Genomic DNA, 57,671 nt, shown 5'->3' with positions numbered 1-57,671 from the left:
TATTAATATTTTCTTGTGCGTCATCTTGGGTTTCAAAAACGATTGCTTCACCCAAGAATGTTTTAATGGAAGGATCAACGGCACCAACCTTGATTACCCCGCCGTCTGGAGCAATGTTTCCATATAGGATGGATAGTCCACCAACTGGGCTATATGGATTGTCTTTTGTCCGGATGACATTTTCATTCGTGATTGTTGCTTCCTTCACATTTTCTGAAAGAGTTTTACCTGTAATGGTTAAGCAGTTATCATGCAAGGCGCCTTCTACTTTATAAAGTTCATTAATAATGGCACTAACCCCGCCTGCATGATGAATATCTTCCATTGAATAATCGGATGCTGGCATAATTTTTGCTAGATAAGGAACTCTTTCAGCAATTTTGTTAATCTCACGTAAATCGTATTCAATCCCAGCTTCGTTGGCAATTGCCAATGTATGAAGCACTGTATTCGTTGATCCCCCCATCGCCATATCTAGGGCAAAGGCATTATCAATTGCTTCTCTAGTAATAATGTCACGCGGCCGAATATCCTTTTTTACTAATTCAATTAAATGTCTAGCCGCTTGACGAATTAATTCATGCCTCTCATCTGAAGTTGCAACAATTGTTCCGTTACCCGGAACAGTCATTCCTAATACTTCCATTAGACAGTTCATTGAGTTTGCTGTAAACATCCCTGAACAAGATCCGCATGTAGGGCAGGCATTTGTTTCAATGTCCAGAAGCTCCTTCTGGCTGATCGTACCGTTATGGTAAGCACCAACCCCCTCAAATACTGAAGTGAGTGAAAGGTTCTTTCCTGTTGATGGAGAAACACCCGCTTCCATCGGTCCGCCTGATACAAATACAGAAGGGACGTTGGTTCGTGCAGCAGCCATTAACATTCCAGGTGTAATCTTGTCACAGTTTGGAATGTAAAAAACTCCATCAAACCAATGAGCATTTATGACAGTTTCGGCACTGTCGGCGATAATCTCACGGCTTGGAAGGGAATAGCGCATCCCAATATGGCCCATTGCTATGCCGTCATCGACACCAATCGTATTAAATTCGAAAGGAATACCACCAGCTTCACGGATAGCTTCTTTTACAATCTCACCGAAATGATTAAGGTGTTTATGTCCTGGAATAATTTCAATAAACGAGTTACAGACGCCGATAAACGGCTTTTCAAGGTCACTCGTTTTTACCCCTGTTGCATATAAAAGGCTTCGGTGGGGTGCACGGTCAATTCCCTTTTTAATCATATCGCTACGCATTTATTTATCTCCTAACTGACGATCGCGTGATTTGCTCTTTCTGGGTAACAAGCCACACCGTCTGTTGTTACAATTTTCCTGAATTCCTCTAATAGAATGTTGGTAACCTCGCCGGGTTTTCCATCACTAATTTTTCGTTTGTCCACATCAATTACTGCGATTACCTCAACGGCTGTACCGGTTAAGAACACTTCATCAGCCACATAGACATCGTGACGAGTGAATGGAGATTCTCTAACTTCAAAGCCTCTAGCTCTCGCTACATCAATAATGGCGTTGCGCGTAATTCCTTCTAATGCGCCCAGGTAAACTGGCGGGGTAAATATGACACCATTTTTTACAATGAAGATATTGTCAGCTGAACCTTCGGTAACATAGCCTTGGTCATTAAGCATTAATGCTTCCTCAACGCCTGCTTGATTGGCCTCTAATTTTACAAGAATATTATTTAAATAGTTAAGTGATTTAACCTGTGGGCTTAAAACATCCGGGCGATTTCTACGGCTTGCAACGGATGCAATTTTAATCCCACGCTCGTAATACTCTTTAGGAAACATGGACAATTCTTCAGCAATAATAATGACACTTGGCTTCGAGCAGGATGAAGGGTCTAGGCCGAGATTTCCTTTTCCACGAGAAACAACGACACGAATATAGGCGCGTTCTAGCTGATTTTTTCTGATTGTATCGACGATTAATTGCGTCATTTCCCCATGTGTATATGGAATATTCAGCATAATGGATTGTGCTGATTCAAATAGTCTTTTTAGGTGAGCATCAAGTCTAAAGACGTTTCCACTATAAACACGTATGCCTTCAAATACTCCATCACCATATAAAAAACCATGATCAAAAACTGAAACTACAGCATCCTCTTTCTTGACGAATTTACCGTCAAGGAAAATCCATTGACTCCCCAACCTAACCACTCCTCTTTTGTGATAGACCGCTTTAAATGACTAAACAAATTTTTTAAAAAGAATTGCCATACCCCTTCTCCAACTGATGAAGAGCTTTGGCAGTTAATGAATTGATGATTATTTTCGATAATCATACAACCAATCGAAAACATGGTCAATATAGAAATCTGACAATTCAAATAAATCAAAAAAATTGTTAGCGTTTACATCATTGTCGTAATAAGGAAAACGGCAAAAAAAAGTTTTTTAAAATTTTTTTATTTTTAAGTTATTTTGTTCGTGTTAGGGATTATAACGGGGTCGATATTCAGAGGTAAGTAACATGGAGGTGTTTAAAAGTCGATTAGATTTCGTATTAAAAGCTACTAAACTTTTACCAAAAAACACTAGTTTGAAATAGTGTTTTTTAGGCTCAAAGCTTAGCCAGATGTTCATACACTTCCCGTAAATTACTATATCCGTTTTTTTGAGCCCGCTGTAAATAGCTGCCCCAAATTTGCGCTGTCATTATGGCATCTCCCAGTGCATGGTGACGATCTTTTATGGCAATCCCACATTCATAGCATACTTCTTCAAGTGGTAATGATTTCATGTAAGTGTCAGATAGTCGAATTAAGAAGGATGTATCGATGATTCGATGTTCAAATCTTGTTTTTAAGAGATCCCATGTCATTTTCTGCATAAAGGACTTTTCATGTTTAGAGTGGTGTGCGACAAGAATATGACTTTGTGCATAGTTAAAAAATTGTAGTAAGACATCCCTGGCAGGAGGAGCATCACGTAGTTGTTCATCGTGAATATTAGTTAAAGCTGAAATTTCTTCGTTTAGTGGAAGATCTGACTTTACCAGTGAATAAAAAGTATCATCGACCTCCATCTGCTGGCCCACCATTTTCACGGCTCCAATTGAAAGGACATAGTCGCCTTTTTCTGGATAGAACCCAGTAGTTTCTAAGTCAAATACGACTACCTCTAATTCGTTAAGCGGAGTGTCTAAGTTGTTTTTTCCTTTCATTTCTTTTTGAAGTTGTCGAATGAAGGAAATTTGTTGTGGATTGACTTGCCCTTGAATTCCCGCGTAAATATTAGAACTAACCTTACCGGAGATCTGCCTGAAGTATTGAGCTAAATCATTGATTTTCATGTTATCCCTCCTTTGTCGATAAGTTTTCCAGCGTATTGGTGAAGGGCCACACCATTTCTAATGATGTCTTTCACCTCATTCCTTTGCTCTTTTGTCAGTTTATCCGCCGGTAAATAGTGCCCTGATTCATAATCTGTATGGCTGGCATATTGAAGACGATAGTTTAACAGTTTTAAAAACATCGTTTTAAATTGATCTTTGTCTTGAATTTGTAGTTTATCGAGCCTTGAAAGGGTAGAAGTTTCCAGAACATTTTCTCTCATTGCCAAAAGACGAACCGCATTGATATAAGGGAATAGGGCGGTCTCCTTAAGATTTAGAGATCCACTATGTACACCATGGGGCTCCACTAAAATCTGACCTAATAAACCAATTCCCTTTTTAAAATGAAGTGTATTTTTATAAATTCTTGCAAGTAATTGTTCTTTTTGCACGGTTTGATACGCAAATGTTTTTAGTTGTTCCATCAGTTGATGCTGGCCATAAAAAGAGCGTCCATCAATAAAAATCAAGAGGTAGCGTAACGATTCCCATGACGCATCGGCTGTCCAGTTCAGTATTTGTTTCTCCCATTCGGTTTGTGCTTTACACCAGAATGGATTGCCCGACATCACACCGCCATCGCAATAAGAATACCCAACCTGATAGAGACCTTTTGATACTTCCTTTCCTAATGACAGAAAATATGCTTTTGCTTCAGCCGTTGAATCAAGGTAAATGATGCCATGATCCTGATCGCTCCAAACCGATTGTTCGAAGCGGCCGGCACTCCCCATTACAAAGAAAGTGAAGAGAGAGGGTGGGGGACCATACCGTTCAAGAATTTCCTTCAGTGAAATTTCCAAAATCTGTTTGATTATGTTGTCATGGAGTTGATTTAATTGAAAGTGATCTTTGGCTGCTTCCTTTATGTGGGTTTTTCTAAATTCGGCAATCCCCGAGTAGGTATCGTATTTCATGTTTTTCACCTCCTGCTTTAAAAATACATAAAGCGTGCAAGCCTTAAAAGGCGTTGCACACTTCATTAACTGCAATTTATAATGATTTTGTTTGTTCTGCTTTCAGTAATTCTGGATAACCGTAGCTTCCATGTTCGCTTAAATCTAATCCCATAATCTCTTCTTCTTCCGTAACGCGCAAACCATTCATGAATTTTTTCATAAGTGCCAGCAAGATGAAGGAGACGATAAAGGCGAAAGCGGCACAGGTGACAACGCCCATTGCTTGAACGCCAAGTTGGTGTAAACCGCCGCCGTAAAACAATCCTGGCTTTCCGACTGTTGCTAATTCTTTTGTTGCAAAGAAACCAGTTGATAAAGTCCCCCATACACCAGCAGCTCCGTGTACGGATAGAGCTGCAATTGGATCATCAATGCCTCTGTTTTCAAAGAAGCGAATGCTGTAAAATACAAGAATTCCTGCGATGAAGCCGATTAAGACAGCGGCCCAGGTATCTACAAACGCACAAGAAGCAGTAATAGCGACTAATCCTGCCAAGGCTCCGTTTAGCATCATTGGAACATCAGCTTTACCAAGAACAATCCAAGAAACAATCATCGCAGCAATGGTCCCTGCTGCTGCTGCTAAATTAGTATTAACGGCAACAAATCCGAAGAATGCTTTATCAACAGTTAATGTGCTACCAGCATTAAAACCAAACCAGCCAACCCATAATAGTAATACACTTACTGCAGTAAACACTTGGTTATGACCAGCAAGATTATTGGCCGAGCCATCTTTGTTAAATTTCCCAATACGTGGTTTTAATAGAATCGTAGCTGCAAGAGCTGCCATTGCACCTGTTAAGTGAACTACGGTAGAACCGGCGAAATCTTGTTTACCATGCTCTGCTAACCAACCTCCGCCCCAAATCCAGTGTGCAATGGGAGGATAGACAATGACTGAGAAAAGTAATGCAAATACCAGATAAGCACCTAATTTAGCTCGTTCTGCAAAGCCTCCGAACGCAATGGTTAATGAAATACCGGCAAATGCTAATTGGAATAAGAAGAAAACGGCACCTGACAATGGCAAGCCATCAATGTCATAACCTGAATAAAAGAAATCTGAGAAGCCAATCAGTGGATTTCCTTTACCAAAAATTAATCCATATCCCACTGCCCAAAATACGATTGATCCGATTCCGAACGTAAGGATTGTTTTACCTGCGATATGTCCTGCATTTTTCATTCTGGTTGAACCTGTTTCTAGGAGGATAAAACCTCCAATCATTAAGATGACAAGTACACCTGCCACCATCACCCACAGACTATTCATTAAAAATGTAGTATCCACTTTTTCTCCCCCTTTTAAGTGATGTTAATATTCTTAACATTTGATATGTTTGTATTCTTACATGATTCTAGATTGGATTCTATAAGTTTGGGAGATTATCTAACATGGTTTTTCGGTGGGGGGAGGAAAAAGAGAAGGAAACCCCATCACTTATAAGGAATGGGGCGGAAGGTGCATAGCTCATTATTTTTTTCGTAAACCAAAATGGGCATTTAATTGTCCTTGGATCATCTGCCTGCGAACCTCTTCTTGGTTGTGTTTCTTTTGTTCTCGAAGCATTTCTTTCCTAATGTCATGTGTTTGGATGCCGTCTTCAATTTTATTGGCAATTTCCATCAGCAATTCAACATCTGAAAAGGAAAACTTACGGCTGCCACCAGCAGACCTTTCGGGGAAAATAAGCTTTCGTTCTTCATAGTAACGTATTTGTCGTTCAGAAAGACCTGTGAGATCCCTGACAATACCGATTGTAATTACCTTTTTATCTTTGTATGAGATGTCATTTCCCATTTTTGTCGCTCACCACACCCTATTGTTTACAGTAATTAATATGTTTCTATACCATAGTATCATTTTATGTTAGATTATCTCACGTCGTACTAGATTTTCATACTATTTTGCTTGTTTGTCAGAATAAAGTAACTATGGAGTAATTGATTATGATTTTGCAGGGGAGAATGTTTTATTATATAAACTTTCCAGTTCAGAGAAGGTAAGGGAGTGAAGTTCGTGAACAGAAGAATCAGTAGCACCTGTCTCTAACAACTTCTTTATATAAAACTTCCTAAGGCGTTCAAGTCCTTTACGTAAATGAGTTGCCAACCTTTTTCACCCCTTTCCAACTGAAATTAATAATTTTGAAGTCTCCTTAATAGTTCATTTGCCTTTGACCCCATTGTTTTCATGAGTTCTTCATACAACTCATCTCTTAATTTATCTAATTGAAGGATTCTTTCAGCTAGTTTAATATCATTTCTTCGATACATTTGAAATCTTCCTTTCTTTCGTGGTTTATATTGAAAAGTTAACTGAATTTTCGCTCCTTGTCAGGGTTTTTGTAAGATAAACTGACAGGATTTTTAAAATGATCCTTCAAGTTGGTAAAAGAATCTTACGAAGTATTTTTTAATATTAAAAAGAACCGGACATCTGCCCGGTTCTTTGGAATTTCTCTTAATATTCTCCGTCGAATGGAGTGAATGGGATGTTGAATCTTCTTTCCAAGACACGTAGACGTTGATTCACTCGTTGAAGTCTGCGATCGATCTGGGCTACATGATGTTGTAGTTGATTGATATCCCGTTCTTGCCGCTCGTTGGCCCTCTCCAACTGATTCAGCCTGCGTTCAATTTGCTGTGGCTGTCTTGCTGGATCATATTGTTCTGGCATATAGGGATTAAATTGCTCACCCTGGACATAGGGATTAAATTGTTCAGTTTGCTCATAGTAATTCACTTGTTCTGGTTGACCATAGTAATTCATTTGTTCTGGTTGAACATAGGAAGTATACTCAATCGGCATTTGAGGCATTTGATAATAACCATACGGATTCATTTAGGCATCTCTCCTTATGTGGTAAATACCCTATAGATTATGTAGGTGTTTGGGAGAAGCAACGGCGAATGCCCATATACTGTCTCTGGCTTTCTGGGTATATACTCTTAGGGAAATAAAAATGAGATGACCAAAGTCATCTCAAATCGAATTTTTTATAGTTTTATGATAGTTCTGCCCCGTGCTTCACCTTTAAGGATCGAGGTTAACTCATTTGGTAATTCGTCTAGTGGTACTTCCTTATTCATCACTTTTAATAAATGATCAGGTTTAAAGTCAGTGGCCATTCGCTTCCACAAGGCAATTCGAGTTTCTAGTGGACAATAAACGGAATCAATACCAAGCAAACTGATGCCTCTTAGAATAAGGGGAATACCGTGGTAGGAACATCGCCTCCGCCTGTTAAGCCGCTAACTGCCACCGAACCATTGTAAGTAATTTTGGTAAGGATGGAGGCGAGTGTTTTGCCGCCAACAGGATCAATTGCTGCTGCCCAAAGCTGCTTATCTAAGGCTCTGATGTTTTGACCAGTGACGTCCTCGCGGGAAAGAATTTCGCTTGCACCTAGTTCCAAAAGGAAGTCATGTTCCGATTGTTTCCCAGTACTTGCAACCACATGGTAGCCTCGTTTGGTAAGAATCGCTACAGCGATACTGCCCACCCCGCCTGTCGCTCCTGTTACGAGGACCTTGCCTTTATCAGAAGTTAACCCGTTTTCTTCTAAGCGTTGAACTGATAATCCGGCCGTAAACCCAGCTGTCCCATAGACCATCGCTTCTTTTAACGACAGACCCTTAGGTAATGGAACAACCCAATCAACAGGAATCTGGGCATATTCACTGTAGCCACCATAATGGGAAACCCCAATCTCTTAGCTGGTAGCTATCACTTCATCCCCTGCTTTAAAACGAGAATCCTTCGAACGGACAACTACACCAGAAAGATCGATACCAGGAATAAATGGGTAGGATCTGACAATTTTCCCATCAGGGGAACTCGCTAATCCGTCCTTGTAGTTCACACTCGAATATCGGACGTTAATAAGGACGTCCCCTGGTGGAAGGTCTCCAACTGTTACTTCTTTTACGTTTACTGTAAAGTCACTATCTGTTTTGTCTACCATTAAAGCCTTAAATGGTTCGTTCATTTTATACCCCCCTATGCTCCTCAATTAATTAAATATATATAATCACTTTTAACTAATCAATGACAGGAAGGTGACAGGTGAAATTTAAAAAAATAGAATGTCCAGGAGTAGTAGATAAAAGGAATAAAGTATTATTCTACAATGCTAACACTTCAGCTAATTACAGTACTAATATAGTAAAATATTTAAAATATTGAATATAGAATCAAAACAGGTTATAATCATTTATATTCATAATATTATCAAAATTTTAAAAAAATACTTTTTAGAGAAAACAATGGAGGTCTGTAGGGATGAAGAAATTTAAATTAGTTTCAACTATTTTGATGGTAGCCTTACTTTTAGTTCTATCCGCTTGTGGAACGAGTAAAACAGAGGGATCCGGAGAAAAGAAGACATTGAAGGTGGTAACAGATGCAGCCTATGCACCATTTGAATACCAAGATAAAGGGGAAGTAGTCGGATTTGATGTTGACTTTATTAATGCAGTAGCCAAGGAAGCAGGGTATAAAATTAACGTCAAGCATGTAGGCTGGGATCCATTATTTGTAGAAATTAAAGGTAAAACAGCTGATGCTGGAATCTCAGCAATCACGATTAACGATAAACGAAAACAAACTTATGACTTTTCAGTCCCTTACTTTTTATCTACCAATAAAATTATGGTTCCTAAAGGGAGCAGTATAAAAAGTGCCGCGGATTTAAAGGACAAAAGGGTCGCCGTGCAAAATGGAACAACTGGTCAGGAAGCCGTTGAGAAACTTCTAGGTACAGAATCTAATAATCTTAAAAAATTTAAAGATAATAATCTTGCAATCATGGAGCTAAAAGGCGGCGGTGCGGATGCAGTTGTTGCTGACAATACGGTAATTGAGGAATATGTGAAAAATAATCCTAATGAGAATTTTGTTATCATTGAAGATGCAGCTGCGTTCGAAAAGGAATATTATGGGCTCTTATTTCCAAAGGGCAGCAAGCTAAAGGCAGACTTTGATAAAGCGATTAAAGGAATTATGGAGAATGGGGAATACGCGAAAATCTACAAAAAATGGTTTAAGGTAGATCCTGAGTTAACAGATATTAAAGCACAACAATAATAGCTGAGATAAAATTGCGTAACGCTTCTTAAAAAGCAGTTGCGCAATTTTTGTTAAGGCTCTTTTCGTAAACTTTGTTGCTTTTGGAGCTTTATAAGGGTCAAAAATAGATTTGTTAAAAAATAGTGTACATCTTTTATGTAGGATTTTTTAGGGGGACTCATGATGGATATTCGTTGGGACATACTTGCTGAATATGCTCCATTTTTTGCAAAAGGAACGCTGCTAACCATCGGCCTTTCGCTTGTAAGCATCATAATTGGGTGTTTACTAGGTTTGTTTATTGGATTGGGTAAATTGACGAAAAATAAATGGATTGCCTTCCCGTTCAACTGCTATATTACTTTTTTCCGCGGGACGCCATTATTAGTACAAATATTATTAGTTCATTTTGGGCTTGTCCCGCTTTTTGTAGGTGAAACAAATGGGATTATTGCCGCCATTACTGCCCTTTCATTAAATTCGGCGGCATATGTTGCCGAGATTTTTAGAGCTGGAATTCAATCGATTGATAAAGGACAGATGGAAGCAGCACGTTCACTAGGGATGAATCATGTACAGGCTATGCGATTTGTTATTCTCCCTCAAGCTCTTAAAAGAATGATTCCTCCTTTAGGTAATGAGTTTATCGTCTTAATTAAAGATTCATCCTTAGCTGCAATCATTGCTGTAAAGGAACTCATGTATTGGGGACAAGCGATGCAGGGACAATACTATCGCGCATGGGAGCCGTATATTACCGCCGCCCTTATTTATCTTGTTTTAACTTTTTCTTTAAGTTTACTTTTATCCCGACTTGAAAGAAGGTTGGCCACAGAATGATTAACGTTAAAAATTTAAAAAAGTCATTTGGAAAAAATGAAGTCCTTAAAGATATAAACGTAACGGTTAAGCCTAAAGAGGTAGTTGTTGTCATTGGCCCATCTGGTTCAGGTAAATCTACCTTACTCCGCTGCATAAATTTGTTAGAGACGATTACAGATGGACATGTTTTGATAGAGGGAATTGATATTACCGATAAAAAAACGGATATCAATAAAATCAGGACGGATGTGGGCATGGTTTTTCAGCAATTTAACTTATTTCCACATAAAACAGTGATTCAAAATATAATGCTCGCTCCAAGGAAAGTAAAAAATGTGCCAATCGAGAAGGCCAGAGCAAAAGCAATCGACCTTTTACGAAAAGTTGGCTTAGAGGATAAGGCTGACGCCTATCCAGACTCTTTATCCGGCGGGCAAAAGCAGCGGGTTGCGATTGCAAGGGCGCTTGCAATGGAGCCGAAAATCATGCTTTTTGATGAGCCGACTTCAGCACTTGATCCTGAAATGGTTGGTGAGGTACTGGAGGTAATGAAGGACCTAGCAAAAGAAGGTATGACGATGGTAGTCGTGACCCATGAAATGGGCTTTGCCAAAGAGGTTGGTGACCGAGTAATTTTCATGGACGGCGGTTTGGTTGTGGAAGAAAATATTCCAAGTGAATTATTTGATAATCCCCAAGAAGAGCGGACCAAGGCGTTTTTAAGTAAAGTTTTATAACTAAAAGGGAGGCCTGAAGCCTCCCTTTCCTCTGATTTATTTTCCTTGATTCCATCTTTCCAACTTCGGAATGTTCCTTGTAAACATCCCGGCGATAAACTTCGGCATACCGAATTCCACGATCTTTTCTTTCACTCTGTCTTTCATTTCTTCCACTGTAATATTGGGTAAAGTGAATTCTCCATTCTCATAGCAGTGGCTGCAATACTTGGTGCTCTTTGTTCCGTCCTTTTCTGTTCCGCCCCCAAGCTCATCTTTTGCTAACGGCATTCCACAGCTTTGACAGTTTTTATAAATAGACAACCTCATCTCTCCAATCCTTATTCAAAATTAAAGACTTCAACAATCCGGTCTGCTTTTACCCGGTTTTGACATAGTTTAAATAATTGTTCCAAAAATATATCTATTTCAAGTGCCGAGGAGGGCAGTTTGATTTGAATGGTTGTCGAACCAAACATTTGCTTAAAATAAGCTTTTCTTTGATCATTTTTTCCGTCTCGTTTGAAAGGCTTGTATGTCCAGACAATATGTAGAGATCCGTCTATTTCTTGAATTTGACGTATCTCTGCACAGGTAGTGGAACGATTATGTGCGTAGAGGACTAAATAATAATTGTCATTTCTATGCCAGTCAATGAATACAAAGTAATAGCCAGTTTCGTTATCTGGCCTCGTAACTTCATATGCTGCGATCGTGGGTTTCCCATTTGTCCATTGATGAAACTTCACTAAACTTCCATCTGATATTTTAAGTTTTTTTATCTCAAAGGTCGCTGTATTTGAGTTTTCGATTAAGTTAGCTAAAAATATAGCTTGATCCTTTTCCAACTTAGATTTCTCCTTAAGGTTTTTGAACCAATTATACTTTGAATGCTGATAAAAAGGAAAGAATGTCCAAAATTAAACTTATCTTTATTTTTAATAAGAAAGGAAAGTGGTATACTTAATTTATTGATTATTCTGAAAAAAAGAGGAGGTTTTCCAATTTGAACTTTTATAAGGAAGATTTGCCGTTTCAATCGCTGCTTAAGGAGTTACTCGATCCTGCCTTTTTCGAGTTTGCTGACAATGAGTTGACAGCCTTTGGTGAGAAATGCGCTACTGTCATTGACTCTCGGGCCAGGTTTACGGACAGGGAAGGACAGCCGCGCTTAAACAAGTATGATGCGTATGGTGAAGACGTTTCTGAGGTATGGGTGAACGAAGGTTACCTGCGAACGGTTGAAGAAACATATAATACCGGAATTGTCGGCTATGTTCATAAAGAAATTCCCTCACTCGGGGAAAAGGGGAATTACATTTATTCCTATGCCCAAGGGTATCTGCTTTCACAAACGGAACCAGGATTTTACTGTCCTGTTACATTGTCAATGGCTACTGCCTATTTACTTAACCAGTATGCCTCTGACAAAGTGAAGGAACGGTTCTTGCCACATGTCCTCTCAACTGGTGAAGTTCCTCTCTATGAAGGGGCAACATTCTTAACAGAGCGCCAAGGGGGATCGGATGTCGGTGCAAATGAAACGAAAGCAGTGGAATCAGGAGATCATTTTAAACTATTTGGAGAAAAATACTTTGCTTCAAATGCCGGTATGTGTGGGGTGGCCATGGTTTTAGCGCGGAAAGAAGGTGCACCGGCCGGAACGAAAGGGCTGACTTTATTTGCCGTACCATGGCGGAAACAGGATGGCTCGCTAAATGGAATCCGGATTCGCCGCTTAAAGGATAAACTCGGTGTCAGGGCCGTTCCTTCCGCTGAGGTTGAATTTGATGGTGCAGATGCTTTTGTGGTTGGAGATCCAGCGAAGGGTTTCTACTATATGATGGAAGCTCTTAATCTATCAAGAGTTTGTAATGCCGTTGCCTCCTTAGGAATTATGAGAAGGGCTTATCGTGAAGCAAAGGACTATGCCTTTAGAAGAGATGCATTTGGAAGTAAGCTCGCTAACTATCCAATGATCAAGGATACACTATCAAGGCTCGCCGTTAAGTTGGAAATTGAAACCCGCACCGTATTTACGTATCTTCCATTGTTTGAAAGGGTCATGAACAATCAAGCGAGCCAAAAGGAGACCATTCTGAATCGTCTCTACATTGCTCTTTTGAAAAAAGAAACAGCAGAACAAGCGATTCACTTTTCACACGAAGCGATTGAAATGCACGGTGGGAATGGGTATATCGAAGACTTTGTTACCCCAAGATTGTTACGGGATGCTCAAGTACTGACTGTCTGGGAAGGAACAGCCAATATTCTAGGGTTGGAGGTCCTGCGGTTAATTGAGAAGTTTAAAGCGGATGAACTGTTTTTAGATGAGATGAGTCAACGCCTACGGGGGGTAGCCCATTTGCCGTCTGAATGGACGTATTTAGTAGAAAATAAGTTGATTCAATTACAGAATCTATCAAAATCATTACTGACGGCATCAACTGATCAAAAGACCTTTCACTCGAAAAAGGCTGCCGAACTTATGGTGAAAATTTTTGAAAGTATCGTGGCGCTTGAGCAGGCAGCAGGTGGCGACCCGCGCACAATCAAGGTCATGGAGATATTTTTAGAGGAAACATGGAAATCTTCTTACTTGTTTAATGAAGAAATGAGAACAGTTCATTACTTTTCCGAGATTGTTTTGAATTCAAAGAGTGAAGAGACGGTGTCTGTTAGATAAGAATGAAGGCCCATAAGCTTGCCATTTCCAGGCAGGCTTATTTTTTAGTAATTTAAGGATTCGTTTTGGTAAATTAATCAACGATTTCCAATTGTTATCCAGCAAATGTCGTAAGTCTCGAAAAATATGTAGTAAGAGTCCAAAAATATGTAATAAGTTTCGTAAAAAATGTAATAAGAGTCCGAAAATATGTAATAAGTGCCGTATAAAATGTAATAAGTGTTTGTAGTTATGTTCTTTTGTCTCCAAATTGAAATACAACTGACATCCTTTTAAAAAATTCCTCTGGTAGAATCGTAATAATTGGGACTAATATTCAGATATTCCGTCGAATAGTATATAGAATAATTATGGCTCTTTTCCATATGAATGACAGAGAGTGTTGTAATTGGAGGGAAAGAAATGACAATAGAGACGCAATTAAAACAGAAGACCTATTACCAAATGTTCATTAATGAACATGAAAATATTCATCCGATCCAGGTGCTTGGCGACCTGTTTCAGGAAGAAGCGTGTAAGGATTTGCCTGATTTATCATCTATTCGCTTTGCACAGGGGGAAGTGTATTTTCATCATAAAGATTATGAAGCTGCCATTTTTAAATGGGAAAATATAATCAATGAGCTTGAACCATGGGCAAAGAAAAACACAGCGGATGCTTATTATCAGTTAGGTTTGTTATCGACGGCGGAAGACCTTTATTGTGCGATTGAAAGTGATCATCTCACTTTAAATACCGAAGTGGCCTTACAGTTATTTTCATTGTACATAGAGCGCGGAAAGCTTGACATGGCCTTATCAGTGATAAAAAAAACCATTGATTTAAATCCAGATTATCCGAACGTTACGGAGATCGCTCGTACTTTTTTTGAAGAGCAGCAAGATTGGAACAATGCAATTGAACTGGCCGTAAACGAAGCGATACGAACAGGTTCATTAGAGTGGTTTGATATGATTATTTCGTATGTGGATACCGGTGTGACTAGAAGTCATTTGCCGAGCTATTTCTCCCAGGCTGTTCATTTTTTATTTAGCTTAGATCATCAAAAATTCGAGAATCTTATTTCCGCTCTTTGGAATAGCTATAACAATGAAGAGTTCTATTTTACTTGGATAAGGGAAATGAATCATGTGTTATTAAACCTCGATATCAATCGGGATGCGAACTTGTCTGAGCTTTCAAGCCTACATAAGGAAGCATTTTTTAGCTTTATTGATGGAAGGTACTTCATTAAAAATCTGCAGGAATTTATTCCAGACCTCTTAACGAATTGGTTACGTCTTGCTGACAATAAGAATGTCGTCTTGGCAGCTGCCGCCGTTCTCTCATGGAATGAGCTTTTTCCAGCGAGTTTAAGTATGTCGATTGTTAGTGAGGCTGAGAAATTAATTAGTATAACTGAATCAGACATGGACGAACTTGAGGAGTGCCTGACACTCTTTCATTCGATCATTAATTGGGCCCAAGCAAATGAGATGGGAGAGAATAATCGGGTACAATGGATTGTTCAGCAATTAGTGAATTTCGACACACACCATTTGCTTATTACCGGGTTAAGCGGTAGTGGAAAATCAACGTTTGTTAATATGATTCTTGGTGAAGATCTGCAGGATAGCTCAACCTCTTCACTGGTCATGTTTAAAGACTCTAAGGAAGAAGAAATCACGGAAATTACTGATCGAGAGATTACTAGTTTATCGGGCTTTTCTGATTTCCAAGAACGAATGGATCGCCGCCGCAACGCATTGGAATCTATTATTGAATTTAAGCGTCCAAATGCCTTTTTGCAGGAAAATAGGATCGCACTCATTGATACCCCGGGATTAAAAGGAAGCTATAATGATTCTTATGAAGTATTGAAGAATCTGCAATTGGCTGATACTGTCCTCTTTGTGCTCGATGCGAATGCACCGTTTACAGATAAAGAAAGATCTGTTCTTGCAAAAATTCAAGAGTTAGCACCGGACATCCCAGTGCATTTTCTGCTTAGTAAGATGGACACGAAAGTCAGTGAGCAGGAAGCGATAACTGTCTATGATGAAACAAGAGCGAGGATTCAGTCGTATTTACCAGATGCATCCGTGTTCGCCTTTTCTTCACAATATGAGAACCGCCAGCAGTTAAAAGACTTAAAAGAGTTTATTCATTCCATTAAAAATACAAGAAATATCGAAGATAAACGTTTGGCGAAGCTATTGTTCTATATTCGCACAACAATTGCCAGCCTGATGCAAAAACGAGTGGATGTTGAAAATCAACTGGTAGAATCAGTTCGTTGGAATGAAGAAATGCTCCAGAAGTTAACAGGTGCAGTAAATCAACTGAAGGATACTGAGATTCAAAAAAACAAAGCAGTTGTGCAGTCTTACCGTGCCATCAAAGATACGATTGAAAAAGATATTGCGGCGTCTGTTCCAAAAATGCTTCAAGAGTGTTCTTCCTTCATTAAAGAAGACAGTAATTTTAGCAAGATTCATTTAGAACTTAATGATGTGATGAACAAAAAGCTAGAAGAGTATTTAGAGCTGACGATACTGCCTAAATATTACCGCTTGTTGCAAGAATGGATTGATGGGTGCAAAGAGGAGCTTGATCAAAGTCAGGAATTTCTGAATGAAATGGGGGAAAGCTTTAATCGGATGTATGGAGAAGAACGCCTTATGCTTGATTGTGATTTTAAGGTAATTGATGATTGGCACCGCGATACCGACCGGATGACGAGTCGTTTCCAGTTGGAAACTGTTAATATCTTGCTCCGCAGAACCCCGTCTCAATTTTTATTAAAAAGTGCTGGGAAATTGTTCGGAGCCATATCACAAAATAAAGCACTGCTTTTTAATAAGTACAAAGCATTTGTGGAAAATGAGGATTATGCTGAAACCATCTCTGCCGTGAATCAACAGTTTTTCCAGCAATTTGAACTGTTTGAAAGATCACTGGAGCGTGATGTAACCCTGTTTTTCAAGAGTCCCTTGCAGCTGTTAAATCGTTCAGCGGAAGAAGCGCAATCAGGAATACGGGTGAACCAAGAAATGCTTACGAATATGAATACCAATCCAGAGATGTTCCGCGATCCATTAACACTGTTTGAGGTAAGATTACGGCAGTTTGAATGGATGACCGTGGCTGGAAAGGGAATGCAAACCATTTATTCATAACCTTTGAAAAGGAGGATGTCCACGGACATCCTCCTTTTATTCATTTAGAAAAAAATTGTCGCAGAAAATGCATTGCCCAAATGTCTATAAAATGGTAGCCTGTTGGTAATCTGCCTTGAAGGAGGGAAAACGAGTGATAAAAGTTACGGGTACACAAACGGAGGCAAAGGTATTTTCAAACTATCCGCAGGAAACAGCCATTGAGCAAATACAAGAACTTTGTAATCAAGGATTTTTAAAGGATACAAAGATTAGTATTATGCCAGACTATCATGCAGGTAAAGGTTGTGTGATTGGAACGACCATCCAGCTAAGGGATAAGGTTGTCCCCAATCTAGTGGGAGTAGACGTCGGCTGCGGCGTGTTAACTGTCAAGCTTCAGGATAAAAAGGTTGATTTTAATAAATTAGATCAGGTGATCCGTACGTATGTCCCGAGTGGGCAGGAAGTACATGGTGATGAGACAGTTGGATTTATTAACACGAGTTTTCCCTCCATTCAAGAATTTCAGGCGGAGCACATATTGAGTGAAAATAGAAGTCGTTATAGCCTTGGTACACTTGGTGGAGGCAATCATTTTATTGAGGTCTCTGTTGATACCAATGGTTATCACTATTTAACCATTCATACTGGGAGCCGCTATGTGGGAGCAAAGATTGCCACTTACTATCAAAGAGTAGCAATCTCAAAACTTCGAAAGCAGGATTTATCCGTGGTTATTGACCAATTGAAGGCGGAAGGGCGTCAAAAAGAAATTCAAGAAACGATCCAAAGCTATAAAGAAAAGAATCCCGTTATTCCAAATGATTTAGCGTATTTGGAAGGAGAGGATTTTGATCATTATATACATGACATGAAATTAGCCCAGGCATTTGCAAAAGCAAACCGTGAAGAAATAGCAAGAGCAATCACGGAAAACATGGGATTTGAGGAGCAGGAACGTTTCGATACCGTTCACAATTATATTGACACCGAAAACCTGATTTTACGAAAAGGGGCTGTTTCCGCTCAAAAAGGGGAGCGTCTTATTATTCCAATTAACATGAGAGACGGGTCAATTTTAGCAGTCGGTAAAGGAAATGAGGAGTGGAATTATTCTGCCCCGCATGGAGCAGGCCGGGTTTTGAGCCGGACGAAAGCGATGAAAACTCTAAATATGGACGATTTTCATAAAACAATGGAAGGCGTGTGGACCACGTCCGTTTCGGAAGAAACCTTGGATGAAGCGCCAATGGCCTATAAGTCCATGAATGAAATATTAGAAAAAGTCGAAGAAACCGTTGAGATTGCCGGGTTCATTAAACCAGTTTATAATTTTAAAGCTAGTGAAAAGTACACACCTGGAAAATTTAAAAAATGATAAAAAACAATGGGTGCCTCGTGTTAAAGGCACCCTAGTTTATGTTTAAGAGGCAGATGCTGCAATAATGATTCCCACAATCGTACCCCGCACTAACAACGAGTACTTTCTAGCTATTTCTCTTCAAGGACCTTTAGGAGCAGATCCGGACGATTGGTAAGAATAGCATCTGCACCTGCATCGAGAAGTTTCTTCATTGTCTTTGGGTCATCGATGGTCCAATAATGGACCTGCATCCCACGACGATGGGCTCCGTCTATCAATTTCTTGTCCGTTAAATCAAAACCGCTATCTTCGGTTGGAATCTGAAACGCATCAACATGAGGGGTATACAGGTTACGTAAAAAGAACTTATGAAAAATAACAAAACTTGTTACTTCCTGCTTGCCCGCTGAAGTTGCCACACGTCCCTTGGCGTACTTTTCAAATGTATTAAGGATGTCTTGATCAAAAGAAGCAACCAAGATTTTATCCTCCATATGATATTTTTCGATTAGTGCCCAGAGCTTAGCGGCCATTTCATCGATTCGTTCGGGAGGATTATCATCCTTAATTTCCATCTCAATTCGGGTGTTCCCTAACGATTGAAACATTTCTTCCGCTGTAGGGATATTAATGCCTTTACCGCGGAAACTGTAATTTCCTTGCAAGTCTTTAAACTGGTATCCAGCATCGAACTTTTGGATTTCTTCTAAGGTCATGTCAGCTACCTTTCCATGTCCGTTCGTTGTCCGGTCTATCGTCGGGTCATGGATGGCCACTAATTGTCCATCTTTAGTGATATGAAGGTCTGTTTCAAGCACATCCACACCCATGTTTACTGCGTTCGTAAATGCCGCCATCGTATTCGAAGGGGCAAGAAGTTCTCCACCCTGATGGGCAATCACTAATGGACGGTTGTTCTTGAAAAAGTCCTTTTCATCAATTTTTTTCACAGGCACAAAATTAATTGCCACGAGGAAAATTACAAGCACAGTGATCAGATACTTAAAAACTTGTAAACTTCGCTTTTTCCTAGTGAGGCTTTTTTCTATTATAACGGGCTCCATAAAATACTCCTTTGCTAATAACCTTTTGAAAAATCGACCAGATTAATCGGTGGAACCTTACTAGAAAGATAAGCTCTTAAGTTAGGGATCAAGATATTTTCAATCACCCGCTCATTATAATGTTCTGTTGATCCGGATGTATGTGGGGTGACAATTACATTCTCCATCTCCCATAACGGGCTTTCCGTACTTAACGGTTCGGTTTCAAACACATCGAGTCCAGCTCCCGCAATCGTTCCTTCTGACAGAGCTTGGATTAGGTTAGTTTCCGCAACAATCTCACCCCGTCCGATATTAATAAAGAAGGCAGTTGACTTCATTTGCTTGAATTGTTCGGAACCAAACAAATGGGTAGTTTCCTTTGTAAGCGGTAATGTAACAACCACGTAATCACACTTAGGAAGCAGTTGGTTTAATTGGTCTGGTGTATACATTTCTTCCACATAGTCCGTAGGCTTTCCAGAGTGCCTGACACCAAGGACGTTCATCCCAAATGCTTTCGCGATTTTTGCCGTTTCTTTCCCAATCGTTCCCACACCAATGATTCCGATTGTTTTTCCATGTATTTCTTGTCCCATATGGGCATGATGCCAAGTTTTTTTCTGTTGATTTTTGACGTAGGTATGTATTTTCCGTGTTAAACCCAGCATCAATGCAAAAATAGTTTCAGAGATTGGATAGGCGTGAACGCCATTGGCACTAGTCAGGTAGATATTTCTAAAATTCAGTTCTTCTAGCGGCAAGTAATCAACACCGGCACTCCAGGATTGCAGCCACTTCAGCTTGGAATTTGGATCGAGACAATATTCCTTTAGCCCCTTATTCCAGCCTGCGATGATTTCTGCATCCTTTACATGCTCTTGCCAAATATGTTTATCCTTGCCAACAATTAATTCCCAATCAGGAATAATATCTTTGATTTCTGTAATATAATGCTGATCGATATTGCGGGTGATAACCATTTTTTTCATCAATGAGGATACCTCCATTTAAACAATGTTTACTCTAGTTTATGATAACGGAAATCAAAAAAAATGATAAGAATTTTATTTCCGCCTGTTACAGACGTTTTATTCTAGAGAGTCATATTCAAATATTCTTTTTCCAACTTCTGTGCTATTATTTAGTGATGCGAAGTAAATTTATGTAAGTGAAACTTTTTGTTATAAGTTCATTATTGTAAGTGAAGGGAGGGGTCGATATGAAAGAGCGTTTGTGGTCAAAGTCGTTTATCATGCTCATGGTGGGAAATCTATTTGTATTTATGTCATTTCAAATGCTTATTCCCACTCTGCCGCCATATATAAAATCAATTGGAGCTTCTGGGCTGGAGATTGGTTTAGTGACAGGATTATTTTCGATCGGAGCCGTTATTAGCCGGCCGTTTATCGGCTTTTTGCTGGAATATAAGCCAAGAAAATCGCTTGTCTTATTAGGAGCGATTTTGCTCTTCTTAATTACGCTTCTTTATCCTATTTCACAGGTTGTGGTGATTTTTCTATTATTTCGTTTCGTCCATGGTCTAGCTTGGGGTTGGTCGACAACAGTAAATGGCACCGCTGCAGTTGATGTTATTCCCAATTCGCGGCTGGGGGAAGGGATGGGGTACTTCGGCCTATCCATGACCATTGCATTCATTATTGCTCCTAGTCTAGGAATCTTTGTTTACAATCTTACTTCTTTTGCTAATCTTATTTATTTATCGGCGATATTAGGGGCTATTTCAATAATCTTACTTATAGTGGTCCGCTATCAAACTCCTCAAGGAGTGATAAATACTCGGAAAGAGGAATTGAAATTTTCCTATGTAGGTTCATTGGTTGAAAAATCAAGTTGGTTTCCAGCCTTTATCACAATAATCATAAATTTAGGTTACGGCTCGGTAGTAACTTTTATTGTTATTTTTGGTGAAGAGCGTGGCATTGAACAAATCTTTTTATTTTATATTTTTAATGCCTTAATGGCCACAATGGGGAGACCATTTGCAGGAAGATGGTTTGATCAGAAAGGCCCGATAGGACTTGTTTTGTTCTGTACATTCTCTACATTTATCGGGATGTGGGCACTTTCCTTTGCCCAATCCAACCTGCTTATCGCCATTTCAGGTGCCTTGTTTGGTATGGGATTTGGTTGCTTAATACCAACGCTGCAATCTTGGGCATTGCTCATGACACCATCCCACCGGCGAGGTGTGGCGAACGGAATGATATTTTCGTCCATTGATTTAGGCATGGGGCTGAGCGGGATTATTTTTGGGGTGATCGCTCAGTTTGTTAGTACCGCATCGATCTTTCGAATCGCGAGTCTTTTTCTCCTTGCTGCCATCGCCTTAGTTTTAATCATGGAAAGAAAGAAACGAGCCGCTTTACAAGAAGGCACTATATCAAAGAAAAAGGTCAGGACCTCATATTAACTGAGACCTGACCTTTTTTATCTTTTAAACATTCTCTCTTCTACAATATATATAATTATGAAAAATATGCAATTAGACCTATGAAGATAGTTTTAAATGGATTTAGCTCGAAAAGTAACCTGTACAGTATTTGGTCACTTTTCGAGCTTGTGTGTCCAAACTACAAACATAAAAGAATTTGATATTCTAACTAAGTAGTAATTTATTTGCTGAAACCTCCTTGGCACAATACTTGCAAAATAATAAAATATCATTCTTAATGAGGGGGCTAAAATATGCAAATGAATACATGCCGGGCAGTTGTTACTGGAGGAGCATCAGGATTAGGAGAGGCAACGGTTCGAAAGATTGTTGGAAGTGGTGGGAAGGCGGTCATTTTTGACCAATCAGAAGAAAATGGTGTGAAACTCCAAAATGAATTAGGGGACGCCGTTTTGTTTATAAAGGCTGATGTCACAAAAGATGAGGACATTCAAGAGGCTGTTAATCAAGCAGCGGAATATATGGGCAGTGTAAATGCCGTTGTGAACTGTGCCGGAATTGGTATTGCGGAGAAGGTGATTGGTAAAAAGGGCGTACATAATCTTTCACTTTTTTCAAAAGTCATTCATGTGAATTTAATTGGCTCGTTCAATGTAATTCGGATTGCTGCGGAGAAGATGACCAGCAATGATGTGAACGAGCAAGGAGAAAGAGGGGTAATTATTAATACCGCTTCAGTTGCGGCCTTTGACGGACAAATCGGCCAAGCAGCCTATAGTGCCTCAAAAGGCGGAATTGTCGGAATGACCCTGCCGATCGCAAGAGAGCTTGCCCGTTATGGTATTCGCGTAATGACCATTGCACCTGGGCTATTCCACACACCGATGTTTGATACGCTCCCACAAGAGGCGAGAGATTCACTTGGAAAAATGGTTCCTTTCCCATCAAGGCTGGGATACCCGAGTGAATATGCCCAGCTCGTCCAAAGCATCGTCGAAAATCCAATGTTAAATGGTGAAACGATCCGGCTGGATGGCGCAATAAGAATGCAGCCGAAATAGACTTTGGAAACACTACTAGTGCTTGGAAATGAGGGGGATTTTATTAGAATCCCCCTCAATCAATTATCTTTCGAAGAATAGAAGTTCCCATCTATAATAGATATTGTTAAAATATTCAAAAATATCCCTCACTTTTGTTACAATAAAGATACGTAGAAAGGGGGGGGACTAAATGATTGATTTTAACCAGTTGCTTACACCAGTTGACTGCATCGTCACAGAGGATACGACACTAACCGAAGCGATCAGTCTGATGAATAGGAAGAAGTGGAACCTACTGCCGGTTACTGACACGAGCAGAAAACTCGTTGGCGTTTTTACGCGAAGCGGCTTATTTCAAATGGTTATGGAAGGGATGCCCCTAACCACCCCTATCAAAAAATATATTAAAGAACAAGTGGAGACGCTGTCGATTGATACTCCTTATGAAAAGATTGAAATGATTGTGAAAAACAGTCAAGTGGGTACCGGTGTGGTTATCGATAACCAGGACCATGTTGTGGGAATTCTTACGAAAACAGATATGGTCATGTCCCTGTTGCAAACTTCACAAGAATTAAAAACAGTAAAAACATTAAAAAGAACATTAGAAACTGCTTTAGACCATGCTTATGACGGAATTGTCATGACAGACGAAAAGAAAAACATCCAGATGGTCAGTCCTCCTCTACTCGAATTATTTAATCTTCAGCGAGAATCCGTTCTTTTCAAACCAGTTGCCAAAGTATTGCCAACATTACTTTTAGACAATGTTTATCATTCAGAAACAGCCGAGGTTAGCGGCTTTCTAGAGATTAATGGCATTAAATATATTGTCCACCGAATTCCTATCTTAGAGGATGGAAAAGTCATCGGAGCCATTGGAAAGATAGTGTTCAGGCAATTAAACGAGGTCAGTGAGTTATTTAAAAAGCTGCAAAAAGCGGAGAGTAAAGCGAGTTTTTACCATCAGCAATTTCAAAAGTCAGAGTCTGCTAGGTTTACTTGGGAGCACCTATTAACCGTTGATCCATATATGGAAAAATTGAAGAAAAGTGCTGCTAAAGCGGCAAAAGGCAGGTCAACCATTCTTATTCGCGGAGAGAGCGGGACTGGTAAAGAGCTATTTGCCCAAGCGATTCATAATAGCAGTGCAAGAAGCGTAGGGAAATTTATCGTGGTAAATTGTGCGGCGATTCCAGAGGATCTGTTAGAATCAGAGTTTTTTGGTTATGACGAAGGGGCCTTTACGGGTGCGAGGCAAAAAGGCAAGCTTGGCAAGTTTGATTTGGCTAATGGCGGAACCCTTTTCCTCGATGAGGTAGGAGATATGTCCCTCTCATTACAAGCCAAATTGCTGCGCGTGCTTCAAGAAAGAGAGTTTTACAGGGTTGGTGGAACGATAAGAATTCAAGTGGATGTTAGAATCATTGCAGCCACTAATCGTAATCTTGAAGAAATGGTCAAAGCGGGATTGTTTAGAGAGGATTTATATTATCGTCTCAATGTCATTTCATTATATGTCCCACCACTCCGCGATCGTCTCTATGATACAGACCATTTGATTGGCAGTTTTATGATTGAATTGAATCAAATATTAGGAACCACCATTACGGGAATTGATAACAGGGCAAGAGACGTAATGCTAAGCTATTCTTGGCCTGGAAATGTCCGGGAACTGCGTAATGTCATGGAACGGGCGATGACTTTTGCTGAAAATGGAAAAATTAGATTTGAGGATCTTCCCGATTATCTAGTGAAGCAGGTTTCCGTTAAAGAGCCTTCCCTCAATGTAACACTGGTCGAAAACGCTGAACTCGAAGCAATTAAAAAGGCACTCGTCCAAGTGCAAGGGAATAAGGTTAAAGCAGCAAGATTACTAGGAATCAGTCGTTCTGGTTTATATGAAAAAATAAAAAAATACAAACTGCCAACATAGGAGAAGAGTGTCCAGGAATTGGACACTATATTGTCCTCTATGTTTGGATGAAAAACATATTGTCACTCTATGCTGAAGCTTTCAAGGGGCTATTGGACTACTTAAGGATTTCCTGTATATTGGCATAAATATTGCATAGAAACTAAAGAAGTCTTTTATTTGAGGAGGATTCTTTAATGAATATCGGAAGCCTTTTAGCGCAAAATGCCCGAAAGTTCCCTGAATTATTAGCCATTGAATGTGAAGGACGAAGCTATACGTATCGTCAATTCAATAAAGAGGTTAATAAACTCGCAAACGGCTTGTTAAAACAGGGTGTGAATAAAGGTGACAAACTAGCATTGATGATGAAGAATTCGGATTACTTTGTGTTGACCTTCTTTGCTGCTGCTAAAATTGGTGCAGTTGCCGTACCAGTTAACTTCCGCCTTACTGCTTCAGAGGTTCACTATATTTTAGACCAATCCGATACGTCCTTGGTTGTGTGTGATAAGGAGTTCGAATCAATCATTGCTGCTGCAAAACAAGGCACAGATGTCCGGTTGGTGATTACTGTAGGGGAACCAGAAACAACTGGATACTATTCCTATGAAAGTACTCTTACCGATAACGAAAATGAGCCGGATGTGGAGGTTTCCGAGCAGGATGATTTAGAAATCCTTTACACTTCGGGGACCACAGGGCGTCCAAAGGGTGCTCTGTTTGATCATAGTCAAATTTTTAAAGTGGGCATCGCCGTCGTTATTAATATGGGGATTAGGCAGCATGAACGAATTCTCCATCTTGCACCGCTCTTCCATTCAGCCCAATTAAACCTATTCCTTATTTCGGGTGTAGCACTTGGTGCCACACATATAATCCATCGCGATTTTCATCCAGTAAAAACACTCCAAGCGATTCAAGAACATAAAATCACCCACCTTTTTGCCGTACCAGCCATGTATAACTTTCTTCTCCAGGTTCCTAATGCAGCAGAATTTGATTTATCTTCCATTAAGAGAGTCGGCTATGGGGCAGCGCCAATGGCACCGGAACTGGTCAAAAAAACGACTCAGCTCTTTAAAACAGATCAGTTTTATAATCTCTGCGGTTTGACTGAAGCGGGTCCAGGTGGAATTCTCCTTGATCCTGAAGGGCACAGACTCCATCTCGGTAAAGGGGGGAAACCTATTTTTTTAACTGAAACAAGGGTTGTCAATGAAGAAGCCAATGATGTATTACCTGGAGTCATTGGTGAATTTATCGTTCGCAGTGACATGGTGATGAAGGAGTATTATAAAAAACCGGAGGAAACGAAGAGCACCTTGAAAAATGGCTGGCTCTATACTGGTGACTTAGCGACGATTGATGAGGAAGGGTATATTACGCTAGTGGATCGTAAAAAAGACATGATTATCTCAGGGGGAGAAAATGTATATTCCGTAGAAGTGGAGTCTGTACTTTTCGAACATCCGAATGTACTCGACGCTGCCATTATTGGTTTGCCAGATGAGGTCTGGGGAGAAGCGGTCTGTGCCATTATTGTACCGAGGGAAGGGTTTGTGATTGATGAGCAGGAAGTAAGAAACTTCTGCCGTCAAAAATTAGCAGGCTATAAGGTTCCAAGGCGGATTTTTATCGAAGAGCAGTTGCCGAGGAATGCTTCTGGGAAAGTACTAAAATATCAATTACGTGAGAAGATGAGGGTAGTAAACATCGAGAAAAATCTTTGATTATGGATTATATTCCTAATGATTGCATAAAAACATTTGAGATTTGTAAAAAAATACTCTGAATTTGTAAAAATAAAGATTGATTTTGTAAGAAAACCTTCAACAAAAATCAATTATGTAAGCGTTGCCATATAGAAAGAGAGGTTTTTTGTATGAAACACCCATACCTAAATGAAGAACATGAAATATTTCGCAAGGCATTGAGAAAGTTTTTGGATAAAGAAGCATATCCCTTTTATGAGCAGTGGGAGGAAGACCGTATGATTCCACGCTCTTTCTGGAAGAAGATGGGCGAGCAGGGGTTTCTTTGCCCAGATATCGATGAAAAGTATGGCGGCAGTGAGGTCGATTGGGGATTCGCTGTGGTCATTAATGAAGAGCTGGAACGAGTCGGCTCAGGTTTAGTGGGGATTGGCCTTCACAATGATATTGTAATTCCATACATCACCTCTTATGGGACAGAAGAACAGAAGCAGCGCTGGTTACCGAAATGTGTGACAGGTGAAATCATTACCGCTATTGCCATGACGGAACCCGGCACAGGCTCGGACCTGGCCAACATCAAAACAACAGCTAAGCTCGAGGGTGACCACTATATTGTTAATGGTCAAAAAACGTTCATTACCAATGGGATTCAATCTGACCTTATTTTAGTCGCCGTCAAAACGGACATAAATGCCGTCCCGAAGCATAAAGGGGTCAGCCTGCTGGTTATTGAGCGTGATGCACCGGGATTTTCAAGGGGAAGAAAGCTAAACAAAGTTGGACTCCATTCTCAGGATACTGCGGAATTGATCTTTGAAGATTGCCGTGTCCCGAAGGAGAACCTGATCGGTGAGGAAGGCAAGGGCTTTCTTTATTTAATGGAAAAACTCCAGCAGGAACGGCTTCTCGTCGCGATTGGGGCGCAAACGGCATCGGAAGTAATGCTGAAAATGACAATGGACTATGTAAAAAGCAGGGAAGCGTTCGGAAGGCCAGTCAGCCAGTTCCAAAACACCCAGTTTAAAATTGTAGAAATGGCTACAGAAATTGAAATGGGCAGAGCATTTTTGGATCAGTTAATTGCTGAGCATATCGAAGGGAAAAACGTAGTTACTAAGGTCTCGATGGCAAAGTGGAAACTAACGGATATTGCTAAAAGGGTTGCTGCAGAATGTATGCAGCTCCATGGCGGTTATGGATATATGGAAGAATACGAGATTGCAAGACGCTTCCGTGATATTCCAGTTTCCAGCATTTACGCCGGCACCAACGAAATAATGAAAACAATCATTGCCAAAAATCTAGGGTTATAGAGAGGAAGATAAATATGCGTGAAGTCGTAATTGTGGAAGGTGTACGTACACCAGTCGGAAGAAGAAATGGCGTGCTAAAAGATATCCGTCCGGATGATTTATCAGCACTAACCTTAAAGGAACTAGTCAATCGTGCAGGGATCGACCCGGCGCTTGTGGACGATGTAATTTGGGGGTGTGTGACACAAGCGGGCGAGCAAGCAGGCGATATTGCCAGAGTTGCAGCGTTAATTGCGGGCTTTCCAATCGAAGTCCCGGGAACAACCATTGATCGTCAATGCGGCTCAAGCCAGCAAGCCGTGCATTTCGCTGCGCAAGCAATCTTGGCTGGTGATATGGACGTGGTGATTGCTGGGGGTGTGGAAAGTATGTCCCGTGTTCCGATGGGTTCCAACTACAAAGGTGTTGAGGATCCATTTAGTCCTAATCTAAGGTCGAAGTATGAAATGATTCATCAGGGGCTATCAGCCGAGCGGATTGCTGAAAACTATGGGTTTACCCGCGAGGTGCTTGATCAATTCTCCCTCGAAAGCCATCAAAAGGCACTAAAGGCACAGGAAGAGGGTTATTTTTCAAGGGAGATTTTTCCGATCGAGGTAAAACTCCCGGACGGCACTATGGCCGTCATCAAGGATGATTCTGGTCCGAGAAAAGGAACATCCCTAGAAGCCTTGGCTGGTCTTCGCACTTCATTTAAAGAAGATGGGGTTATTCATGCCGGAAACTCCAGCCAAATAAGTGATGGATCAGCTGCCTTATTACTCATGTCTCGTGAGAAAGCAGAAGAGCTTGGTTTAAAACCGCGCTTCCGTGTTCACACACGCGTAGTGGTTGGTTCAGATCCTACTTTGATGCTGACAGGACCGATTCCTGCTACACAAAAGGCACTAGCAAAAGCAGGTTTATCTATCCATGATATTGATGTGTTTGAAGTCAATGAAGCCTTCGCCCCTGTTACACTTGCCTGGCTAAAAGTGACGGGTGCGGATCCGGCGAAACTAAATCCAAATGGCGGAGCAATTGCCCTCGGCCATCCGCTTGGCGGCAGTGGTGCGCGTCTAATGGTGACGTTGATGCATGAGTTGGAGCGAACTGGCGGACGCTACGGTTTGCAAACGATGTGCGAGGGTCATGGTATGGCTAATGCGACCATTATTGAGCGTTTGAATGACTAGCATGATAGCTTCGCAAATAAGAGACTAAGTTTCGCAAATAAAACATTCAGTTTCGCAAATAAAACATTCAGTTTCGCAAATAAACTAGGGAAATTCGCAAATAAACTCGCTTTTTTCGCAAACAAATTTTGGAGGCGATTCAATGACGACGACAATCGGGAAAATTTTTGATTTGACGGTGAAAAAGTATCCGAATAAACAAGCCATTTACGATGTCAGGAAAAATGTTCGCTACACCTATAAGGAATGGAGCGAGCAGGTGAATCGACTTGCGAACGCCCTTTTAAAAGAAGGAGTGCAAAAAGGCGACCGTGTGTCCACCTTTATGTTTAATACCGAAGAGTTAGGGACAGCGTTCTTCGCCTGTGCGAAAATCGGTGCCATCTTTAATCCAATTAATTTCCGCTTAATGTCAGAAGAAGTTGCATATATTCTTTCGGATGCCACTACAAAGGTTGTTCTTTTTGAAAAGGCTTTAGAACCTGTCATATCAGTAATTGCAAGTCGCTTTGAGAAAACTTCCTTTTGGTTTATTGATGAAGGTACACCAGCGTATGCGGCTAGTTACCAGGAAAAACTGGCTGCCTCATCAACGGAGGATGTTCAGGCCGATGTGAAGGAAACCGATCTTTATGCATTTATCTATACCAGCGGGACAACGGGAAGGCCGAAAGGAGTGATGCACACCCACCGCAATATGGTAGACCAGAGTGTGTTCTGTATTGCTTCATGCAAACTCAACGCGGAAGATGTGGGTCTCGTCACTGCACCTATGTTCCATTGTGCCGAACTTCATTGCGCGTTCCTGCCAAGGATTCATGCTGGGGCAAGCAATGTTATATTGCATCAATTTAACCCAAAAGCGATCCTCCAATTAATTGAACAAGAAAAAATCACGAAATTATTTGCGGCACCAACCATGTGGAACATGCTCCTTCAAGAGGATTTAAGCAAGTATAATCTATCAAGTTTAAAACTGGGTTTATATGGTGCGGCTCCAATGGCGCCATCACTCGTCCATGCACTCCATAACAACCTTGGAATCTCCTTAATTCAGGCCTATGGCATGACCGAAATGGGGCCGGCTATTACCTTCCTATCAGAGACGGACCAATTGAGGAAAGCAGGTTCTGCCGGGCAAGCGGCCCTAAGCCATGATATTCGGGTGGTTCGCACGAGAGAAGACGGTCCATCAGATCCTGATGATGTTGTACCGGCTGGTGAAACGGGTGAGATTATTGTGCAAGGGCCATGTATGATGGTGGGTTATTTCAACCGGGAAGAAGCGACGGAAAAGGCATTGTATAAGGGATGGTACCATTCAGGTGACATTGGTTATCTTGATGACGAGTGGTACCTTTATGTCAATGATCGTGTCGATGACATGATTATTAGCGGCGGCGAAAATATCTACCCAAGGGAAGTGGAGGATGTTTTACATGCCCACGCTGGTATCCTAGATGTGGCAATTGTGGGCCAGCCTGATGACCGCTGGGGTGAGACTGTTACGGCGTTTATTGTCAAAAAAGATCCAAATGTCACGGAGGCGGAGCTGGATGAATACTGCAAAAACAGCGACCAGCTCGCTAATTACAAACGTCCGCGAAAGTATGTATTCTGTGAGGTATTGCCGCGAAATGCCAGTGGAAAGATTATGAAATTTGTTTTAAGAAAACAACTCGAAGAGCTCTTTACTCCAGGCTCTACTAATTCGTAAAAGGGGTCAACCTATGTTAAATGGTCTTAAAATCATCGATTTCACGAACTATTTACCAGGCCCCTACGCAACATTACGTCTAGCGGAACTAGGAGCCGAGATCATTAAAGTGGAGCCGCCGGAAGGGGATCCTGCCCGTCATACGGGACTTTCCAAACAGGGGAACGGCCTCGTTTTTCTTGCTAACAACCGTCAGAAAAAAAGCATCATCCTTAATTTAAAGGAGAAAGAAGGGTACGACAATGCCCTTAAATTAATTGCTAATGCTGATGTCGTCCTTGAAAGCTTTAGACCAGGAGTCATGGAGAAACTTGGGTTAGGATATGAGGCGGTTCAAAAGGTAAAGCCAGATATTGTCTACTGCTCCATATCCGGCTATGGACAGAAGGGATTGTTAAGTAAACTGGGCAATCATGACCTCAATTATATGGCGTTAAGCGGAGTTTTGGCCCAGTTCAAGGAAAAGGAAGGTAAACCTGTCCATCCATCCATCACTGTGGCCGATTATTTAGGCGGTTTCGCTGCTAATGAACGGATTTTAGCTGGTCTCGTTTCGAGAGCCTTAACAGGGAAAGGAAGCTATCATTCTATCTCCATAACCGACCAACTGGTGTCATTATTAGGGAACCATGTCATGGTGGAAAAAGAAACCGGGGCAGGAAATGGGATCAATGTACTTAACGGAAGCATCGTTTCATACGCTTTATATGAAACAAGCGACGGTAGGTTTATGAGTATTGGCGCGCTCGAGCCAAAGTTTTGGACTAATTTCTGCCGGGCTCAAGGTCGGGAAGAATGGATTCAAGGACATTTTTCAACAACGGATGAATCTAATCCTGTTTTTCAGGAGCTTACTGCACTTTTTAAAAGTATAACCTTTTATGAGTGGATTGCATTCTCCCAAAAAGTAGATTGCTGTTTGGCCCCTGTTCTGGAGATTGGGGAATTAAACAATAACCCATACTTTCGGGAAAAAGAGCTCATCTTTCCTTCTTCCTGGGGAGACTATCAGGTGAAAATGCACAGTGACCTAGAGCAGGAATCAATTGCTCCTCCGCCTCAAAAGAACGAGCATAAAGATGAAATATTGAATAATATTTTGATATAAATGAAAAAATTGGACTGCCGAGGATCAATTGGCGGTTCTTTCCTTTTTTATAGAATAAATGCTTTTTGAAAATCTAATTTCTAGCAGTATAATAGAGTAAGATCTTAAGATTTTTTAGTATATGGAAGGAGGAAAAAATGTTGTTTGAAAAAGCATTGCCCTTACTAGAATCCCATTTCGGTTATAGTTTCTTCCGTACCGGCCAAGAGCAGGCGATTCGCTCCGTTTTATCCGGCAAAAACACAATCACTGTCATGCCAACGGGTGGTGGAAAATCGATTTGTTTTCAAATTCCTGCTCTTGTCTTACCGGGTACCACGATAGTTATTTCCCCACTAATTTCTTTAATGAAGGACCAGGTAGATGCCCTCATTCAAGTCGGTATTCCCGCTACATTTATCAATAGTTCGTTAAGTTATGGAGAAGCAAATAGGCGGATGCAAGAAGTCAGTCAAGGAAAGTACAAGCTATTATACCTTGCACCGGAACGGTTGGAATCACAAGACTTTCTTGAAGACCTCTACAGCATGGACATCCCATTAGTAGCAGTAGACGAGGCCCACTGTATCTCCCAATGGGGACATGATTTTCGGCCAAGCTATCGCCATATTCAAGAATTGATTCATAGACTTCCGCAAAGACCAATTGTATTAGCCCTAACTGCTACAGCCACACCAAAGGTTCGAGAGGATATTTGCGATTTATTAGGTATCGATGGAGAGAATACGATAATTACCGGATTTGAGCGGGAAAATCTATCCTTTACGGTCATCAAGGGTCAGGATCGGGACAAGTTTATCAAAGACTATCTAAAACAGAATGATAAAGAAGCAGGCATTATATATGCGGCAACCCGGAAGAATGTCGACCAACTCTATGAAAAACTGTTAAAAGCGAACATAAAAGCTGCCCGTTATCATGCCGGGATGGGGGATGTGGAGCGTAACCGCGAGCAGGAACGATTCTTAGAAGATAATGCGACGGTGATGGTGGCGACCTCTGCTTTCGGGATGGGGATAGACAAATCCAATATCCGATATGTGATTCACTACCAGCAGCCGAAAAATATGGAGAGCTATTATCAGGAAGCAGGTCGTGCGGGCAGGGATGGTCTGAAGAGTGAATGTATTCTTCTTCATTCCTCACAAGATGTGCAAATTCAACGTTTTTTGATTGATCAATCCAGTGATCGGAGCCGAATGACACAAGAGTTAGAAAAGCTCCAGCAAATGGTCGATTACTGCCATACAGAAAACTGTCTTCAGGAATTTATTTTAAAATATTTTGGCGAAACGGAGACAGAGTCTTGCGGCAGATGCGGCAACTGCTTGGATACTAGGACAAGCATTGATGTAACGAAGGAAGCACAAATGGTGATGTCCTGTGTCATTCGGATGGGGCAGCGCTTTGGGAAAACGATTACGGCCCAAGTGTTAACAGGGTCGAAAAATAAAAAGGTAACAGAAATGGGTTTTGACAGACTGCCAACCTATGGAATTATGAAGGATAGAAGTTCAAAGGATGTCAGTGACTTTATTGAATTTTTGATATCACAGGAGTTAATTGCGATTGAACAAGGCCAATTTCCAACCCTGTACGTTTCACCAAAAGGAAAAGATATTCTTTTAGGGAAGCAGCAAGTCCATCGCCGTGAAACTGTTCAGGTGAAACAGGTTGCCAAGGATGACCCATTATTTGAGGTATTAAGAGAGGTTCGGAAGCAGATTGCTGAAACTGAAAAAGTACCGCCGTTTGTTATTTTTTCTGATGCTTCCCTAAAGGATATGTGTGCAAAGCTGCCAAAAACGACGGAAGAATTTTTACTGGTGAGCGGAGTAGGGGAACTAAAGCTTAAAAAATATGGCCTTGAATTTATCCAAGCGATCCGTACTTTTTGTGAAAAGAATGCAGACTACCAAAGCGAGTTGGTACCTGTTGAGAAAGCTCCAAAGAAAACTGCCAAAAAAACAGGTATAACCGATTCACATTTGGAGACGTTAAAATTACATCAAAGTAATCTTTCTATAAATGAAATTGCCGAGCAGCGGGATTTAGCGGTCAGCACGATCGAAACCCACTTGCTTCAATGTGCGCAACAAGGCTCAGAAGTGGATTTTTCTAAACATATTCCGGCTGAATATATGCCGCTTTTAGAAAAGGCCTTGGCAGAGGCTGGCCGTCGTCTAAAACCGATCAAGGAACTGCTTCCAGAGGAAGTAAGCTATTTTATGATAAAAGCCTATGTTTATTTTATAAGTAAAAAGAAGTAGGATAGGCAAAAAGAGAAGGTACACTTTAGGTGAAATACACTTAAAGTGTACCTTTTATCTTAGAAAAATATGTATATTATGCTACTATTAAACTACCAAATGTAATAGAGGTGATTCGCATCGAACTCAATCGAAAGCAAGATGTTGTTTTGTCAATTACGGATTTAGAAAAACATTATGGAATGAAAAACGTTCTTAAAGGGATTAATTTAACCGTCTATCGAGGACAAATTATTGGCTATATTGGGCCAAATGGTGCGGGGAAAAGTACAACTATAAAAATTCTGCTTGGCCTCGAAGGGGACTATAAAGGGAAGGTAGAAATTTTTGGTGAAGAAGTGACGGAGAAGAACAGTGATTATAAAAGAAAGATTGGTTATATTCCGGAAATTGCTGAACTCTATGATAATCTTACAGCGATGGAGTATTTAACTTTTGTCGGTGAATTATATGGAATGGACTTACAAGCTGCCGATGAAAAAGCACAAAAATTGATGAAGGTTTTTGGACTCGAAGAGGTGTACCACTCAAGAATTGCTTCCTACTCAAAAGGAATGCGACAAAAGGTACTGATCATTTCAAGTCTATTACATAATCCAGATTTATTATTTTTAGATGAGCCATTAAGCGGGCTTGACGCCAATAGTGTCATGGTCTTTAAAGAAATTTTAGCGATTCTCGCTGCCCAAGGAAAAACGATCTTTTACTCGTCTCATATCATGGATGTGGTTGAGAAAATTAGTAACCGGATTATCCTCATCAATGATGGGAAAATTGTAGCCGATGGCAGCTTCAATGAGTTGAAGGAGCAAAATAAGGAAGGGACACTCGAACAGATTTTTAATCAACTGACTGGCTTTAATCAATATAAGGGTTTGGCCGAAGAATTTGTGTCCATCGTTCAAGAGGTTTAAGCAATGAAAAACTTTCAAACGCTTAAATTCATAGACCTGTTCCGAAAACTTTTTGAAAGTTTTGGGATCAATTATCCAGTGATGAGAAAAATACTGACAGTTAAATTAACGATGGACGGGAGGAGAACACCGACCATCTTTAATCAACAAGGGAAGAAAAAGAAGAAACCTGAGGAAAATGGCTTTATCAAGTCGTTAGGTATGTACGTGATATTAAGTGTCATGCTCATTCCTTTAGTGATATTTGGCGAGAACTATCTTTATCAGATGAGTATTTTTTTTGGAATCGTCATGTTTCTTGTGATGACATCGATGATCTCTGACTTTTCCAATGTGCTGCTAGATGTCAGGGATAAAGGAATCCTCCTAACAAAACCTGTTGAAAAAAAGACGCTCAATGCTGCAAAGGCAATCCATATTTGTATTTATTTGTTTTTTCTAACAGGCGCGCTTACCATTGCACCTGTAGTGATTGGAACATTTAGGCATGGGGTTTTATTCTTACTCCTATCGATAATGGGGCTAATTTTGGTCAATTTTTTTATTGTCGTTTTAACGGCTATCATCTATTACTTCATATTGCGATTCTTTGATGGGGAAAAACTTAAGGATATCATTAATTACGTCCAAATTGGCTTATCCGTTTCGATTGCCGTAGGATACCAGGTTCTAGGAAGAGCCTTTAGTATTGTCGATATGAATATTTCGTTTTCACCTAGTTGGTGGCAATTCTTCATCCCGCCTATCTGGTTCGGAGCGCCATTTGAGTTAATTCTACAACATCATTATGATTCTTATCTAATCGTATTTTCAGTGTTTGCACTAATCATACCGATTATATCCATAGTTATATATAGCCGAATGATGCCAGCATTTGAACGAAACCTGCAAAAATTAGCCAATAATAGCGGAGGGAGTAATCGGAAAGAGCAAAAATGGAAAAGTTGGCTTGTCCGTATTATTTGCCGAAATAATGAGGAGAGGGTATTTTTCCGCTTCGCTAATAACATGATGAGAAATGAAAGGGAATTTCGTTTAAAGGTGTATCCCTCATTAGGGTTGGCACTTGTTCTTCCGTTTGTTTTTTTGTTTAATCAAATCCAAGTGAATTCCTATGCGCATCTGGTCGCTAGCAAATCTTTTTTAGTTATTTACAGTTGTAGTTTAATGATTCCAAATGCGATTGCGATGCTGAAATACTCCGGTAAATACAAAGGTGCTTGGATTTATAAAACGGCACCAATCCAGAGCCTAGCACCACTTTATAGTGCAGCGATTAAGGTGTTTATTGTCAATCTTTTTCTTCCTGTTTATTTCATTTTAAGCGTGTTTTTTCTAAGCATATTTGGATTGAAAATTATAGAAGATCTTTTAGTCGTCTTCATTACCGCTGTTTTATATACGGTCATATGCTCGAATGATCTGAAAGGAACATTGCCATTTTCTGAATCATTTGAGGACTCCCGGCAGAGTGGAGGAGCGAAAATAATCCTTGCGTTCCTTTTGATGGCCGTTTTTGCCGGCATCCATTTTGCAGCTACTTTCATTCCGTTTGGTGTTACGATATATCTAATCCTAATGGTAGTCAGCACCAGTTTTGCTTGGAGATGGGCTTATAAGAAGTGGTGGAATTTTTCGTAGGGATAATTATTTGTATTTTTAGAATATTCTTAATCGTTGTCGATAACCCACTGATATTGTTGATATTTCCCCGGGAATTTGTCGATATCCCGCTTACTTTAAAAAGAACAGGGCAGCGATAAAGCTTAGCTGCCCTGTTCTTTATCATATTCATCTAAAAATGGCTTATTAGCATAATAGTACATCATTGCCATGAAGACAGCACCGCCAATCAGATTCCCAATCGTGACTGGCACGAGATTGTGAATCACTCCACCCCATGAAATCGTCCCAGGATGGTTTAAAACTAAGGCAATAGCAAACGTACACATATTGGCGATACTATGTTCATAACCGGAAATAAAGAAACAAAAGACAAACAGCATCATTGCAAACATTTTTGGGCCATCGCCTTTTAACCCCATCGGAAGAAAAAAGGCCATGCAGACAAGCCAATTACATAAGATCGCTCGAAAAAACAACATAGTGGTAGGATAGTGCATTTTACCTTCGGCTACATGAAGCAAGAATCCGTTCACTGACGCAGAGTTATAAAGACCCGTAGTGAAAATAATAAAGGCAAAGACTCCAGCACCAAGAATATTTCCTGCATAGCTGCAAACCAATAGTTTTAATACATCTATCCAGGTCATTTTATTGCGAATGGCGGCATACGTGTAATAAAATGTATCTCCTGTAAACAAGTCTCCACCGCCATAAGCAATTAAAATAATCGCAGCCCCAAAGGTGAGCGCCGCCATTGGATAGGCGAAAGGGGAGTCCACTAAATAAAAGAAATTCCCTGTTTTGAAGGCAACAATGACTCCAAATCCAATAAACATACTCGCAAGCATTGCTCGCATAATATATCGGAGGGCGCTTTGCCGAAATATTTTTATCTTTTTTAGGGCTAATTTTTCAGCTTCATGGAGCATCTGCATTTCCATATTGGCATTCCACCATTCACGATTAAATATTATCCGTTTATTCTTTATCCAAAAGAGGATGATTATGTATTAGCAGGTAAATTTTTCATCAAGACTATTTTTGCATAGATTGTTGTTTTTCGTATAAGTTCATCAACCCGTATAACTATATGCTTTGTGGCATCTTTTCGTAAGAACATTTGCGGAAAATTCCTAAAAACTTAGTAAATGACCCTTATAAAGCTCCAAAAGCAACAAAGTTTACGAAAAGAGCCTTCATCAAACAAGCTTAGAATAATTATATTTTTTAATACATAAACATTTGTAATGGTTTAAAATAGCAAATACATCCGGAAATCAGCTATAATAGAGAGGTTTTTTGAAGACTGATTTTAAGGAGATATTATGTCGACATTGAAAAAAATTACCCCTTCATATGATCCATGGGAAGCCTATTTAGATATCGCGCAATATGGAAAGCCTCAGCTCACCAATATTGAATTCACCACAACCACCCTTTGTAATATGCGCTGTGAGCATTGTGCTGTAGGCTATACACTCCAGACAAAGGACCCACAGGCACTTCCTCTTGAACTTCTCATTCAAAGGTTAGAGGAAATCCCGGCACTTCGTTCACTCAGCATTACCGGGGGAGAACCGATGCTTTCTTTATCCTCTGTAAAAAACTATGTTGTACCAATTTTAAAATATGCCCACGAACGTGGAGTTCGGACACAGATTAATTCCAATTTGACCCTTGAGCTCAATCGTTATGAATTAATCGCCCCATATTTAGATGTTTTACATATTTCACATAACTGGGGGACAGTCGATGACTTTGTCGAGGGCGGATTTGCCCGAATGGAACGGAAGCCAGATTATGAACAACGGGAACAATATTTTTTAAGAATGATAGAAAATAGCAGAGAGTTGGTAAAAGCAGGGGTGATGGTTTCAGCAGAAACGATGCTTAACAAGCGCACACTTCCACATCTAGACAAAATCCATCGTCAAATTGTCGATGAAATGCTTTGTCAGCGTCATGAAATTCATCCTATGTACCCAAGTGACTTTGCTAGCAATCTTGAAACCTTATCCCTTCATGAAATTCGGGAAGCGATTCATCACTTACTGGATATTCGAGACGAAAAAGTGTGGATGCTGTTTGGCACGCTCCCATTTTATGCGTGCAGCAGTGAAGAAGAGGATCTAGCTCTGTTACAACGTTTGTATCGGAGTAAAAACGTCACTGTCAGGAACGATCCAGACGGCCGTTCGCGACTCAATGTCAATATTTTTAATGGAGATATTATTGTAACTGACTTCGGTGATACACCTCCACTAGGAAATATTCAAACTACCAGTCTATTAAATGCATTTAATACCTGGCAGTCGTCATCCATTGCAAAGGAATTAAGTTGTCATTGCCCAGCTGTAAAATGTCTTGGTCCAAATATATTAGTAAAGAATAGTTATTATCAAGGGGTAGACTTCACCAAACAAGATAATAAAATAATAAGAAACTAAAGGAAAAACCGTAAAGCAATTTGCCTTTACGGTTGTTTTTTATAAAAAATAAATCTAGTAATAGTAATTTAATTCCATCTATTATTGCCTTATACTAAATTTGTAGATATTTAATTTTGGAGGGATTTTCATGAGGATATTAGTGGTTGGTGCTGGGGCAGTAGGTGGATATTTTGGTGGAAGGTTGCTAGAAAAAGGCGAAGATGTAACTTTTTTGGTTCGAGCAGAAAGAAAAAAGCAGTTAGACAAAATCGGACTTGTAATTGAGAGTATTCATGGTAATGTAACACTTCAACCTAATACGATCTTAGCTGGTCAATTAGCGGATCCTTTTGATGTCATCCTATTATCGACAAAAGCCTACCATTTGGAAGGGGCAATAGATAGTTTTCGTCAATATGTAGGCGAAGAAACACTCATTCTTCCATTGTTAAATGGTATGTTGCATTTTGATAAATTGACAGCGGTGTTCGGAGCTGAAAAAATCATAGGCGGTTTATGTTTTATTGAATCAACATTGGACCGTGATGGACACGTTATTCAGTCCAGTCAAGCACAGAGGCTATTGTTTGGTGAACGATCTGGAGAAAAATCCGAGCGGATATTAAAATTGGAAGGTGCTTTTTCTGGTACAAAAGCAGACATCTTGTTAAGTGATAATATTTACCAAGAGCTATGGCATAAATATTTATTTATTGCAACTATGTCGGGGATTACGACATTATTGAGAGCCCCAATTGGGCCGATTCGCGATGAGGAAAGTGGAAGAGATGCCATTTCCGAACTGTTAAGAGAGATAGTATCAGTGATGAAATGTATTAATGCACCAATTGCAGATGAAATTGAAACCATTCAAATGAGACAAATCGATAAATTAGGTTATCAAATGAAATCCTCCATGCAAAGAGATATGGAAAAGAACCTTTCAGTTGAAGCCGATCATTTGCATGGCTATTTACTAGAAATTGCTCGTAAAGAAGGGATTGCAGTCCCTGTATTAGAAACCATCTATGCTAATTTAAAAGTTTACGAACGAATGATATAAGATAAGAAGGCCCAATCAAAAATCGAAGGGCCTTTTACTTTTTTGTCATGAGTATTTATCAAAAAGCAGCGTAAAACCCCTAGCTTTAGATATGGGGATACTCATACCGTATGTTTAACCAGATTGGGATGACGATGCATGGAAACATACAAGATAATCCCACTTAGTATTAATAATGCACTGGTGCAGATAAACACAGCAGAGAATCCAAAGTAGCCAGAGATAAATCCACCCAACATTGGACCGATAATATTTCCTAGAAACCTTAAACTCGTATTGTAGCCGAGTACTTCACCTTGCATTGTTAAGGGTGCTTCCTGACGAATGTAAGCAACACGGACTGGAATAATCCCGCCAATCGTGACACCAAGGACAAAACGGATGATGACAAGTTGCCAAAAATTCGAAACCGCCGCACCGGGCAGGTAGACAATTCCTGCTAAGAAAAGAAGAATAATAAGGATTTTAATATAGCCGTACTTATCGGCAATTTTCCCCCAATTTCGTGACATCAATAAATTACCTAGTCCTGCTGCAGAAAACGCAATCCCTGAATAAAAGGCAATATTCGTTGGTCCATGCAAGTCACTAACGAATAAAGATAAAATGGGCTGGATACTGAAATGGGCGACTTGGACTAGGGAAGAAATCAGTAAGACGGTTAATAAAACCGGATTGCGGATAATATGGTTAGCAACCTCTCTACTTGAATAGTGACTCTTTGTTCCTTTTACAGCTTCAATCATAAATTCCTTTGTGATGATGACGAGCAGGGCAGAGATGATAATGGATATGGATGTCCATTTAAAGGTAGTGGAGTAGCCTAGCGAATCTGCAAGGATCCCACCCAGCATGGGTCCTAATAAAGATCCTGTAATACTGCCTGTTTGCAATGTTCCAAGCACGCGTCCCGCAATCTCCTTTGGTGTTTGTGTAGAGATAAAGGCTTGTGACATTGGTATAAAACCCGAAAAGAAGCCCATACAAAACCGGAGGAGCAATAACTGCCAAACGGAATGGACATAGCCCATGAGAAAAATAGAAAAGCCCATCCCTAATCCTGATATAATGAGGATTTTTTTTCTTCCATAGCGATCGCCGATTCTCCCCCATATCGGGGAAAATAGGAAGGCAGAAACAAATGTGATGCCAAATGTGATTCCAGACCAATGCTGGACATATTTTTCCGAAAACTCACCAAACGTCTCAATGTACAAGGAAATAAACGGCATAACCATCGTCATGCTGCCGGCAACAAAAAAGTTCGCAAACCACATGATCATTAAATTCCGTTTTGCACTTTCCTGCTGTTTCATTTTAAATAACACTTCTTTCTGATATTTATTTCGGTTATCTAAATATTATCATACCGAAATTTCTGATAATTAAAAAGGGATAACTTTATATTTAAAATTGGGCTATACATTTACTTTTATTCTAGCGTGATAACTACAAATTAAGGTTTGAGGAACAATAGGAGTAAAGGAGGGATAATAATGGAACACTATGAAGCATTTTTGCGAAGTAAAAATTGGATTGATAACGATTTGGATTCGAGGTACATAAATGTTAATCATCCCTATGCCATTCTACTTTCGGAGGACGAAGGGCAAATTACCTTAAGAGGAAACACTGGAATTGATAATGGTCAGAACGGTGAGGAGATTTTTACTTTTACCTCATTAAAAGAGCTGCAGGAGTGGTTTGAAAACAATATAGGGGAGTAACGTTTCTTTGAGCTAGGGGGAAGAGCCCTGGCTTTTTGCTTTTTGTTGGGCATTTCGGAAATTGTAAAATTATCTAAATTATATATTGACAATGGGAGAAGGCGGTTAAATCTTTTGTGAATACACCAGCAGCGTATTGAATATAAACTTAGGATGAGAGGCTTGACGTGAAGAATAAAGTCAGCTTTTTGAGCATGGTCTCGTAATGAGTGTCTAAGCGGCCGATTCCTAAAAAAGGAGGTAGTTTTAATGGAAGCTTTAAAACTAATCAATCTTGGATTAAGGTTTATTTTAGAAATCTTGGTACTACTAATCATAGGGTATTGGGGATTTCTAGTGTCGCAGGGAACACTCTTAAAGTTCCTTGTTGGAATCGGCCTGCCACTTCTAATAGCGGTAATCTGGGGGATGTTCGGGGCTCCAAAAGCAAGATATTTGTTAAGCGGATTCCCATTTCTCCTTTTAGAAATTGTCTTTTTTGGGTTACCTTTCATAGTATTACTAATTTTAGAAAAACGAACTCTGGCCTTTATATATGGATTAGTCGCAGTCGTCAATCTCGTTTTAATAAAAATATGGGAAAAATAAGTAAACGTAGGTCAATTTTGATTAAACTTGAATTTTAATTTAAACTAAGTAACAAATGTTGAATTGTGTGTGGTGGAATAATTGGAAAAACAAGTAGAACAAACATATGAAATTATGGAAGTCTGTTTGCTGGCGGGGAAAATCATGCTCCAAAGCGGGGGCGAGACCTATCGTGTTGAAGATACAATGATGCGGATAGCAGCGGCCTTTGGGATAGAACATACGCATAGTTATGTAACTCCTACGGGAATCATATTTTCAGCAGAAGGCACAGAACCAACCAAGACCAAGCTTATTCGAATCTCGGAGCGATCAACCGACTTGAAAAAGGTCTCGATGGTCAATAGCATTTCAAGAAGAATTAGTAGTGGTGAAATCAATCTGATAGAAGCCTGGGAGCTTCTTAAGGAAATTGATTCCTTAAATGTAACATTTCCATTTAGGATCCAAGTGGCCGCTGCCACTTTATCAAGCGGTTGTTTTATGATTATGTTTGAGGGCGGCTGGAATGATTTTATTCCCGCGATGATTTCAGGAGGAATGGGTTACCTTAGCTTTGTCTATTTTCATCGTTTCGTCCCCATTAAGTTCTTCTCGGAATTTTTAGCATCGTTTGTGATTGGCTTGCTTTCTTTTTTGTTTGTCCAACTGGGAGTCGGTCATCAATTAGATAAAATCATTATCGGCTCCGTGATGACGTTAGTTCCAGGGCTATTAGTGACCAATGCAATCAGAGATTTAATGGCGGGTCATTTAGTCTCGGGGCTATCTAAGGGAGCTGAGGCATTTCTGACGGCTTTCGCGATTGGAGCAGGGATTGCCGTCGTATTATCTTTTTTGTGAAGGTGAGGTGTGTTATCCATGACTGTTCTTGCTCAGGCATTAACAAGTTTTATTGCAACAGGCGCCTTTGGAATACTTTTTAACGCGCCGAAAGAAACCTTAGTGAAGTGCGGTCTGATTGGAATGGGCGGGTGGTTAATTTATTTTTTTCTAGAAGACTTCTCAAATAACGCCATTTTAGCAACCTTAGCTGCGACTATTTTTATAGCTGTTCTCAGTCAGGAATTAGCCAAGTTTTATAAAACGCCAGTGATTATTTTTAGTGTAGCCGGAATTATTCCCCTCGTTCCAGGAGGCCTAGCCTATGATGCAATGAGGAATTTTGTTGAAAATGATTATTATTCAGCGATTACATTAGCAGCCAAAGTTTTTATGCTCGCGGGGTCGATTGCCTTCGGTTTAGTTTTTTCTGAGGTAATCAATCAGATCACTAAAAAAATTAAACAACAAATGATGCGAACCTGACCTCAATCCCTTTTAGTTAAAACACTAAAGGGGATTTTTTTTAAGGTAAAATTAAGATTCAAAGGGTATTATTAACTGGAAAATGTTTTCCTTTATTGCGTTCAGCTATTTTAGTAAGGTAATATAGTAGTATATTACTAGAATTATTAGCAAAGTCTAATACAAGGAATGGTAAATTACTAGATGAAAAAATTTTTAGTCGCAATTATCGTTTTATTCATAATATTTATCAGTGCTAAAACCATTTATGCGGTAAAGTTTGACCGTAAAGCAACTGCACAAGTCACTGAAGCTGCCCCATTAATAACACGGACATTGGCACTAATTTCAAAAGAGGCACCGAAATTGCCTGATAGTATCAAGCTGGATGTCCCGTTAATTAATCAAATGGACGCACCAAGACTCTACAACGGCTGTGAAATAACCAGTCTGGCAATGATACTTAATTATCACGGAGTAAAAGTGACAAAAAACGAGTTAGCCAAACAGGTTAAAACCGTCCCGTTAACTTATAGTAACGGGCAAAAAGGAAATCCTAATGCTGGGTTTGTCGGCGATATGGCGAATGGACCAGGTTTAGGAGTATATAATGGTCCCGTATTTGAAGTTGCACAAAAATACGTGGGTGATCGTGCGGTTAATTTAACCAATCATTCATTTGATGACGTATTAGAAGAAGTAGGTCAAGGGCTTCCGGTCTGGATTATCACGACATCGAGCTTTGCACCTGTCTCTGTTTTTCAAACGTGGAATACTCCGCAGGGAAAAATCGATATTACCTTTAGTGAACATAGTGTTGTGATCACTGGGTATGATGCAAATTATATCTATATTAACAATCCTTATGGGGAAAAAAATCAGAAATTAAATCGAGCAAGTTTTATTAAAGCCTGGGAGCAAATGGGGAAACAAGCGATTGTTATCAAAAAATAAGAACGAAAAGGGTCTGATGCGAAATCAGGCCTTTTTTTTAAAGATTATTAAAAAAATTGGTCTTAAAATGGGCGAAGGCAGAGGAATGAATATCCTTCTGCCTTCTTTGCTTTATTCTTTAAAGAATCATATCGTAACTTGTGATTGAACATTGGACAGAGATTACTGTCTAGCTCCAGCACCCAGCGGCTAGTGTACTTCGCTCTCCGCCCTACGATAAGTCAACATCGAATCGCTATCGCTCTTCGTGTTTCCTTTATCTCGGTTGGAGCGCTCCAGTCCATACGCCGCTAAACGGGCGCTTCCGCTTTTCTAATCGCAAGGTAAAAATTTATATTATAATCATTGTTAATAAAAACAAGTTTGCCGCGGTTATTCTTCCACCTGAGGGTTTTATACCTAAACGATGTAAGCCCTACCTCTCTTACATCCTAACGGCTCCGAAGCCGATCCAGTGTGAATAAGTTTTTATTTTAAAACATAAGCAGAATGCCAGAAAAAATTCCTACAATGCGTTATCTAATGAATTACAAGTTACTTAAATGTGAAGCACAAATATTAATAATACAGGACTAGTGCCTATTTGTCAATAAAAGTAATAAAACTATTTTATTTAAAGGAATAACCAAAGATAGAGAAGAAATATATTTCTATAAGGCTCTTTTCGTAACCTTTGTTGCTATTGGAGCTTTATAAGGGTCATTACTAAGTTTCTAGGCAATTTTCGCAAATGTTCTTACGAAAAGATGCCACGAGGCTTATAGTTACACGGGTTATACGAAATACAACAATCTATGCGAAAATAGCCTTCTATAAACAATTAGAATCGGAGTGAAGGAAAGGAGGTAGATCAATGCTGCTTTTTCGAAGGTTGTTTCTTACCGCGGCTAAGTATCGGTATTGGACGGTATTGTTATTTACGACTGTTTATATTTTTATAAATGCCGTGGTGATGAGACTCCTAGAACCGAAAACATTTGAAAATACCTTCCATGCTGTTTGGTGGATTCTAACTACGATGACTACAGTCGGTTACGGTGATGTATATCCAACCACACAACTAGGGAGAATTTGGGCGATGGTCATCATCTATACAGCGGGTATTGGACTTTTTGGGACAGTAATTGGGATGATTGTTGATGCCGTGTCACGATACAAACGGATGAAGGAGGAAGGTAGAATGACGTTTAAAGGAGAAAATCATTATGTCGTGATTGGCTGGACTGTAAAAAGTAGAAACACCATCAAAGAGCTGTTTATCGGAGACGAAAGAATAGAAATCGTGTTAATAGATGAATTAGCGACATCACCCTATGAACATGAGCGGTTTTTATATATCCAGGGGAGTCCGACCGATGAAGAAGTATTGAAAAGAGCAAAAATTGAAAGATCAAGAGCGGTTTTACTATTTGCCCCTGATGGAATTGACAATCCCGATTTAGCGGATGGAAAAACACTTTTAACCGCCTCTTCCATCGAGCGTTATGATGAAGGAACGGAAAAAAATATTTATACCATTGCAGAAATTCTAAATGAAAAGCATGTCGGCAATTTCAAACATGTCAAAATTGATGAATTTATTCTTTCCCATGAATCGGTGTCCAACTTAATGGCAAAGTCAGCGCAGACCAAAGGTGCCAGCCATTTGTTTACTCAATTATTAAGCCGTAAAGATGGGGACGAGGGTAGTGATTTATGGGAAGTTGAAATAAGGTCCGAATGGAAGACTTATGGAGACGCTTACGAATACCTCAAGCAAAAAGGAGCCCAGCTCATTGCTGACCGGAGTGACTTAAATATATTGAAAAAATGGAGTGAGCCTATCCCTAAAGAGGCACGTTTATTGGTGATTTGTGACAAGAATACATATCAAACCTTATAAAAAAACTGCACCCTTCATTGTTAGATTGTGTCCAACAATGAAGGGTGCAGTTCATTAAGATGCATTTTTTTTAATAAGTTAAACATCCAGCAATTACAATCCCAATGGAAACCGACAGTAGCATAAGGAAAAGGCCCACTGCTTGGTTATCCTCTTCAATACTTTGACTGACATTAAATCGTGGTGTCAACCATTCAGCTAGGTAAAACACGACAATCTGGGCTACAATTCCGATGGCCCCCCATAAGGCCATATCAGTCAGAGAAATCGAATTAGCAGCCGTGGAATACAAGACAATCGCAAGTCCAAGAAGTCTACCGCCTAGGACATAGCTCGCTGCCTTATTTCCTTTTGCCATTAAGGAAAACTCCTTAACCTTTGTGGTTATTTCCATAAGAAATAGTCCTACAAATAAAAGACCAAGTGAAACGACCAAATATAATAAGAAATTCGTCATTTACATTCCCCCTGTTTGTGAATTCCTACTGGTAAAAAGTAAGATTCATTTCCTGTAATTTTTTCGCCAGCGCGAATGCCGATACAACTTGCTTTACCAGCAATAAGAAAAGCCCCGAATACTAATGAAAGCTCCTCGTTTCCCTTTTCTGTTTCCAATGAAACTGTAGGTAGAGGCACATATTGTTGAAAGACTGAAAATTCCTCTTTATAGGTTTGAAAGGAATTTTGAGCAGTAACATGGGTGAATTGATCCCAAATCGTTACGGTGTCTCCTTCTCTGCCGAAAGCTGGTTTTTGAACATAAGAGCTCTGCCCGGTAAATTCCTCTGCTTCCAGGTAGGTGGGAAGCATATATTTCTTAATCCATTCCTGCTCTTCTTTTGAAAAATAGACGCCCTGTTCTGCTAGCCCCCATATTAAGCATTGGATTGACTTTGGCTGCAGTAAAAAGGCAGAGACAGGATTCAATATCGAGAGTTTCCCTGTTTGTACCAGCTGTAATAAATCGATTCCAACCGATTCTCCTGTTAAGGGATCCCGATCATAAATCAGGTGTTCAAGAGGATAGGTTTGACGGTACAATACATCAATCGGAAAATCCTCATCATCAACAAGAATGCCGTCTATCATTCGAAGTGCGGATAATGGTACAGTTCTATTGTTAACCTGGCATAACTTGCTTAAATATTGGATAGTATTCCAGTCCTCAATATGATCAGAGTGAGCTGTGAACACAACGTTAGATTCCCGTTTTCCTTTCGATGCTTCAATTACTGCACGTGTGATTCCGGAAGAAAGTAGTCGTTCCCCGCTTTCATTTGGATCCAGGTAACCAAACTCCTTGCAAACCTGGCCGTTAATCTGAAAACATTCCACAATAAAAGTCGGTGTATCACTGTTGAACTCCAGCAACTTGAATCCATCTTCTGTTAACACAAAATCAAACCGACCGATAACCGTTTCAGGATAGAGAGTTTTCAATCTCAGAAATGGAAGACTCTCCGATGGATACCCCAATTCAAGCAGTTGTACATCTGAAAGACTTCGTAACAGCTGGGCTGCTTTGAAGAAAACAGTGCCCATTCGTTCTGTGGCTTCATGTAAAAGCTTGACGCTTTGTTCGGCTATAGAAAAAACGTGATAAAGGCTGTATTCGCTATTGTATAAATCAGACCAAAAGCTTGGAAATTGTGAATAAAACCTTTTCCGCTTTGACGAATAATGTGACATATTTAACCTCCAAATCCACCCTTAGAGCCACTTCCGAATCCGCTTTTAAAGCTTGATGAGGATTTGTATGACTTATAAGCCGAGGATTTCAAGAGTGATGATTTATTGCGATAATAACTTCCCCCATAAAAATAATGACCATAATGAGACGAGTGGGTATCATCACATTGCCAGACCCCTTGTTCATCGTCCCAGTCCCAGTCTCGGCAGCTGCTGTTGTCTGGTTTAGGTGGGCGATCGTTTGAACAGCCAGAAAGGGTGCCGGCTAGGAGGGAAGTGATGACACCAGTCACTAACCATTGGGTTTTCTTCAATGTTTCACGCTCCTTATTTAATTGATAATTTAATTATAAAAGTAAATCTAAGGAAAACAATGGTAAAATGAAAAGAAAAGAAAGAGGGATGAAATTTGAGGCTGGAATATCGAATGGATGAGGAATTTCAAAAGTTCCCTGCCCTTTGGAGTTATCAAAACTTAACGGTTAGTGAGGCTGTAGCTAGAATGTCGTGTGAGTACTTCGTGAAAGAAGGCGAAACGTATGTGGTAACAGCCACAGCCATCGATCCTGATGGAACCACTGTCCTCTACGTAAAAAAGGAAAATTCCTACACGGATGTAACGGAGATAAATTATTCACATATAGGTATTGAAGTAAGAGAACTTCAAAGAAACGGGTCTGTTCTGGTTGAGCAAAAGGAAGTATGGAATCATGAAGAAGTACTGTCTGTTCTTCACTCCGATATTATTTACATTCAAAGAGAGGGAAGATGGTTAGAATTCACGCTTGATTCCAGGGAGATAGACGAAGACCGAAAATGTTATATTTATTACGGGAGTTTTACAGGAGAAACTCGATAGGACATACGATGTGGTTTTTTCTAAGTTCTAATTTGGTTTAGTATGGGAGAATTTTAAAATTTTTTGCGAGTTTTAAAGGAAAAAGGCGATTATTGTCGTATCTTTAGGAATATAGATGTATTGTCCTGGAGGAATAACGATGTTGGCAGAAAAACTTCTTTTGAATGTATTAATTACATTAGCACCTATCCTACTTTATAGCATAATGATTGAAAACAATCGTAAGGTTAATTCTCCATTACTATGCGGCATTCTTCAAAGTATCGCATCACTTGCATGTATGATTTTTTCGTACTCGAACTATGGATTTAATTGGGACCTCCGTTATGTTCCACTGATCCTTGCCTTTCTTTATGCTGGTCCGGTGGCAGGGGGAATGGTTTTAACGACCCTTCTTGGAGCACGAGTCATAATGGGAGGGGAGACCGTTGTTTTTGGTATCGTTAATACTTTTTTCACGGCGCTGCTCCCTTTCCTATTTATGAAAAGGATTTGGAATTTTAATCCTAATAAAAGGGTGCTTCTCGCAACATTAATTGGTGCTTGGTCACTGCTCCTTTGTTATTTCTCTCTCACTACATTCCGCTATCTAGAGGGGGAGTTCTTTAAGTTAGATTTTAATATTCCTGACCTCCTCCTAGTTGGTCTCATTCAAACCATGTCAATTGCCTTAGAGGCAAAGCTTATTGAAGGAATTATCGAACGAAATCGAATGAAGAAAGAGATCCAACGAAGTGAAAAGTTGAATACCCTTGGGGAGATTGCGGCCTCCATTGCCCATGAGGTTCGCAATCCCTTAACAGTTGTGAAGGGATTCCTCCAATTAATGCAACAAGAAGAAAAAGGAAAAAATTACGAATATTTATCCCTCGTCTTAAGCGAATTAGGCCGGGCCGAATCCATTATTAATGACTATTTAAATTTTGCAAAGCCGAAGTTTGAAAAAATAGAAGAATTTTCGTTAAAAGAAGTATTAACTGAAGTGGTCATGCTATTAGACCCTCTGGCTACCAAACAAGGGGTGGAACTTAAGAGTGAATTGGACTCAACTGGATTCGCTATCGTCACAGATCGTAACCAATTAAAACAAGCACTGGTTAACCTTATCAAAAATGCAATTGAAGCAACCCCCGAGGGTGGAAAAGTAACAATACATAACAAGTCAGATCAAAATCAAGCGTCTATTTTAATTGTCGATACTGGAATAGGGATGACACCTGAGCAATTATCCCGAATTGGAACCTTATTTTATACAACTAAAGATAAGGGAACTGGTCTGGGTACATCCGTTTCTTTAAGAATTATTGAAACAATGAACGGGAAAGTTTCCTACAAGAGTAAGCCTGGCGTAGGGACTGAAGTGGAAATGGTCCTTCCTGGCAGCAAAAAAACAGCATTGGTAAATTTTTAATAAAATGGCTAACCGATCTAAGGGACGGTTGGCTTATTTTTTTTGGTATAGTAGTAGGGAAAAGTAAATACGAAAGGTGAGATACCAAACTATGCTTGAATTATTACCTCTCATGCTTGAACGTGTCGGTATTCTTATCATTGTAGCGTTTCTTCTCTCGAGGATGAAATCATTCCGTCAAGTTATTCATAATGAACACGGCATTACAGCAAAAGTAGCGATGATAGCTATTTTCGGTACCTTCGGTGTCATCAGCAACTACACCGGTGTAGAGATTGGACATGGGTCGATTACTTCCCAGGACTGGCTGACAAATATGGACAGAGAAAGTGCTATTGCCAATACCAGGATTATGGGGGTTACAATAGGTGGATTACTTGGTGGACCCATTGTTGGTATTGGTGTCGGTTTAATTGCTGGCATCCACCGATTGACCTTAGGAGGTTTTACAGCTGAAGCTTGTGCCCTTTCAACGATTATGGCTGGGGTTGTTACAGGTTTCTTAAGCAAACGCTTTAAGATTAAAGAGGGGATTTCGCCATGGAAGGCGGTTGTCATGGGGATATTAATGGAATGTGCCCAGATGGGGATCATTCTTTTACAAGCCAGACCATTTAACGAAGCCGTGAATCTTGTTGAGGTCATTGCCTTCCCCATGATTGCGATTAATGGCTTCGGAACCCTTCTTTTTGTGTTAATTATACAAGAGATTCTGCAGGAGCAAGAGCGAATGAGAGCTCTTCAAACCCATAAAGCATTATACATCGCCAATCAAACCCTTCCGTTTTTCAGACAGGGATTAAATGTGGATTCATGTACAAAAGCAGCGGAAATTATTCTTAATTGGACCAATGCGGATGCCATTTCGATTACAGATCAGTCTTATGTTCTTGCTCATGTTGGAACAGGCTCAGACCATCATATTCCATCAGGAAACATGGCAACGGAATTAACGAAAACGGTGCTGGAACAAGGGAGGATCACGATTGCAAAGACCGCTCACGAAATTCAATGCTTTCATCCAAACTGCCCATTGCAGGCAGCCGTCGTCCTGCCACTAAAGGTTCATACTAAAATCGTCGGAACTTTAAAGCTGTATTTCACAGATTCTAGTAAACTTGATCGGGTTGAACAAGAGTTGGCAGAAGGATTGAGCAACCTATTTTCGGTCCAATTAGAAATGGCTGAACTGGAAATACAAAGAAGATTATTAAAAGATGCGGAGATCAAGGCCTTGCAAGCACAAGTCCATCCCCACTTCTTATTCAATGCCATTAATACCATCTCAAGCTTAATTCGAACAGATGCCGATAAAGCTAGGAGTCTTTTAATTAAACTCAGTACCTTTTTCAGAAGTAACCTTCAGGGAGCAAGGCAAATGCTCATACCACTTGAAAAAGAACTCGAACATGTTGAGGCTTACCTAACCATTGAGCAAGCACGCTTTCCAGACCGGTATCATGTTGAATTGGATATTGCACCAGCGTTAGAACGGGTACTCGTTCCGCCATTTACACTGCAGCCACTTGTTGAAAATGCCATTCGTTATGCTTTTCCGAAAGCAAAAAATGGGACTGTAAAAGTCCGTGCCTTTCAGGAAGGGGAGAACATGGTCCTTTTAACTGAAGATGATGGAAAGGGAATCTCAGCAGAGCTGCTTGGTACACTGGGAAACCAAACAGTGGATTCTTCTGGTGGGACAGGAACAGCACTTTGGAATATCAAGAAACGAATTGAAGAAATATATGATCAAAAGGCTTCTTTTCAAATAGAAAGCAGCATGAATAATGGAACGAAAGTATCGATTACACTACCAATAACACAACAACAAAAAGTGGGGTGAGGGATGTGTTAAAGGCTTTTATTGTGGATGATGAACCGTTAGCTAGGGATGAACTTGCCTATCTTCTGAAACGAAGCAAACAGATAGAAATAGTGGGGGAATCGGATTGCGTAGAAAGCGCGTTAGAAAAAATAAGCAATCTTGATCTTGATGTCATATTTTTAGATATTCAGCTCGCTGATGAAAGTGGAATCGAAATTGCAGCTTTTGTTAATAAGCTGGATCATCCGCCATTAATTGTGTTTGCAACAGCGTTTGATGAATATGCCCTTAGAGCTTTTGAATTAAATGCTGTGGATTATATCTTAAAACCTTTTGATGAAAAGAGAGTCTTACAAACAATTAAGAAGCTTTATAAGCTTATAGAAAATAAAAAACAACCGATTCCTTTTTCTAGTCAGAAAAATAATTTTGTTAACGAAAGGTCCGAAAAGCTCGCAATAACAATTGATGAAAAAATTGTTATCGTAAACATAAGTGACATCCTTTATATCGGCACACATGAGGGGAAAACAGTCATTGCCACAGAGAACACCAAGTACTCTGTCAGTGATTCGCTTGTCACCTTCGAAAGGAAGTTGCAGTATTCGTCGATCATTCGTGTTCATCGTGCTTATTTAGTTAATGTCGATGCGATTGTTGAGATAGAGCCATGGTTTAATTCTACCTACAACTTAATTACGAAGGATGGAGAAAAAGTTCCGGTAAGCAGAACCTATACAAAAGAACTAAAACAGCTTCTTGGTTTTTAAAGAGGCTGTTTTTTGCATTTCATTCTAGTATTCTTGTTTTTCATCCTCAAATCTTCGCATTTTAGCCTGAAAACCAAGTGTTAGCGTTTTCTTTCGGTATGATATTGACAAGAGAAAAAGGAATATAGGAGGTTTGAGAAATATGAATGCGGTTTCAATAGTAATTGGCTCGATTTGTATTTTAATGATTGCTTATCGCTTATACGGAACATTTATGGCAGCAAAAGTTTTAAAATTAGATGATTCTAAGCCGACACCGGCACATGAATTAAACGATGGAAAGGACTATGTTCCAACCAATAAATGGGTAACATTTGGTCATCACTTTGCAGCAATCGCTGCAGCAGGACCGTTAGTTGGTCCAATCCTTGCTGCGCAATTTGGATATTTGCCAGGACTACTATGGCTCTTGATTGGAGCAGTTATTGGTGGAGCGGTCCATGATGCGGTCGTCCTCTTTGCATCGATGCGGAAAAAAGGAAAGTCTTTATCAGAAGTAGCGAAAGATGAACTAGGACCCGTTGCAGGTTTTTGTACCGGTCTTGCGATGCTGTTCATTATTACCATCACAATGGCAGGTCTTTCGATGGTAGTTCTTCATGCACTTGAGCATAATCCTTGGGGAACCTTCTCAGTGGGAATCACGATTCCAATTGCAATGTTGGTAGGGATTGCTTATAAAAAAACCGGCAACTTAAAATTAACATCCACGGTCGGATTTATTCTCGTAATGGTTGGAGTATTTGTTGGGCCGTCCATTCAAAATACAGTATTAGGTGATTGGCTGACCTTAGATACAAAAACATTAGCGATTATTTTACCGATTTACGCCTTCTTTGCAGCAGCGTTGCCAGTATGGCTTTTACTTGCTCCACGTGATTATTTAAGCAGTTTTATGAAAATTGGTGTATTTATTGCACTTATCATCGGTGTGTTCATTATCAATCCTGCGATTGAGATGCCTGCGTTTACAAAATTTACATCAGGCGGCGGCCCTGTATTAGGCGGACCGGTTTGGCCGTTTATCTCAATCACGATTGCTTGTGGTGCTATTTCAGGCTTCCATGCCTTTGTTGGTTCAGGTACGACTCCTAAAATGCTTGATCGCTGGTCTGATATAAAGGTTGTTGGTTTTGGCGCCATGCTTGTAGAGTGCGTGGTTGGAATCATGGCATTGATCGCGGCAACCGCCCTTCAGCCAGCAGACTACTTTGCGATTAACTCCACTCCTGAAGTCTTTAAAACACTTGGCATGCAGGTCCAGGAGTTACCGAAACTTGCCAATGAAATTGGCATTGATCTTGAAGGAAGAACCGGTGGTGCGGTGACTCTGGCAGTTGGTATGACGTATGTGTTCACAGCCATTCCATGGTTTGCTAAATTATCATCCTACTTCTTCCAGTTTGTTATTATGTTCGAAGCGGTATTTATCTTAACCGCAATCGACTCCGGAACGCGTGTTGCTCGTTATTTAATCCAAGACTTTTTCGGAGAATTCTATAAACCATTGAAGAAGACAGATTGGCTTCCTGGATCAATATTTGCTAGTGCATTAGCATGTTTTATGTGGGGATATCTTCTTTTCTCCGGTGATATAGGTTCAGTGTGGGCACTGTTTGGTGTATCCAATCAGCTAATGGCATCAATCGGACTAATTGTTGGTGCGACAGTGATTCTAAGTATTGCTGATAAACGTCGTTATATGCTTACCTGCTTGATTCCGCTTGCATATCTCTTTGTTACGGTCAACTATGCAGGATACTGGATGGTGAAAAATGTTTATCTCAATCAGGCGTCTGCAGGTTATAGTGTCTTGAATGGGGTATTGTCCATCATCATGCTATTACTGGGTATGATTATTATGGTCACAGCTATTAAGAAATGGATCGTAATGTGGAATTCACCACGAGTAAAACTTGAAAGAAAAATTGCGTAATCAACATTGAAAACCGGTGACTTTGAAAGGTTATTCTTTCAAAATCATCGGTTTTTTTTTGTATGTTAAAAAAAGGAACAGATGAAATATATGTAATATGGAAATAACATAATTATATCTCTATAGTAGAAACTCGTAACTGCTGTGAAAAATCAAAAGAACAAAGTGTAGTGTTTTCCATGGAATTATTTTCAAATAATTTTATTTTTCAAAATATATTGCTTTTTTAAGAAATTAATTATATTATTTCGATATAGAATTTTATGCGGAATACTTTTTCAGAACATTTCGACATAAATGATGGAGGTTTAACCAATGAATTTATTTAGAAAAAAGTCCATTCAGGCGCTCATTCAGGAAGCTGGACAAAAAGATGTAGTCTTAAAGAAGGATTTAGGCGCATTTGATTTATCCATGCTTGGAATTGGGGCTATTATAGGAACAGGAATATTTGTATTGACAGGGGTTGCTGCGGCGGAACATGCAGGACCAGCACTTATTTTATCTTTTATTTTATCAGGACTAGCGTGCGTATTTGCTGCCCTTTGTTATGCGGAATTTGCTTCTACTGTTCCAGTCTCGGGAAGTGCGTATACGTATAGTTACGCTACTTTTGGAGAGATCATTGCCTGGATATTAGGCTGGGATTTAATCTTAGAATATGGATTAGCGTCATCTGCTGTTGCAAGTGGATGGTCAGGGTATTTACAAGGATTGCTCGCAGGGTTTGGGATTCATTTTCCAAAAGCGCTTACAAGTGCGTATGATCCCGCAAACGGTACATTTATCGATGTTCCAGCCATCCTTATCGTATTAATCATTACCTTGTTATTAACTCAGGGTGTTAAGAAATCTGCCCGTTTTAACACGATTATGGTAATTATTAAGTTGGCTGTTGTTGTGTTGTTCATCGCTGTAGGTGCTTGGTATGTAAAGCCTTCCAACTGGACACCATTTATGCCATTTGGTTTCTCAGGTGTTACAGCTGGTGCAGCAACTGTATTCTTTGCTTATATAGGTTTTGATGCAGTATCCACTGCAGCAGAAGAAGTTAAAAATCCGCAAAAGAATATGCCGATTGGTATTATTGCATCATTACTAGTATGTACCGTGTTATATATTATTGTTTCTGGAATTTTAACCGGTATCGTTCCTTATCAAGAATTAGGTGTAAAGAACCCTGTTGCATTTGCTCTTAATTACATTCATCAAGATTGGGTGGCAGGCTTTATCTCGCTTGGTGCGATTGCAGGTATCACCACAGTATTATTAGTAATGCTATACGGACAATCACGTTTATTCTATGCGATTAGCCGTGACGGTTTATTACCAAAAGTATTTTCTAAGGTAGATAAAAAGAAACAGACACCATTGGTGAATTCTTGGATTACTTGTTTATTAGTATCGATTTTTGCTGGATTAGTTCCATTAAGTAAACTGGCAGAACTAACAAATATCGGAACATTATTTGCCTTTATGACGGTATCAGTGGGAATTTTATATCTGCGTAAAAATAACCAAGCGCCGAAAACAGGATTCCGTGTTCCATTTGTACCGTATATTCCAATTCTAGCTTTTGTGTTCTGTGGATATTTATCGCTTCAGTTACCTAAGACTACATGGATTAGCTTTGGGGTGTGGCTTGTAATTGGACTATTCGTCTATTTCGGATATGGACGTAAACATTCAACTTTGAATAATACTGCCGGTCAAGTGAAAAAAGTTAGCTAAATGGAAAAAGAAAAAATGATTGGGCTTACCTCTATGGTAAGTCCTTTTTTTGTGTGAAACGTATCGAAAAATGTCGAAATTCATCGATTTCACTAAAATGATGTCATTTTATTAATAGAAAAATGATAAAATAGGAGCAGGATTTTTATTAGGAATTTGATGAAGATTGATTAAGGGAGAAACCACATGAAAGATAGCAACAAGTCCAGTAAGCTTATTTTTGAAGAACGGAAAGCAATCATTTTATTTTTATGGTTGTTTAATTTGATATTTTTTTCTTGGGATATTTTCTATTATTATTGTCGTCCATATTTCAATGGAGCGGCCCTTAGTGATTCAAGAGATGGGCTAGGATTATGGGTTTATGTAATATTAGTCGGAGTTTTATTTGCTGCTATTTATTATATAAAAGTAGGAAATATCTATATCGTTAAATATTTATACATAATTAGTTTTCTAATTATTGACATTATAGACAATCTAGTGAGGTATATAGGGACTACAGAACACTTTGCAACTGGAAATATAGTCGAGGTCTTACTTGTTATATTTTCCCCAATTTTTGTGAATAAAAAATACTTTTGGACTGTTTCCATAGGTCTAATAGGTAAGGATTTACTATTAGGTTTGATATTGCAAGATCTTAATGTATTACCGCCAGTTCTTATCTATATCACTATTTCAGTATTAGCGTATGTTTTATTAATCCGTTTTTATTCTTATATTAATTCATTGACTACAGTTTACGAAGAGCTTCGTCAAAAAGAAAAGCTTGCAGTTATTGGTCAAATGGCTGCAGGTATTGGTCATGAAATTCGAAATCCCCTTTCTTCCTTACGGGGTTTTACACAATTGCAGCAAGAACGATACCCAAACACGAACGATTATTATCCAATTATGATTCAAGAGATTGACCGGATCAATTCAATTGTTAATGATCTTATGTACCTTGGTAAACCAAGGGTTATCCATTTTGAAAAAGCAAGTATTGAAGAAATCATTGCATACACATTATCCATTACGCAACAACAAGCGGAGAGACAAGGAGTAACTGTAGAAACAATAATGGCAGGCCCATTACCACCTCTTGATTGCGATGAAAAACAATTGAAACAAGTGTTTATTAATTTAATT

50 protein-coding genes and 1 pseudogene (2 of these 51 only partly in view) are annotated in these 57,671 nt (G+C 39.7%); 32 read left to right on the top strand and 19 right to left on the bottom strand.

Features of this window, described 5'->3' with window-relative positions:
- The 10 genes and pseudogenes from ilvD to ACJ004_RS08265 all read right to left on the bottom strand — a co-directional run.
- Positions 1 to 1,261, bottom strand: the 5' portion of a protein-coding gene (ilvD, locus tag ACJ004_RS08310) for a dihydroxy-acid dehydratase (protein WP_410892441.1). It extends 410 nt beyond the left edge of the window; only the first 1,261 of its 1,671 coding nucleotides appear in the window; it begins with the start codon at positions 1,259 to 1,261; its stop codon lies off the left edge, out of view.
- A gap of 11 nt (positions 1,262 to 1,272) precedes the next feature.
- The gene (ilvE, locus tag ACJ004_RS08305; protein WP_410892440.1) at positions 1,273 to 2,181 is read right to left on the bottom strand and encodes a branched-chain-amino-acid transaminase; all 909 of its coding nucleotides are present in this window, start codon (positions 2,179 to 2,181) and stop codon (positions 1,273 to 1,275) included.
- Positions 2,182 to 2,593: 412 nt separating this feature from the next.
- A complete protein-coding gene (locus ACJ004_RS08300) occupies positions 2,594 to 3,325 on the bottom strand; it encodes an exonuclease domain-containing protein (RefSeq protein WP_410892439.1) in 732 nt (243 codons plus the stop codon).
- A complete protein-coding gene (locus ACJ004_RS08295) occupies positions 3,322 to 4,284 on the bottom strand; it encodes a DUF294 nucleotidyltransferase-like domain-containing protein (protein ID WP_410892438.1) in 963 nt (320 codons plus the stop codon). The genes ACJ004_RS08300 and ACJ004_RS08295 overlap by 4 nt, the downstream gene beginning before the upstream one ends.
- Positions 4,285 to 4,360: 76 nt before the next feature.
- Entirely contained in the window at positions 4,361 to 5,620 is a 1,260-nt protein-coding gene (locus tag ACJ004_RS08290) for an ammonium transporter (RefSeq protein WP_410892436.1), read from the bottom strand.
- Between the two features lie 183 nt (positions 5,621 to 5,803).
- The gene (locus ACJ004_RS08285) at positions 5,804 to 6,130 is read right to left on the bottom strand and encodes a MerR family transcriptional regulator (protein ID WP_410892434.1); all 327 of its coding nucleotides are present in this window, start codon (positions 6,128 to 6,130) and stop codon (positions 5,804 to 5,806) included.
- A gap of 147 nt (positions 6,131 to 6,277) precedes the next feature.
- On the bottom strand, positions 6,278 to 6,442 hold the full coding sequence (gene fbpA, locus ACJ004_RS08280) for a Fur-regulated basic protein FbpA (protein ID WP_410892432.1): 165 nt from the start codon (positions 6,440 to 6,442) through the stop codon (positions 6,278 to 6,280).
- Between the two features lie 26 nt (positions 6,443 to 6,468).
- A complete protein-coding gene (locus tag ACJ004_RS08275) occupies positions 6,469 to 6,606 on the bottom strand; it encodes a hypothetical protein (RefSeq protein WP_410892430.1) in 138 nt (45 codons plus the stop codon).
- A gap of 187 nt (positions 6,607 to 6,793) precedes the next feature.
- Positions 6,794 to 7,174, bottom strand: coding sequence for a hypothetical protein (locus tag ACJ004_RS08270; protein WP_410892428.1), 381 nt, complete (start codon positions 7,172 to 7,174; stop codon positions 6,794 to 6,796).
- 155 nt (positions 7,175 to 7,329) lie between these two features.
- Positions 7,330 to 8,321 (bottom strand): annotated as a pseudogene (locus ACJ004_RS08265) (NADPH:quinone oxidoreductase family protein).
- A gap of 293 nt (positions 8,322 to 8,614) precedes the next feature.
- Between ACJ004_RS08265 and ACJ004_RS08260 the strand changes: the two are divergent.
- The 3 genes from ACJ004_RS08260 (at position 8,615) to ACJ004_RS08250 (ending at position 10,959) form a co-directional block, all read left to right on the top strand.
- On the top strand, positions 8,615 to 9,418 hold the full coding sequence (locus tag ACJ004_RS08260) for a basic amino acid ABC transporter substrate-binding protein (protein WP_410892426.1): 804 nt from the start codon (positions 8,615 to 8,617) through the stop codon (positions 9,416 to 9,418).
- A gap of 165 nt (positions 9,419 to 9,583) precedes the next feature.
- Complete coding sequence (locus ACJ004_RS08255) at positions 9,584 to 10,240, top strand: amino acid ABC transporter permease (RefSeq protein WP_410892424.1); 657 nt, start codon at positions 9,584 to 9,586, stop codon at positions 10,238 to 10,240.
- Positions 10,237 to 10,959, top strand: a complete 723-nt coding sequence (locus ACJ004_RS08250; protein ID WP_410892422.1) for an amino acid ABC transporter ATP-binding protein — start codon at positions 10,237 to 10,239, stop codon at positions 10,957 to 10,959. Before ACJ004_RS08255 ends, ACJ004_RS08250 begins: the two co-directional genes overlap by 4 nt.
- Positions 10,960 to 10,995: 36 nt before the next feature.
- On the opposite strand, the gene ACJ004_RS08245 is transcribed toward ACJ004_RS08250, so the two are convergent.
- Together ACJ004_RS08245 and ACJ004_RS08240 are read right to left on the bottom strand one after the other, a co-directional pair.
- Entirely contained in the window at positions 10,996 to 11,262 is a 267-nt protein-coding gene (locus ACJ004_RS08245; protein WP_410892420.1) for a zinc ribbon domain-containing protein, read from the bottom strand.
- 17 nt (positions 11,263 to 11,279) lie between these two features.
- A complete protein-coding gene (locus ACJ004_RS08240) occupies positions 11,280 to 11,786 on the bottom strand; it encodes a hypothetical protein (protein WP_410892418.1) in 507 nt (168 codons plus the stop codon).
- 158 nt (positions 11,787 to 11,944) lie between these two features.
- On the opposite strand from ACJ004_RS08240, the gene ACJ004_RS08235 reads away from it, so the two are divergent.
- The 3 genes from ACJ004_RS08235 to ACJ004_RS08225 all read left to right on the top strand — a co-directional run bounded on the left by ACJ004_RS08235 (position 11,945) and on the right by ACJ004_RS08225 (position 18,143).
- Positions 11,945 to 13,624, top strand: coding sequence for an acyl-CoA dehydrogenase family protein (locus tag ACJ004_RS08235; RefSeq protein ID WP_410892416.1), 1,680 nt, complete (start codon positions 11,945 to 11,947; stop codon positions 13,622 to 13,624).
- Between the two features lie 402 nt (positions 13,625 to 14,026).
- On the top strand, positions 14,027 to 16,783 hold the full coding sequence (locus ACJ004_RS08230) for a dynamin family protein (RefSeq protein WP_410892414.1): 2,757 nt from the start codon (positions 14,027 to 14,029) through the stop codon (positions 16,781 to 16,783).
- A gap of 133 nt (positions 16,784 to 16,916) precedes the next feature.
- A complete protein-coding gene (locus ACJ004_RS08225; protein ID WP_410892413.1) occupies positions 16,917 to 18,143 on the top strand; it encodes an RtcB family protein in 1,227 nt (408 codons plus the stop codon).
- 113 nt (positions 18,144 to 18,256) lie between these two features.
- Here ACJ004_RS08225 and ACJ004_RS08220 read toward each other — a convergent pair whose 3' ends face one another.
- Together ACJ004_RS08220 and ACJ004_RS08215 are read right to left on the bottom strand one after the other, a co-directional pair.
- Positions 18,257 to 19,078, bottom strand: coding sequence for a glycerophosphodiester phosphodiesterase family protein (locus ACJ004_RS08220; RefSeq protein WP_410892411.1), 822 nt, complete (start codon positions 19,076 to 19,078; stop codon positions 18,257 to 18,259).
- A 128-nt stretch (positions 19,079 to 19,206) separates the two neighbouring features.
- Positions 19,207 to 20,163, bottom strand: a complete 957-nt coding sequence (locus ACJ004_RS08215) for a D-2-hydroxyacid dehydrogenase (protein ID WP_410892650.1) — start codon at positions 20,161 to 20,163, stop codon at positions 19,207 to 19,209.
- Between the two features lie 230 nt (positions 20,164 to 20,393).
- Between ACJ004_RS08215 and ACJ004_RS08210 the strand changes: the two genes are divergently transcribed.
- The 11 genes from ACJ004_RS08210 to ACJ004_RS08160 all read left to right on the top strand — a co-directional run bounded on the left by ACJ004_RS08210 (position 20,394) and on the right by ACJ004_RS08160 (position 36,401).
- Positions 20,394 to 21,605, top strand: a complete 1,212-nt coding sequence (locus ACJ004_RS08210) for an MFS transporter (RefSeq protein WP_410892409.1) — start codon at positions 20,394 to 20,396, stop codon at positions 21,603 to 21,605.
- 275 nt (positions 21,606 to 21,880) lie between these two features.
- The gene (locus tag ACJ004_RS08205; RefSeq protein WP_410892407.1) at positions 21,881 to 22,648 is read left to right on the top strand and encodes a 3-hydroxyacyl-CoA dehydrogenase; all 768 of its coding nucleotides are present in this window, start codon (positions 21,881 to 21,883) and stop codon (positions 22,646 to 22,648) included.
- A 172-nt stretch (positions 22,649 to 22,820) separates the two neighbouring features.
- On the top strand, positions 22,821 to 24,566 hold the full coding sequence (locus ACJ004_RS08200) for a sigma 54-interacting transcriptional regulator (RefSeq protein ID WP_410892405.1): 1,746 nt from the start codon (positions 22,821 to 22,823) through the stop codon (positions 24,564 to 24,566).
- Positions 24,567 to 24,742: 176 nt separating this feature from the next.
- Positions 24,743 to 26,278 (top strand): acyl-CoA synthetase, encoded by a 1,536-nt coding sequence (locus ACJ004_RS08195; RefSeq protein WP_410892403.1) that lies wholly within the window; start codon positions 24,743 to 24,745, stop codon positions 26,276 to 26,278.
- Between the two features lie 152 nt (positions 26,279 to 26,430).
- Positions 26,431 to 27,576: an acyl-CoA dehydrogenase family protein gene (locus ACJ004_RS08190; protein WP_410892401.1), complete on the top strand. Its 1,146-nt coding sequence runs from the start codon at positions 26,431 to 26,433 to the stop codon at positions 27,574 to 27,576.
- A 14-nt stretch (positions 27,577 to 27,590) separates the two neighbouring features.
- On the top strand, positions 27,591 to 28,751 hold the full coding sequence (locus ACJ004_RS08185; protein WP_410892399.1) for a thiolase family protein: 1,161 nt from the start codon (positions 27,591 to 27,593) through the stop codon (positions 28,749 to 28,751).
- A gap of 142 nt (positions 28,752 to 28,893) precedes the next feature.
- Positions 28,894 to 30,468, top strand: a complete 1,575-nt coding sequence (locus ACJ004_RS08180; protein WP_410892397.1) for a fatty acid--CoA ligase — start codon at positions 28,894 to 28,896, stop codon at positions 30,466 to 30,468.
- A 13-nt stretch (positions 30,469 to 30,481) separates the two neighbouring features.
- The gene (locus ACJ004_RS08175; protein WP_410892395.1) at positions 30,482 to 31,576 is read left to right on the top strand and encodes a CaiB/BaiF CoA transferase family protein; all 1,095 of its coding nucleotides are present in this window, start codon (positions 30,482 to 30,484) and stop codon (positions 31,574 to 31,576) included.
- Positions 31,577 to 31,716: 140 nt separating this feature from the next.
- The gene (recQ, locus tag ACJ004_RS08170) at positions 31,717 to 33,846 is read left to right on the top strand and encodes a DNA helicase RecQ (RefSeq protein ID WP_410892649.1); all 2,130 of its coding nucleotides are present in this window, start codon (positions 31,717 to 31,719) and stop codon (positions 33,844 to 33,846) included.
- Positions 33,847 to 34,028: 182 nt separating this feature from the next.
- Entirely contained in the window at positions 34,029 to 34,760 is a 732-nt protein-coding gene (locus ACJ004_RS08165; RefSeq protein WP_410892648.1) for an ABC transporter ATP-binding protein, read from the top strand.
- Between the two features lie 3 nt (positions 34,761 to 34,763).
- The gene (locus ACJ004_RS08160) at positions 34,764 to 36,401 is read left to right on the top strand and encodes a hypothetical protein (RefSeq protein ID WP_410892393.1); all 1,638 of its coding nucleotides are present in this window, start codon (positions 34,764 to 34,766) and stop codon (positions 36,399 to 36,401) included.
- Positions 36,402 to 36,526: 125 nt separating this feature from the next.
- Here ACJ004_RS08160 and ACJ004_RS08155 read toward each other — a convergent pair whose 3' ends face one another.
- The gene (locus tag ACJ004_RS08155) at positions 36,527 to 37,327 is read right to left on the bottom strand and encodes a formate/nitrite transporter family protein (RefSeq protein ID WP_410892392.1); all 801 of its coding nucleotides are present in this window, start codon (positions 37,325 to 37,327) and stop codon (positions 36,527 to 36,529) included.
- A 384-nt stretch (positions 37,328 to 37,711) separates the two neighbouring features.
- Here ACJ004_RS08155 and yfkAB point away from each other — a divergent pair, with 384 nt between their 5' ends.
- Complete coding sequence (gene yfkAB, locus ACJ004_RS08150) at positions 37,712 to 38,833, top strand: radical SAM/CxCxxxxC motif protein YfkAB (protein WP_410892390.1); 1,122 nt, start codon at positions 37,712 to 37,714, stop codon at positions 38,831 to 38,833.
- 130 nt (positions 38,834 to 38,963) lie between these two features.
- On the top strand, positions 38,964 to 39,878 hold the full coding sequence (locus ACJ004_RS08145) for a ketopantoate reductase family protein (RefSeq protein WP_410892388.1): 915 nt from the start codon (positions 38,964 to 38,966) through the stop codon (positions 39,876 to 39,878).
- A gap of 101 nt (positions 39,879 to 39,979) precedes the next feature.
- Here the strand turns inward: ACJ004_RS08145 and ACJ004_RS08140 are convergent, their stop codons facing one another.
- The gene (locus ACJ004_RS08140; protein ID WP_410892386.1) at positions 39,980 to 41,194 is read right to left on the bottom strand and encodes an MFS transporter; all 1,215 of its coding nucleotides are present in this window, start codon (positions 41,192 to 41,194) and stop codon (positions 39,980 to 39,982) included.
- Between the two features lie 180 nt (positions 41,195 to 41,374).
- Between ACJ004_RS08140 and ACJ004_RS08135 the strand changes: the two genes are divergently transcribed.
- The 6 genes from ACJ004_RS08135 to ACJ004_RS08110 all read left to right on the top strand — a co-directional run bounded on the left by ACJ004_RS08135 (position 41,375) and on the right by ACJ004_RS08110 (position 46,316).
- Positions 41,375 to 41,605 (top strand): hypothetical protein, encoded by a 231-nt coding sequence (locus ACJ004_RS08135; RefSeq protein WP_410892384.1) that lies wholly within the window; start codon positions 41,375 to 41,377, stop codon positions 41,603 to 41,605.
- A 249-nt stretch (positions 41,606 to 41,854) separates the two neighbouring features.
- The gene (locus ACJ004_RS08130; RefSeq protein ID WP_410892382.1) at positions 41,855 to 42,193 is read left to right on the top strand and encodes a YrdB family protein; all 339 of its coding nucleotides are present in this window, start codon (positions 41,855 to 41,857) and stop codon (positions 42,191 to 42,193) included.
- Between the two features lie 114 nt (positions 42,194 to 42,307).
- Positions 42,308 to 43,036, top strand: a complete 729-nt coding sequence (locus ACJ004_RS08125) for a threonine/serine exporter family protein (protein ID WP_410892647.1) — start codon at positions 42,308 to 42,310, stop codon at positions 43,034 to 43,036.
- Positions 43,037 to 43,054: 18 nt separating this feature from the next.
- Positions 43,055 to 43,501: a threonine/serine exporter family protein gene (locus ACJ004_RS08120; RefSeq protein WP_410892381.1), complete on the top strand. Its 447-nt coding sequence runs from the start codon at positions 43,055 to 43,057 to the stop codon at positions 43,499 to 43,501.
- Positions 43,502 to 43,684: 183 nt separating this feature from the next.
- Positions 43,685 to 44,434, top strand: coding sequence for a C39 family peptidase (locus ACJ004_RS08115; RefSeq protein ID WP_410892379.1), 750 nt, complete (start codon positions 43,685 to 43,687; stop codon positions 44,432 to 44,434).
- Between the two features lie 853 nt (positions 44,435 to 45,287).
- Complete coding sequence (locus tag ACJ004_RS08110) at positions 45,288 to 46,316, top strand: potassium channel family protein (RefSeq protein WP_410892378.1); 1,029 nt, start codon at positions 45,288 to 45,290, stop codon at positions 46,314 to 46,316.
- A 70-nt stretch (positions 46,317 to 46,386) separates the two neighbouring features.
- Here the strand turns inward: ACJ004_RS08110 and ACJ004_RS08105 are convergent, their stop codons facing one another.
- From ACJ004_RS08105 to ACJ004_RS08095, 3 genes are read right to left on the bottom strand one after another with little or no spacing between them, the layout of a single operon-like run.
- Entirely contained in the window at positions 46,387 to 46,773 is a 387-nt protein-coding gene (locus ACJ004_RS08105; protein WP_410892376.1) for a DUF350 domain-containing protein, read from the bottom strand.
- Complete coding sequence (locus tag ACJ004_RS08100) at positions 46,770 to 48,005, bottom strand: glutathionylspermidine synthase family protein (RefSeq protein WP_410892374.1); 1,236 nt, start codon at positions 48,003 to 48,005, stop codon at positions 46,770 to 46,772. Before ACJ004_RS08100 ends, ACJ004_RS08105 begins: the two co-directional genes overlap by 4 nt.
- 2 nt (positions 48,006 to 48,007) lie before the next feature.
- Positions 48,008 to 48,319, bottom strand: a complete 312-nt coding sequence (locus ACJ004_RS08095) for a hypothetical protein (RefSeq protein ID WP_410892373.1) — start codon at positions 48,317 to 48,319, stop codon at positions 48,008 to 48,010.
- A 95-nt stretch (positions 48,320 to 48,414) separates the two neighbouring features.
- On the opposite strand from ACJ004_RS08095, the gene ACJ004_RS08090 reads away from it, so the two are divergent.
- The 7 genes from ACJ004_RS08090 to ACJ004_RS08060 form a co-directional block, all read left to right on the top strand.
- A complete protein-coding gene (locus tag ACJ004_RS08090; RefSeq protein ID WP_410892371.1) occupies positions 48,415 to 48,864 on the top strand; it encodes a hypothetical protein in 450 nt (149 codons plus the stop codon).
- Positions 48,865 to 49,003: 139 nt separating this feature from the next.
- Positions 49,004 to 50,275: an ATP-binding protein gene (locus tag ACJ004_RS08085; protein ID WP_410892370.1), complete on the top strand. Its 1,272-nt coding sequence runs from the start codon at positions 49,004 to 49,006 to the stop codon at positions 50,273 to 50,275.
- Between the two features lie 91 nt (positions 50,276 to 50,366).
- A complete protein-coding gene (locus ACJ004_RS08080; RefSeq protein WP_410892369.1) occupies positions 50,367 to 52,118 on the top strand; it encodes a LytS/YhcK type 5TM receptor domain-containing protein in 1,752 nt (583 codons plus the stop codon).
- Between the two features lie 5 nt (positions 52,119 to 52,123).
- Positions 52,124 to 52,870 carry a LytR/AlgR family response regulator transcription factor gene (locus ACJ004_RS08075; RefSeq protein WP_410892367.1) on the top strand — a complete coding sequence of 249 codons (747 nt, stop codon included), beginning with the start codon at positions 52,124 to 52,126 and terminating at the stop codon, positions 52,868 to 52,870.
- A gap of 142 nt (positions 52,871 to 53,012) precedes the next feature.
- Positions 53,013 to 54,806, top strand: coding sequence for a carbon starvation protein CstA (gene cstA / locus ACJ004_RS08070; RefSeq protein ID WP_410892365.1), 1,794 nt, complete (start codon positions 53,013 to 53,015; stop codon positions 54,804 to 54,806).
- Positions 54,807 to 55,121: 315 nt separating this feature from the next.
- Positions 55,122 to 56,537, top strand: a complete 1,416-nt coding sequence (gene bcaP / locus ACJ004_RS08065; RefSeq protein ID WP_410892364.1) for a branched-chain amino acid transporter BcaP — start codon at positions 55,122 to 55,124, stop codon at positions 56,535 to 56,537.
- A gap of 186 nt (positions 56,538 to 56,723) precedes the next feature.
- A protein-coding gene (locus tag ACJ004_RS08060) for an ATP-binding protein (protein WP_410892362.1) crosses the window boundary here: on the top strand, positions 56,724 to 57,671 show its 5' portion. It continues 288 nt past the right edge of the window; 948 of the gene's 1,236 nt are visible here — the first part of the coding sequence; it begins with the start codon at positions 56,724 to 56,726; its stop codon lies beyond the right edge, outside the window.

Origin of the sequence: Neobacillus sp. 204 (assembly GCF_046562815.1) — a bacterium.
Lineage (GTDB): Bacteria > Bacillota > Bacilli > Bacillales > Cytobacillaceae > Neobacillus.
Note: the sequence above shows the minus strand (reverse complement) of the source record. Positions and strands in the feature narration are given on the sequence as shown.

Excerpts from the sequence above, each read along its gene's own strand:
- ACJ004_RS08300 (WP_410892439.1), bottom strand. The coding sequence starts at position 3,325 with ATGAAAATCAATGATTTAGCTCAATACTTCAGGCAGATCTCCGGTAAG.
- ACJ004_RS08295 (WP_410892438.1), bottom strand. The coding sequence starts at position 4,284 with ATGAAATACGATACCTACTCGGGGATTGCCGAATTTAGAAAAACCCAC.
- ACJ004_RS08285 (WP_410892434.1), bottom strand. The coding sequence starts at position 6,130 with ATGGGAAATGACATCTCATACAAAGATAAAAAGGTAATTACAATCGGT.
- ACJ004_RS08275 (WP_410892430.1), bottom strand. The coding sequence starts at position 6,606 with ATGTATCGAAGAAATGATATTAAACTAGCTGAAAGAATCCTTCAATTA.
- ACJ004_RS08270 (WP_410892428.1), bottom strand. The coding sequence starts at position 7,174 with ATGAATCCGTATGGTTATTATCAAATGCCTCAAATGCCGATTGAGTAT.
- ACJ004_RS08260 (WP_410892426.1), top strand. The coding sequence starts at position 8,615 with ATGAAGAAATTTAAATTAGTTTCAACTATTTTGATGGTAGCCTTACTT.
- ACJ004_RS08255 (WP_410892424.1), top strand. The coding sequence starts at position 9,584 with ATGGATATTCGTTGGGACATACTTGCTGAATATGCTCCATTTTTTGCA.
- ACJ004_RS08250 (WP_410892422.1), top strand. The coding sequence starts at position 10,237 with ATGATTAACGTTAAAAATTTAAAAAAGTCATTTGGAAAAAATGAAGTC.
- ACJ004_RS08230 (WP_410892414.1), top strand. The coding sequence starts at position 14,027 with ATGACAATAGAGACGCAATTAAAACAGAAGACCTATTACCAAATGTTC.
- ACJ004_RS08215 (WP_410892650.1), bottom strand. The coding sequence starts at position 20,163 with ATGAAAAAAATGGTTATCACCCGCAATATCGATCAGCATTATATTACA.
- ACJ004_RS08210 (WP_410892409.1), top strand. The coding sequence starts at position 20,394 with ATGAAAGAGCGTTTGTGGTCAAAGTCGTTTATCATGCTCATGGTGGGA.
- ACJ004_RS08205 (WP_410892407.1), top strand. The coding sequence starts at position 21,881 with ATGCAAATGAATACATGCCGGGCAGTTGTTACTGGAGGAGCATCAGGA.
- ACJ004_RS08200 (WP_410892405.1), top strand. The coding sequence starts at position 22,821 with ATGATTGATTTTAACCAGTTGCTTACACCAGTTGACTGCATCGTCACA.
- ACJ004_RS08195 (WP_410892403.1), top strand. The coding sequence starts at position 24,743 with ATGAATATCGGAAGCCTTTTAGCGCAAAATGCCCGAAAGTTCCCTGAA.
- ACJ004_RS08190 (WP_410892401.1), top strand. The coding sequence starts at position 26,431 with ATGAAACACCCATACCTAAATGAAGAACATGAAATATTTCGCAAGGCA.
- ACJ004_RS08185 (WP_410892399.1), top strand. The coding sequence starts at position 27,591 with ATGCGTGAAGTCGTAATTGTGGAAGGTGTACGTACACCAGTCGGAAGA.
- ACJ004_RS08180 (WP_410892397.1), top strand. The coding sequence starts at position 28,894 with ATGACGACGACAATCGGGAAAATTTTTGATTTGACGGTGAAAAAGTAT.
- ACJ004_RS08175 (WP_410892395.1), top strand. The coding sequence starts at position 30,482 with ATGTTAAATGGTCTTAAAATCATCGATTTCACGAACTATTTACCAGGC.
- ACJ004_RS08165 (WP_410892648.1), top strand. The coding sequence starts at position 34,029 with ATGAAAAACGTTCTTAAAGGGATTAATTTAACCGTCTATCGAGGACAA.
- ACJ004_RS08160 (WP_410892393.1), top strand. The coding sequence starts at position 34,764 with ATGAAAAACTTTCAAACGCTTAAATTCATAGACCTGTTCCGAAAACTT.
- ACJ004_RS08155 (WP_410892392.1), bottom strand. The coding sequence starts at position 37,327 with ATGGAAATGCAGATGCTCCATGAAGCTGAAAAATTAGCCCTAAAAAAG.
- yfkAB (WP_410892390.1), top strand. The coding sequence starts at position 37,712 with ATGTCGACATTGAAAAAAATTACCCCTTCATATGATCCATGGGAAGCC.
- ACJ004_RS08145 (WP_410892388.1), top strand. The coding sequence starts at position 38,964 with ATGAGGATATTAGTGGTTGGTGCTGGGGCAGTAGGTGGATATTTTGGT.
- ACJ004_RS08140 (WP_410892386.1), bottom strand. The coding sequence starts at position 41,194 with ATGAAACAGCAGGAAAGTGCAAAACGGAATTTAATGATCATGTGGTTT.
- ACJ004_RS08135 (WP_410892384.1), top strand. The coding sequence starts at position 41,375 with ATGGAACACTATGAAGCATTTTTGCGAAGTAAAAATTGGATTGATAAC.
- ACJ004_RS08130 (WP_410892382.1), top strand. The coding sequence starts at position 41,855 with ATGGAAGCTTTAAAACTAATCAATCTTGGATTAAGGTTTATTTTAGAA.
- ACJ004_RS08125 (WP_410892647.1), top strand. The coding sequence starts at position 42,308 with ATGGAAGTCTGTTTGCTGGCGGGGAAAATCATGCTCCAAAGCGGGGGC.
- ACJ004_RS08120 (WP_410892381.1), top strand. The coding sequence starts at position 43,055 with ATGACTGTTCTTGCTCAGGCATTAACAAGTTTTATTGCAACAGGCGCC.
- ACJ004_RS08115 (WP_410892379.1), top strand. The coding sequence starts at position 43,685 with ATGAAAAAATTTTTAGTCGCAATTATCGTTTTATTCATAATATTTATC.
- ACJ004_RS08110 (WP_410892378.1), top strand. The coding sequence starts at position 45,288 with ATGCTGCTTTTTCGAAGGTTGTTTCTTACCGCGGCTAAGTATCGGTAT.
- ACJ004_RS08105 (WP_410892376.1), bottom strand. The coding sequence starts at position 46,773 with ATGACGAATTTCTTATTATATTTGGTCGTTTCACTTGGTCTTTTATTT.
- ACJ004_RS08100 (WP_410892374.1), bottom strand. The coding sequence starts at position 48,005 with ATGTCACATTATTCGTCAAAGCGGAAAAGGTTTTATTCACAATTTCCA.
- ACJ004_RS08085 (WP_410892370.1), top strand. The coding sequence starts at position 49,004 with ATGTTGGCAGAAAAACTTCTTTTGAATGTATTAATTACATTAGCACCT.
- ACJ004_RS08080 (WP_410892369.1), top strand. The coding sequence starts at position 50,367 with ATGCTTGAATTATTACCTCTCATGCTTGAACGTGTCGGTATTCTTATC.
- cstA (WP_410892365.1), top strand. The coding sequence starts at position 53,013 with ATGAATGCGGTTTCAATAGTAATTGGCTCGATTTGTATTTTAATGATT.
- bcaP (WP_410892364.1), top strand. The coding sequence starts at position 55,122 with ATGAATTTATTTAGAAAAAAGTCCATTCAGGCGCTCATTCAGGAAGCT.